The organism is Bacillus sp. FSL H8-0547 (genome assembly GCA_038002745.1).
GTDB lineage: Bacteria > Bacillota > Bacilli > Bacillales > Bacillaceae > Bacillus_P.
Genome location: JBBODD010000002.1, coordinates 1 through 57,671 on the forward strand (window position 1 = coordinate 1; position 57,671 = coordinate 57,671).

Here is a 57,671-nt window from a genome sequence, read left to right on the forward strand (position 1 = left end):
CAGCTGGACACCAGAAAAGCGGAATCGCCCTGGAAGCTTCCTTAACAGAGACCCTGAATTTTATATTTACTTGCCTCATTAGAAGGTATACTTGAATTTCTTCTTTGTTTACTTGAAAAACCAGTCCCCTTACTTGCCGCTATCCATGGTTTACTTGGAAAATCCCAGCTGACTTCCAAATCTGCTAGCCGCCATCATCTCTTTTCCCACAAAAAAAACCGCCCCCCTTCTTCTAGAAAAAGAGAGCGGTTTTCATGTTTTTATGCTTCTTCCACAAGATCCGCAAACAGGCCGTAAACATACTGTTCTGCGTCAAATTCCTGGAGATCGTCCATTTTTTCGCCTAAGCCGACAAGTTTTACAGGGATGCTTAGCTCATTGCGGATGGCAAGGACGATGCCGCCTTTTGCCGTTCCGTCAAGCTTTGTAAGCACGATGCCTGTGACATTTGTCGCCTGGGAAAACTGCTTTGCCTGCACCATGGCGTTCTGGCCCGTGGTCGCGTCAAGAGCTAGAAGGACCTCATGCGGAGCACCCGGGATTTCGCGCTCGATGACCCGTTTTACTTTTTCGAGCTCGTTCATGAGATTGACCTTGTTTTGCAGGCGTCCTGCTGTATCGCAGATCAGCACGTCCGTTTTTCTTGCTTTTGCCGCCTGAACAGCATCAAACATGACGGCTGCAGGGTCTGAGCCTGCGGATTGCTTAATTACATCCACTCCCGCACGCTCTCCCCATACTTCCAGCTGCTCAATTGCGCCTGCACGGAATGTATCTCCTGCTGCAAGCAGAACTGATTTGCCTTCCTGCTTCAGCCTGTGGGCAAGCTTGCCGATGGAAGTCGTTTTGCCGACTCCGTTTACGCCGACAAACAGAATCACATTAAGGCGCCCTTCCTGAATGTCAAGCTTTGGAGACTCTTCCTCTTCTCCTTCATAAATCTCAACAAGCTTTTCAGAAATCACCGATCTTACATCTTTTGAGTCCTGAATATTCCGGCGCTTTACTTCCATCTTCAGCTCATCTATCAGGTCCATCACTGTCGCTACGCCTACATCCGCGCCAATCAGGACTTCCTCAAGCTCTTCGAAAAACTCTTCATCTACTTTGCGGTAGCGGGCAACGAGGTTATTGACGCGTTCTGAAAATGATACTCTCGTTTTCGTCAGCCCTTCTTTAAACTTTTCCGGTGAAGCATCAGGCTCCTGCTGCTGTGTAAATTTATCTTTTAACTTTTTAAAGAAACTCACTTAAGCTTCATCCTCTCATCTTGATTCGGCAAATTCTTTCGTTTCCTCCAGGCGGACTGAAACCATCTTGGACACGCCTGATTCCTGCATCGTTACGCCGTATAGTACATCTGCATCTTCCATAGTGCCTTTTCTGTGTGTAATCACGATAAACTGTGTATCCTGGCTGAATTTTTTAAGATACTGCGAAAATCTGTGCACATTGGCCTCATCAAGGGCTGCTTCGACCTCATCGAGCACACAGAACGGAACCGGTCTCACCTTTAAAATGGAGAACAGAAGGGCGATGGCTGTAAGAGCCCGCTCTCCGCCGGACAGGAGGCCCAGGTTCTGCAGCTTTTTGCCCGGAGGCTGAGCGACAATATCCACTCCGGTGTTCAGCAGATCATCCGGATTTGTAAGCCTGAGCTCCGCCCGGCCTCCTCCAAAAAGAGCCTGAAATACAGATTCAAAGTGTGACCTGATCTGAGTGAAGGTCGTGTGGAATCTCTTTTTCATTTCTTCATCCATCTCGCCAATTACTTGATGAAGCGTATCTTTGGCCTCCTGAAGATCGTTGCGCTGGTCTGTCAGGAAATGATAGCGTTCGGACACTCTCTCGTATTCATCGATGGCGCCAAGGTTAACAGTGCCCAGTTCTTCAATCGCAAGCTTGATCAGCTTGACCCGTTTTCTCGCTTCTGCAGCATCTGTCTGAAGCTCATACTTTTCTTTTGCCGCTTCAAACGAAAGAAGATACTCTTCGCGAAGATGATTGAGCCTGTTATCAAGCTCCACATCGTAACGGTTCAGCTTCACTTCCTCATCCTTCAGCAGCTCTGACAGCTGTTTGTACTGCCTGTTCAGTTCTTTGACTTCTTTTTCTGCTGTTTCAAGCTGATCCTGAAGCTTCAGACGCTGACTTCTTCTCACAGAGATAAGTTCAATCGTTTTATTTTTATCTTCCCGCTTTTCTTGTGCTGTTTGCTCGAGTTTTTCTTCCCCGGAAAAATCAGAATTCATTTCATCCTGAAGAAATTCCAGGTCTTCCTTTGCTTCGCGGTATTTTTTCTGCTGCGCGAGCAATTCCTGCTCTGTCCGTTCAGCAAGGCCGAGCTGATTTTCAAGCGCCTGCTTTTTGCCGGCCAGCACTACTTTTACATCTGTTATGTCCGACTGAACTTCTTCCTTGGACATTTGCTGACTTGATTTTTTGGCGCTCAGTTCAGCAATAAGCTGATCAAGCTCTCTTTTTTTGCTGTCATCCTTTTCAAGCCGGAGAGTCAGTTCTTCCTTGCGTTTTACCATTCTGGCCTTTTCTTCCTGATATGATTCTTTTTCTGCATCATAAAGGGAAAGATGGCTGTTAACATTTTTCTCCATCATTTCAATCTCTTTCAGGTCTGACCTCACAGCCCCTGTATCCATGCGGAGCTGTTCACCTTTTTCCCTGAGAGATTCAAGGTTCTTTTCACCTTCTGATATGGACAGTTTCAGTGATTTGACCTCTTGTTCAAGCTGACTTGTCTTATCGGACATTTCGCTGAACTGTTTTTCGATTGTTTCGAGTTCACGGCTTCTGCTGAGAAGAGAATTGTTTTTCTGCTTGACTGCGCCGCCCGTCATCGAGCCGCCGGGATTCACAACATCTCCCCCGAGGGTTACAAACCTGAAACGGTAGTTTAAAAGACGCGCCAGTTCGTTTGCTCCCTTGAGATCTTCTGTCACAATGACCGTTCCAAGTAGGTTTAATACCGCTTTCCGGTAAACAGAATCATACTCGGTCAAATCAGAGGCAATTCCTTTAAATGAAGGATGGCTCTGAAGTGTCTGCAGATCATGTGCAGATATGGTCCTTTCCTTCATAACCGTGAGCGGAAGAAATGTTGCCCGTCCAAACGCATGTTTCTTCAAATACGCGATAGCGGTTCTTGCCGCCTGTTCGTTCTCTACGACAACATGCTGGGCTGCGCCGCCGAGAGCAATTTCAATGGCCGTTTCATAGAGTTTATCCGTTGAGATAAGCTCGGCAATGGCACCGTGAATGCCTTCAAGGTCATTCCTGCGTTTCAGGATCTCTTTTACTCCCTGGAAAAATCCTGCATAATCTTCCTGCATGGATTCGAGCATTTCCTTGCGCGATTTCGTCTGCTGCAGATACTGATATGCCTGGTAAAGAGCCGTTTCCCTCTTTTGATAGGCTGCTTTTTTATGCTCAAGGCTTGTCTGGGCGGTTCTGAACGTCTTAATTTGCTCATCCAGATCTGCTTCAAGAAGGGAAAGCCTGGCCTCAAGTTTACGTTTCTTCTCTTCCGTTTCGCTTCTCTCGCTCAAATACTTTTGATTGGCTTCTTTCAGGCGGCCGGTCTTTCTTGCCTGCTGCTCAATCTGCTCATTTATGTATGTGATTTCATTTTTCGCCTGGGCTTCTGCATTTAAAAGGTCAAAGTATTCACTTTTAAGCGATTCAATCTTTTCTTCCATGTTCTGATCAAAGGAGGACAGTAGAGACTGTTTCTGCTGAAGCTGTTCTTTAAGGTCTGCCACTTCAGACTGCAGAGCTTTAAGCGTGCGCGACTGTTCTTCTTTTTCCTTTTCGAGCACATCAATGCGTTCTGATGCTTCTTTTACCGCATGCTGAAGCTGGGATTTGTTCTGGCTTGCGTTTTTTTTCCGTTCTTTCAGAACTTCTTTTCTGCCTTCCAGCTTTTCAAGGTCTTCACTTGCAAGAAGGAGCACCTGCTGAAGATCATTGATGGATTCATCAAGCGCCTGAGCCCGGTCTCTGACCTGCTCAATATCCGCCTCTTTTTTCTGAACGGCGGCATAAAGGCTGCTTTCTTTCCGTTTTCCGTCTTCTACTGCTTTTGAAAGAGCTTCCCATTTGTGGTGAAGTTCCTCGATTTCATAGACGGTCAAAGCTACTTCAAACTGCTCGAGTTCTTCTTTTTTCTCCAAATAGTCTTTCGCGATCGAAGCCTGGATTTTAAGGGGCTCTACCTGCCCTTCAAGCTCATGGAGAATATCCTGGACCCGGTTCAGGTTTTCTTGCGTTTCAGCCAATTTGTATTCGGCTTTTTTCTTTCTCGTTTTATATTTAAGGACGCCTGCTGCTTCTTCAAAGATACTGCGGCGTTCTTCTGCTTTGCTGCTTAAAATTTCTTCTACTTTTCCCTGGCTGATGATTGAAAAAGCTTCTTTTCCGAGCCCGGAATCCATAAAAAGGTCGACAATATCCTTCAGACGGCAAGTCTGATTGTTTATTGAAAACTCACTTTCGCCGGATCTGTAAACTCTTCTCGTAACAGAAACCTCATGATAGTCGATCGGCAAAAACTGATCTCCGTTATCAAGAGTCAGTGTTACTTCCGCCATGTTGACGCCTTTTCTTGAGTCGCTTCCGGCAAATATGATATCTTCCATTTTCGTTCCGCGGAGAGATTTGGCCGACTGTTCTCCAAGCACCCATCTGATGGCATCCGTTATATTGCTTTTCCCGCTGCCGTTTGGTCCGACAACAGCTGTGACACCTTTTACAAAATCGACATTCACGCGTTCAGCGAATGACTTAAATCCTACTATATCCAAACGTTTGAGGAACATTATGGATCCTCCCTACTATTCTATAAAATCATCCATATTCTATCATAATTTCTGCCCGGCAGGTTTAAAAACATATGCAAATGGACCTGCTCCCTGCAGAAAATCGCTGCACATAAAGAGAACCCCCTTGTATTCGGGGGTTTATCCATTAAAGCGGCTTCAGTTTTGTCAAGGCTTCCTGTGCCGCGTGCTGCTCGGCCGCTTTTTTTGATTTTCCGCTGCCTGTTCCAAGGATCTCGCTATTTAACGAAACAGTTGCAACGAACTCTCTGTTGTGGGCAGGTCCTTTTTCCTGAAGAATTTTGTACTCAAGGGATCCTTTGCTGTCCCGCTGGACAAATTCCTGCAGCTGGCTTTTAAAATCCATCACATGAGAAAAAGCACCATCATTTATTTTAGGGAAAACGCATTTTTCGAGGAAATGAACCACAGGCTCAAGACCTGAATCCAGATACAGTGCACCGATAAAGGCTTCAAAAACATCTGCAAGCAATGCAGGTCTTGCTCTTCCGCCTGTCATTTCTTCCCCTTTTCCAAGAAGCACAAGCTTACCGAATGAAAGCTCGTTTGCAAATGCGACAAGGGACGGTTCACAGACGATCGCAGCTCTGACCTTTGTGAGATCTCCTTCGCTCATTGTCGGATATTTCTTGAATAAAAACTGGGAAATCGTCAGTTCAAGTACAGCGTCTCCTAAAAACTCCAGCCGTTCATTGTCTTCATACGGCTTTTTGCGATGCTCATTCACATAGGATGAATGTGTGAAGGCTTGGTACAATAATTTTTCATTTTGAAACGTATGGCCAATTTGCTCCTGAAATTGTTTGAATTCTGCTTTTTTGACAAACGATCTTCTCTCTCTGTAATTCATCTTCGGCATAATAACCTCCATCACTTAAACAACAGCATCTAACTTGATCTTTTCAAAATGGGATAAAGCCCCGCCTTATAACGGGGCTTTATTTGCAACATTACTGTTGACTTTGTATGTAGTTCACAGCGTCGCCCACCGTTGCAATCTTTTCTGCATCTTCATCAGAAATTTCCATGTCGAACTCATCTTCAAGTTCCATAACAAGTTCTACAACATCCAGGGAATCAGCGCCAAGATCGTCCTTGAAAGAAGCTTCCATTTTCACTTCTGCTTCATCAACACCAAGACGGTCAACGATAATTTTCGTTACGCGTTCAAGTACTTCTGCCATAACATTTCACCTCCCCTCAAAGTATTATAGTGTATATCCTTTTAAAAAACTAGCCGAAATCAATGATTGCAGAGCATGTGGAACATGTTTTTTTACATGACCATGCCGCCATCTACATGAATTGTCTGCCCAGTGATGTAGCTGCTTTTTTCTGAAGCAAGAAACACGGCAGTGTGCGCGATGTCTGAAGCTTCGCCGAATCTTGAAAGAGGGATCTGCTTCAGCATTTCATTTTTCACATCTTCTGTCAGTTTATCCGTCATATCAGTCGTAATAAACCCTGGAGCAATCGCATTCACCGTAATATTCCGTGAAGACAGCTCTTTGGCAGCCGTTTTTGTAAGGCCGATGACACCCGCTTTTGCTGCTACGTAGTTTGCCTGACCCGGATTTCCGCTGACGCCGACAATGGAAGCAATGTTGATGATTCTGCCGTATCGCTGCTTCATCATTTGACGGGTAACAGCTTTTGTCGTGAGGAAAACCCCTTTTAGATTAATGTTAATAACATCATCCCATTCGGAATCTTTCATTCTCATTAAAAGGTTGTCTTTCGTGATGCCGGCATTATTGATTAAAATGTCCAGTCTGCCAAAACGCTCAACCGTTTCTTTTACCATCGCTGATACTGAGTCACTGTCACTGACATCTGCCTGTACAGCAAACGCTTCTCTTCCAAGAGCTTTAATTTCGTCAACGACCTCATTTGCCTTAGCTTCGCTTCCGGCATAGTTGACCGCTACATTTACCCCGTTCCGTGCAAGTTCAAGTGCGATGGCCCGGCCGATGCCTCTTGATGCACCGGTAACGAGTGCTGTTTTACCCTCTGTCATAACTGAACCTCCTTCAGTTTTTGAACGGCTGCTTCAAATGATGCCATGTCTGAAACAGCTATCACTTCTGCACTCCTGTCGATTTTTTTCACAAGACCGGAAAGAACCTTTCCAGGGCCGATTTCTACAAATACCGTTACACCCTGATCAATCATTTCTTTCACTGATTCTTCCCATCTGACAGGTGAATATAATTGTTCAACTAATAAACGCTTAATCTCATTTTTGTCTGCAACAGGCTTGGCGGTTACATTGGCAACAGCAGGAATGGCCGCATCGTTTATCTCAAGTTCCTCTAAAACACCTGCAAATTTTTCAGCAGCAGGCTTCATAAGTTCCGAGTGAAACGGACCGCTTACATCAAGCGGAATAGCGCGTTTGGCACCTTTTTCTTTAGCAAGTGCCGATGCCTTTTCAACGCCTTCTGCTGTCCCCGAGATCACAATCTGGCCCGGGCAGTTTAAATTCGCAAGCTGGACAGAAAATCCTGATGCCGTTACCTCTTCAGTCACGCTTTTCAGGGCTTCCGCTTCCATGCCCATGATTGCAGCCATAGCTCCTATGCCTGCAGGCACGGCTTCATTCATATACTCCCCGCGCTTTCTCACAGCGTAAACCGCATCCTCAAAGGACATCACGCCGCTTGCAACCAAAGCTGAATACTCTCCGAGACTGTGCCCGGCTACATAATCAGGTGAAATACCGCTTTCTCTGAATTTTGACAGGATCGCTGTACTTGCCGTCAGAAGTGCCGGCTGAGCGTTGTACGTAAGTGTCAGTGTTTCCTGCGGCCCTTCAAACATGATTTCTGAAAGCTTCATGCCGAGTTTTTCATCTGCCGCTTCAAAAATGGACCGGGCAGCTTCTGACTGATCATGCACATCTTTCCCCATACCGACAGACTGCGAACCCTGACCGGGAAAAATAAACGCCAATTTACTCATGATAATCTCCCCCTCATGCATTTAGTTATCGGCCGACTTTTCAACTGAGTGTCTAATCGTGCCTGTTACATCGTTGCTGACCATTTCCCGCGCCTGGCGGATGGCGTTATAGACGGCGTTCGGATCTGATGAGCCGTGTGCTTTGATCACCGGCGCTTTTAAACCGAACAGCCCCGCACCGCCATATTCGGAATAATCCAATTTCCCTTTAATGACTTTAAGCTTTGGTTTCAGAACAGCTGCGGCAAGCTTTGACTGGAGATTGCTTGTCAGAGCTGATTTCAGCATTTTGAACACAGAAAGTGCCGTCCCCTCAATGGTTTTGAGGGCAACATTTCCGGTGAAACCGTCTGTTACAATAACATCCGCGATGCCGTCAAGCAAATCCCTTGCCTCTACATTGCCGATAAAATGCAGGTCTGAGCCTTTCAGCAGCTGGTAAGCTGCTTTAGTTAACTCATTTCCCTTCTTTTCTTCCGTGCCGACATTCAGCAGGCCGACACGAGGCTTTTCAATCCCTCTTACTTTGTTTGCATAAATAGAGCCCATAATGGCATATTGCAAAAGCTGCTCAGGTTTGGCATCAGCGTTGGCGCCGACATCAAGCATTAAAAACCCGTTTCCTTCAATGGTTGGCAGTGTCGGAGCAAGTGCCGGTCTTTCAATTCCCTCGATCCGGCCTACAACGAAGAGCCCGGCAGTCATCAGAGCGCCGGTGTTTCCGGCGGAAATGCATGCATCCGCCTCCCCTTCTTTGACAGCGTTCGCCATCAATACCATTGAGGCATCTTTTTTTCTGCGGACAGCTCTTACAGGCTCATCCGTTGCTTCAATCACAGTATCTGTATGTACAATCGAAATTCGTTCGTGATTTGTCAGATATTCTTTTATTAAAGGCTCTTTGCCGTAAAGTGTAATGTTAATATCGCTGAAAAGAGAGACAGCTTTCATTGCGCCTTCTACGATTGCTTTAGGAGCATTGTCTCCTCCCATTGCATCAATTGCGATCTTCATTGCTGAAACCTGCCTTTTTTATTGTTTTTGAACGGTACATGTCAAATTCTCCTGAAAAGACAAGCTCACTGCCTACATAGCTTGTGACTTCCACCGTCGTTCTGCCTTTTTCTTCATCAGTATGGGTTACTTTTGCCTTTGCGACTACTCTTTCTTTTTCCTTGACTTGCCTTGTGAAGCGAATATTTGCCTTTGCTGTAAGCGCAAGGTCGTCATCGATGACCGCCACGGCAAGCGAATTGGCCTGGGCGAATAAATGATGCCCCCGGGCAATCTGATTGCGGCTGAATACATGCTCTTTTTTCACTTCAAAAATAGATATCGCAGAAGAATCAAGCTCAAGATCGATAATCTCCCCGATCACTTCTTCTAATGGCAGAGATTTCACTTCATCATCGAGCTGCTTTACTGCCACATGCTTTATCCGTTCTCTTAGCTCAGGAATGGAGAGTTCAAGGCGATCAAGTCTGACCGTCTGGATACTGACCTGAAATTTATCAGCCAGTTCCTCGTCGGTAATAAAGGGTGTTTCATTTATTGTCTGCTTCAGCAGAGACTGCCGTTCTTTTTTGGATTTTCTCATTGCACTAACACCGTCCGCACTCTTAAGACTAGGTACTAATAGTAGTATATAAGCAAATAAAGCAGATTGCAAGGACTGATTGCAATCTGCTTCTGTCTCAAAATCTCTTAATCTAATTTACCGCCGCTTATGATGCCTGATGCGTATACATAGTCACGAAGCTCCCTGTAATCATCAGATTTCCAGAAGGCTTCTGACTGAACAAGCTTTGCGGCATCGTTTCTGGCCGTTTCTAAGGCCCTGTAGTCGTGTACCATATCAGCCACTTTAAATTCCGGCATCCCGCTTTGTTTTCTGCCGAAAAAGTCTCCGGGGCCTCTCAGTTCAAGGTCCTTTTCAGACAGTTCAAAGCCGTCGGCTGTTTCTGTCATGACCCTCATTCTTTCTTTTCCCGTTTCAGATTTCGGATCTGCAAGCAGGATGCAATAGGACTGGGCACTTCCCCGGCCAACCCGGCCTCTCAGCTGGTGAAGCTGGGACAGGCCAAAACGTTCAGCATCATAAATGACCATCACGGTTGCATTAGGCACGTTTACGCCAACTTCAACTACTGTTGTGGAGACAAGAATTTGAACCGCATTCTCACTGAATTCTCTCATCACTTCATCTTTTTCTGCACTGGAAAGTCTTCCATGCATAAGCCCAAGCTTCCACCGGTCTCCGTAATAGTGTACAAGCGTGCTGTGGACATCTATGGCATTCTGCACATCGAGCTTATCCGATTCTTCAATAAGCGGGCAGATCACATACGCCTGTCTGCCTTCCATCAGTTCTTTGTCGATAAACTTGAGGATACGGTCGAGCACCTCGTGCTTGACCCAGTAGGTTTCAATTTTTTTCCGTCCGGCAGGAAGCTCATCAATGACAGACACATCCATTTCGCCAAATGCTGTAATTGCGAGCGTCCTCGGGATTGGTGTGGCCGTCATAAAGAGCACGTCGGGGTTTTCCCCTTTTTCGCGGAGCACCTTCCGCTGGCCGACCCCAAACCGGTGCTGTTCATCTGTTATCACAAGACCAAGCTTTGAAAATTGAACATCCTCCTGGATCAGCGCATGCGTGCCTACAAGAAACTGGATTTCCCCCGACTCCACCCGGGCAAGCAATTCCCGTCTCTTTTTGCCTTTTACAGAGCTTGTAAGCAGGGCTGCCGTAACGGGGAACCCTGAAAAAATCGCGGTTAATGATTCGGCATGCTGTTCAGCAAGGATCTCTGTCGGAACCATGAGGGCGGCCTGATAGCCGGACAAATAGGCAGCATACATCGCGATAGCCGCTACGACGGTTTTGCCTGAACCTACATCTCCCTGGAGAAGGCGGTTCATTCTGTAAGCCGATTTCATATCCGTCAGAATTTCGTCAATCACCCGCTGCTGTGCATTCGTCAAAGGAAACGGAAGAGACCCGATAAATCCGTCCAGTCTTTCCCCGTCAATCCTGTGGGAAACTCCCTTTGACTGTTCACGCTGAAACTTTCTCAGCGCCTGCATTTTCAGCTGAAATAAGAGAAACTCTTCATACACAAAATACCGCCTTGCATGCTTCAGATCTTCATGTTTAAGAGGGTGATGCATGGTCAGGATGGCTTCTTTTTTTGCGGGAAGCCTGTATGCCTCCATCAGCTGTTCAGGAATGACATTGCGAATCTCCGGACCAAATTGGGTGAGCGCGTGATTGATCAGTTTCCTCATGGTTTTGACCGTCATATTTTCTTTCACGGAGTAGACCGGCTCAATCTCATGTTCTTTTGCATGAGGGCCAAAGACGATTTGATTGGCCGTAATCGTCTGACGATGTTTGTCCCATTTTCCTGTAACCGTAACGACCGAACCGAGTTCAAGTTTCTTTTTATAATAAGGCTGGTTAAAAAAGACAGCGCTGATCAGGTAGTTTCCGACTAAAATTCTTACAGTAAGCCGTGATTTCTTTTTGCCGAAAAAGGCAAGAGAAGGTTCGCTGTGAACCTTCCCTTCGACTGTCACCCGCTCATCATGCTGTACGTCCGCTAAGTCTTTCAGGCGATAATCTTCATAACGATATGGCAAATATTCAATTAAATCCATGACCGTCAGAATGCCCATGCTTCCCAGAACCTCTGCGGATTCAGGACCTACTCCTTTGACCGCACTGACAGGCTGCAGCAGCGGATTAACTGCGTTCATCAAGTGATATCCCAAAGATTTTTGCTTCAAGCTCCCGTCCTGTCGGCGTAGCGGCAAGACCTCCCTGTGCGGTTTCTTTAAGAGCTGTCGGCATGGATTGTCCGATTTTGAACATCGCGTCGATGACTTCATCGCAAGGTATGCGGCTTGTGATGCCTGCAAGGGCCATATCGGCGGCAATCATGGCATTTGCAGCACCCATGGCATTTCTTTTTACGCAAGGAACTTCAACCAGTCCCGCAACAGGATCACACACAAGCCCGAGCATATTTTTGAGGGTAATGGCCATTGCTTCTGCAGCCTGGCTTGGAGTCCCTCCGGCGAGCTCAGTTATTGCAGCAGCGGCCATGCCTGATGCTGATCCAACCTCAGCCTGGCATCCGCCGGCCGCGCCTGAAATGGATGCATTGTTTGCGACAACGAATCCAAAAGCACCTGATGTAAACAGGAATTCAATCATTTCCTGCCTGCTCGGGTTTAATTTATTTTTCACAGCAAAAAGAGTCCCCGGAACAACACCGGCAGATCCTGCTGTAGGTGTGGCGCAGATCGTTCCCATTGCTGCATTGACTTCGTTCGTTGCGACCGCCTTGCTGACAGCATCAAGAATATATTCTCCTGAGAGAAAATTGCCTTTCTCGATGTATGCCTTCATGAGAACAGCGTCGCCGCCTGTCAGTCCTGAATGGGATTTGACTCCTGCGAGCCCCTTTTCAACCGCCTGTTCCATGACCGTCAAGTTTTGGTCCATCATTTGAAGAATCTGCTCCCGCGATCTTCCGGTCATCTCCATTTCCTGCTGAATCATAATTTCCGCTATTTTAACGCCTTTGCTTTCTGCAAGTTCGACTAGTTCTGCTACATTGCGAAACATTTTTTTACCCCCAATCGCATCACGGTTAATCTGCTATTTTTGTCACCTGAAGAATATTCGGCAGTGTTTTCAGTTCATCCAGTACCGATCTGTCAATATTCTGGTCAACTTCAATGGTCATCAGTGCAAGTTTCCCTTTTTCCTTGCGGGCAACATTCATATGGCCGATATTAATCGCGTATTTTGCAAGCACATTCGCTACAGCTGCAATCGCACCGAAACGGTCATTATGCACCACAAGAATGGCAGGATGGTTGCCTGAGAGCTTAAGCTCAAAACCGTTCAGCTCTGTAATTTCAATTTTCCCTCCGCCGATCGAAATGCCGACAAGCTCCAGCTGGCCATGGTCATCTCCGATAATCACACGGGCTGTATTTGGATGATCTGTAATCGCTTCTTCTTCGGTAAATGTCACTTTCATCCCTTTTTCAGATGCGATGTCAAGCGACGTTTTAATCCGCTCATCAAATGTATCAAAATCAAGCAGGCCTCCGATGATCGCTACATCCGTCCCATGGCCCTTATAGGTTTTTGCAAATGAACCATAGAATGAAATGGCTGCCCATTCAGGTTCTCTTCCAAATAAGCTTCTTGCTACTCTCCCGATTCTTGCAGCCCCTGCTGTATGGGAACTTGAAGGACCAATCATAATCGGTCCGATAATATCAAAAACACTTCTGTATTTCATATGCTCCCCCCTGAACATGCATAGCCTGTTGTCTCATGCTTACTGTGATCAAACGTGTTTCCTTCATAGTTTATCAGATAAACACAGCTTAAGAAAACGGAATCATCACCGAAATTGCACCCTGAATTTTGGACATAAGAAATAGAAGGGGGTCGCCCTTCTATTTCTTCCTGCTTATTCGATTGAAAAAATGTAGGAATAAAGAGGCTGCTCCCCTTTATGGACTTCTACTTCCACATCTTCAAATTTGCTCTCGATATAGGAAACAAGTTCCTTCATTTCATCATCGGCTGCATCGGCGCCCTGAAGGACAGTCAATATTTCGTCGTCTTCTGTCATCATGGAATCAAGAAGTTTTTTGGCAGATGCCAGCTGATTGCGGTCTTTCGTCACAATCTTACCGTTTGCAATACCCATGAAATCGCCTTTTTCAATATCAAGGCCGTCAATATTTGTATCGCGGACTGCGTACGTAATCTGACCTGTCTTAACCGTTCCAAGTGCATCTTTCATGACTTCTTCGTTGTCCTCAGCTGATGCAGACGGATTAAATGCAAGCAGTGCTGCCATTCCCTGAGGGACGGTTTTAGACGGAATCACGATGACGTTATCATCCACGACAGACGCAGCCTGCTGAGCAGCCATCACGATATTGGAGTTATTCGGCAGAATGATCACTGTTTCAGCATTTACATCTTTAATCGCCTGAACGATGTCTTCTGTGCTCGGGTTCATCGTCTGTCCGCCTTCAATGACAGAGTGTGATCCGATGCTGCGGAACAGCTCGGCAATTCCTTTGCCCATTGTGACAGTCACAATACCGTAAGGCTGTTTTTCTTTCTTTTCAGCGGGCTTTGATGGTGCGTTCCCGCTGTCAAGCAGACTCGTATGCTGCTGGCGCATATTCTCAATCTTCATATTGATCAGGCTGCCATAGTTCTGGGCATATGTCAGAACTTTTCCCGGATACTCTGCGTGAATATGTACTTTTACAATTTCATCATCTGCAATAACCAGAAGGGAATCACCATGTTCACTCAGATCCTGTCTGAACGCATCTTCTTTGAAAGTCTCTTTATCATCTTCAAAGCGCACCATAAATTCCGTGCAGTATCCAAATTCAATATCTTCTGTATTGATGTGGGATGCAACGCTTTTGTGGTGTTCTGCGCTCACAAGGTCCGTCATGGACGCTGCAACTTTGGCAGAAGACACTTTCTCTCCTTTTAGCACGGCAAGAAATCCTTCATATACAAAGACAAGACCTTGTCCGCCGCTGTCGACAACTCCTACCTCTTTAAGGACTGGAAGCAGGTCAGGGGTTCTTTTGAGGGATGCCTTTGATTCTGCAAATACAGCTTCCATCAATTGATCGATGCTGATCTCAGGATTTGACTCCATTGTATCAACCGCTTTTTTGGCTGAATCTTTTGCTACAGTTAAAATCGTTCCTTCAACGGGCTTCATGACCGCTTTATATGCTGTGTTGACGCCAGCTTGAAGAGCAGCTGCAAATTCTGCTGCTGAAATCGTGCTTTTTGATTCAATTGCTTTTGAGAATCCTCTGAACAGCTGGGAAAGAATAACCCCGGAATTTCCGCGGGCTCCCATCAGCAGGCCTTTTGACAGGGCCGTACCGACTTTGCCGATATGCTCAGATACATGATTTTGAACCTCTTTCGCTCCGGATGTCATCGAAAGGTTCATATTCGTCCCGGTATCTCCGTCCGGAACCGGAAAAACGTTCAGCGCATCGACATAATCTGCATTGTTTGACAGGTGGCCTGCCCCCTGCAAGATCATTTCTGCAAAACGTTTTCCATCTAAAGTTGTAATTGACACGGACTTTTTCCTCCTTACTACGGGTTCGTTACACGAACACTCTGAACAAAAATATTGACTGAATCAACAGCTAGTCCGACTGTTTTATCCAGTGTGTACTTCACTTTCGTTTGAACATTATGTGCCACTTCAGAGATTTTCGTTCCGTAGCTGACGATAATGTACATATCAATATTGATATGATCTTCTTCCTGGCGGACAATAACACCGCGGCTGAAGTTTTCTTTTCTCAGAATTTCAGTGATGCCGTCTTTGATCTGGTTTTTGGATGCCATTCCGACAATGCCATAACAGTCAATGGCTGCACCGCCAGCAACCGTTGCAATGACTTCATTGGATATGTCAATGTGTCCGTACTTTGTTTTCATCTCGATGGACATGATGGTTCCCCCTTTGGAATTGTTCGCATAGGCTAAAGCTATTTTACTATATACAGGCGATTTTTAAAAGTTATTCTGCGGCACAGCTTTAAGGACCTCTTACCCTATAGTATTATTCAGCATGAAATATTCATGTATGTCAAGGAAAAATTCTTGAAAGCAAAAGCAAGAAGTATTGCATTCAGAAAGGAGTTGTGATAAATTATTAAAGTATCTCATGACAAACAGGACTAGTAATGTTTGAATTGGAAAGGTTTTTTGCAGTTAGGAGGGAATACGATGGCACGTAAATGCGTAATCACTGGTAGAAAAACACGTTCTGGAAACTCACGTTCTCACGCAATGAACGCTTCAAAACGTACTTGGGGTGCTAACCTTCAAAAAGTACGCATCTTAGTAGACGGCAAACCAAAACGCGTATATGTATCTGCTCGCGCTTTGAAATCCGGTAAAGTTGAGCGTGTATAATCAAAAGTTCTGCTTTTGATTCCCATAAGGGAACATATAAAAAAAGCACCGCTATGGCGGTGCTTTTTTTATAGTTTCAAAACCTCGTATCCGCTCTTCATTAATCCTTCTTCATCGACCCAAGCATTGCCCTGATAATGCCCCCTAAAAACTTCGGTAACTTGATTGTATAAAATTTCATACTTTCCCTCCTCAGCCATTCGTTCAGTTTGCTGCTGGGGCGAAGCCCATCATGTGAGAAACCGGTTATGCCCAGGTTATGTGGTTAACCTTCATGTTTGAAGTTATTCATCAGTACTTCTTACCATCATTAATATGCCGCTGCTGAATGAAAAAGTACCGGATGGACGAATAAGTTCATTACTAATACATAGTGTCGCCCCAAGCTTTATATGACAGCCTGAAAGCGGATATTTAAAACCCTCGAGTGTAATATCCCTCACTTCCAGGCTCACGGGCAGAAACGAGATATAAGGAAATCTGCTCTCAGAATGCACGCTGCGGGTGCCGGGGAGGAAAACAGACAGCTGATTTTTTCGGTCAATAATTTCGATGTTCGTTTCCGGATAACGTGCCAGAAGCTGTGTGTTTGCAAGAAAGTGGTCAAGCCTGCCGCCAGTCGAGCCGAAGAGGATGATGGCTTCAGGGTTCATTTTCACCGCCCATTCCAGGGCAATCTCAGTGTCTGTCTGGTCCTTTTCCGCAGGAAAAAGATCCAGATGCACAGCCGACCTGTTCAGCGTGTTAAGCTCTTTTTCTGTCACAGAATCAAAGTCTCCAAACGCCCTGTCCGGTATAATGCCCGCCTGCTGCAGATAGATCACTCCCCTGTCAACGCCAATCCAGACTGCATCTTCCGTTTGATAATCCTTTAATGAAGGAATATACGTTTCAGGACCTCCTGCGACAATGTGAATCTTCACTGATAACCACTCCTGTTTACATAATAATGTTATGGTATAATTCTAAAAAAAGAGAACCGCTTTTGGCGGTTCTTATGCGTTTCTTATTTGATCAATCGCCCGTTTGCGGTCACTCTGGTTATAAACAGCTGAGCCGGCAACCAAAACGTTCGCTCCTGCTTCCATGCACAATCTTGCTGTTTCTGAGTTTACTCCGCCGTCTACTTCAATCTCTGTTTGAAGACCCCGTTCTTTTACCATGTCAGCCACTTCTTTTATTTTAGGAAGAACAGCATGGATAAAAGACTGCCCGCCAAACCCGGGATTCACTGTCATCAGCAGGACGAGATCCACATCATCAATCACATGCTTGATCATATCAGCAGGTGTATGAGGATTCAGCACAACACCTGCTTTTACGCCTTCTGATTTAATCAGCTGAATTGTGCGGTGCAGGTGAGGGCATGCTTCAGCGTGCACAGAAATAATGTCCGCACCCGCTTTTGCAAATGCCGGGATGTATGCATCCGGATTTTCAATCATCAAATGCACATCAAGCGGCAGCTTTGTCACAGGTCTGATCGCTTCCACAATCAGCGGGCCGATCGTGATATTCGGGACAAAATGGCCATCCATCACATCAACATGAATATAATCCGCTCCGCCTCTTTCAACATCCTCAATTTCCGCTCCAAGCTTTGAAAAGTCTGCTGAAAGGATGGAAGGTGCAATTTTAATCATGATCAGTACCTCGGCTTTCTGTCTTTAATTTCTTCTATAAAACTTAAATAATGTTCATATCTGTATGCAGGAATACTGCCATTCTCAACAGCTTCCTTCACGGCGCATTTCGGTTCTGAAATGTGCGTGCATGCTCTGAATTTGCAGTTTCCGCTCACATTGCGCATCTCAGGGAAACAGTAGGAAAGGTCTTCTGTTTCTATGTTCATAAACTCAAGTGAACTGAAACCAGGGGTATCAGCGACAAGGCCGGTTCCGACCTGGATGAGCTCCACGTGGCGGGTTGTATGTTTTCCCCTGCCCAAATGAGACGAAATGCCGCTCGTCTTCAGTGAAAGTTCAGGGCGCAGCACATTCAGCAGCGAAGATTTTCCGACACCGGACTGTCCGGCAAAAACGGATATCCTTCCGTTCAGAAGCGGACGCAGTTCAGTAATTCCGTCTTCCTCGAGAGTAGAAGTGAGCATTACCTCATACCCGATTTTTCTGTAATCCGCTGCATATTCTTCAATTTCCTGACGCTGTTTTTCATCCTTGATCAAATCCATTTTGCTGATGCAGATGACAGGTTCAATGTCATTGGATTCAATCAGAACGAGAAAACGGTCAAGCAGAACAGGGCTGAAATCAGGCTCAACTGCTGAAAACACTAAAATAGCCTGATCAACGTTGGCAATCGGGGGGCGGACAAGCTCATTTTTTCTCTCGAGCACTTCCTGAATTGTGCCTTCACGTTCATTTTCGTAATCATACACGACTTCATCGCCGACAAGCGGGGTGATTTTGTTTTTTCTGAATACCCCGCGGCCGCGGCACTGGATGGTCCGGTCACCGTCAAGACAATAGTAAAACCCGCTTAACGCTTTGATAATTTTGCCTTTAGGCATACATTTCCTCCTTGGTGATTCACGTATTACTCATATGGAATGGTTTCGGTTTTCTCAACGCGGTTGTCAACCGTTACCATGTAATAGGCTCTTCCACCGGGTTCGATTGCGAATTCAATTTCTCTGGTAGCGTTCTCTGTAATGGTGAACACGTCAAAATCATCAGATACAGACCGCTCGGCATCATCGATGTTGATCTTCACTTCCGCCGGCTGCCCTGCAAGCTCTTCCGGATACGGAATTTCAATCACCCGCTTGACTTTTTTGGCAGGCTTTTCTTCCGGCCCAAGGGAAACAGTGGCCTCAATGGTGTCGCCCGGAAGCACTTTTACTGACGGCTCAGGAGAATGGGAAATGACCTCTCCTTTCGGCACTGTGTCAGAAAAGACATCCTTCCTCACAAGCTGGAGCTGATTCTCTTCGATATAGGCATTCAGCGCTTCTTCTGAATAGCCTCTTAAGTTCTTTAGTTCAAATTCCTCCGGTCCGGCACTTACAGTCAGCACGAGTTCATCTTCGCTTGGAATCACCATGTCACCCGGTTCAGGATCCTGCTCTAAAATCGTTCCCGCTGCTGCTTCATTAAATTCTTCTTCTACCGTGATTTTTTCAAATCCTTTACGTTCAAGAAGCTCCCGGACTCTTGTAATGTCTCTGTCCACATAATCATCAAGCTCGACTTTCTCTTTGCCTGAGCTCTGATAGATGATAATGCTGTCCCCTTCCTTTGCCATTCTGCCTGCTTCAGGTTTTGTTCTGACGACATCCCCTTCCGGAATTTCATCATCGGCAATCAGGATGGGGTCATCCACTTCAAATTTTTCCGAGACAAGCTTCTCAACCGCATCCTGATACTTCATCCCTGTCAGATCAGGAACTTCCACATCTTTTGGCATCATCAGGGCCGGCACAACGGTGACAGCGGCAACTCCTGCTGCAAGAAGGATCAAAAAGAGGCTGATCAGGATGACTCCCGCTTTGCTTTTTTTCTTTTTCTCTTCTTTTTTCTTTTTTTCTTTCTTTACCGGCGCATGTTTTACAGCCGTTTCTTCTGCCGACGGTTCAGGCGCACGAACAAGCGTATCACCGGTTTTTTCGAACATATCTGAATCCGTGATAATCGGAATCGCTTTTGTTGCCTCTGTATCTTCCGGTATGACAAACTTTTCTTCATGAAGCCGTTCCGGATTTAAAGCGGTTGAAAGATCGGCTTCCATCTCTTCAGCAGACTCATACCGGTGGAACGTGTCCTTTGCCATTGCTTTTAAAATAATGTTTTCAACACTTTGGGGAACCGTTGCATTCCAGCGCTTGGCAGAAGGCGTTTCAGACTGCAGGTGCTTCAGCGCAATGGAAATGGCCGATTCTCCGTCAAACGGCAGTCTTCCGGTCAAAAGTTCAAAGAGCACAATGCCAAGTGAATAGATATCTGATTTTTTATTGGCCATTCCTCCCCTTGCCTGTTCAGGCGAAAGGTAATGGACAGATCCAAGGACAGAATTTGTCTGGGTAATCGTGGTCGAGCTAAGCGCCATTGCAATCCCGAAATCCGTTACTTTCACATTGCCATGAGGATCGATCAGGATGTTATGAGGCTTGATATCCCGGTGGACAATGTGGTTTTCGTGGGCGTGTGCAATGGCTGATACGATTTGCTCCATGATATTGAGAGCTTCTCTCGGGTGCAGGGGAGCATACTGCTGTATGTATTGCTTCAGTGTGTTGCCTTCCACATACTCCATAACAATATAGTAGATGCCGTCTTCTTCTCCAACATCAAAAATGCTGACAATATTCGGGTGGGCAAGGCTTGTTGCGGACTGTGCCTCACGCCTGAACCGTTTGATGAATTCATCGTCGTTTGAAAAATCGAACCTGAGAACTTTCATTGCAACATCTCGGTCTAAAATCATGTCCCGCGCCAAATATACGTTAGCCATTCCTCCGCCGCCAATCACGCGGAGTATTTTATATCTGCCGCTTAACCGCTTGCCGATCAGCACGCCTCATCACCCTCTTTGATTTCAGACGGCTGTTTGACGATGACGAGTGAAATGTTATCCTCTCCCCCGTTATCATTGGCCTTTCTGATCAGTTCCTGAGCAATGTTCTGAAGCGAACCGCCGGATGAAAGCAGATCCTTAAGCTCCTCTTCGCCTACTTTGTTCGACAGGCCGTCTGAACATAATAGAAGAAGATCAGATTCTTCAAGACAAATAGAGGTCATGTCAAGTTCCACATGTTCTTCTGTTCCTAAAGCCCTTACAAGAACATTTTTGCGCGGATGATGCTCGGCATCTTCTCTTGATATTTGTCCGGATCTCACCAATTCATTGACAAGCGAGTGGTCTTCTGTAATTTGTTTAAATCCGCTGCCGTTGCAGAGATAGCCGCGGCTGTCGCCAATATGGCCGACAGTTGCAAAAGCTTCTGTACAAATTGCCGCCACAACGGTCGTGCCCATTCCGCTGCAGTCAGGATGTGTTTTTGCATGCTGCAGCAAGGTCAGATTCACCTTTGCCACATGATCCGAAAGCCAGCCTGAGGCGAGATCCGGGGAGGATATGCCCGAGGCATACTCCCACATCTCTTTTAATGCAGCAATCGTCATCTGGCTTGCTACATCACCTGCTAAATGGCCGCCCATTCCGTCGGCCACGACGGCTAAAACATCACCGTCTTTATTTTGAAAAACACCAACGCTGTCTTCATTGTGCTGTCTCACTTTTCCCCTGTCTGTTGCGATAACGGTTTCCATGAAGTCACCTCGTCTCCTCTTTGCGCTCCTTCGCTCTCAGCTGACCGCATGCTGCATCGATATCATGACCCTGTTCGCGTCTTGTCGTTACATTAATGCCGCGCTTTTTCAATGTTTTCTCAAAAAGATCAATCTGTTCTTTCGGAGTTCTTACATAATCGCGCTCAGGCACATAGTTCACGGGAATCAGGTTTACATGGCACTTCAGATGCTTAATAAGCGCTGCGAGCTCTTCAGCGTGTTCTACCCCATCATTCACTCCGCCGAACAGCCCGTACTCGAAGCTGACGCGTCGTCCTGTTTTGTTCACATAATACTCAATAGCTTCCATCAGCTCAGGGAGCTTATATGCTCTGTTGATCGGCATTAAGCGGCTTCTGAGTTCTGTATTCGGTGCATGCAGCGATACAGCAAAGTTAATCTGCAGCTGTTCGTCCGCAAATTTGTAGATTTTCGGGATGATTCCGCTTGTAGATACAGTAATATGGCGTGCACCAATGTTCAAACCGTCGTCATGATTGATGATTTTAAGGAATCCCATCATTTCATCATAGTTATCAAACGGTTCTCCGATACCCATGATGACGACATGGCTTACCCTCTCTCCAAGTTCATCAAGCGCCTTTTGTACTTTTACGACCTGTGCAACGATTTCTCCTGCTTCGAGGTTGCGTTTTAAACCGCCAAGGGTTGAAGCACAGAACGTACAGCCGATCCGGCAGCCGACCTGTGTTGTTACGCATACTGAATTGCCGTATTCATGGCGCATGAGAACCGTTTCAATGGAATAGCCGTCGTGCAGCTCGAATAAGAACTTCATCGTGCCGTCGCTTGATGTCTGCTGAATGATCGTTTTAAGCGTGGTAAGCGTAAAGTTCTCCTCAAGTTTTGTTCTGAGCGGCTTTGAAAGGTTTGACATCTCTTCAAATGATGCAGCCCGTTTAATATAAAGCCAGTCAAAGATCTGAGCAGCCCTGAAGGGCTTTTCTCCGTTTTCCGTCAGCCAGTTTTTTATTTCTCCCAGTTCGAGAGAATAAATGGAAGGTTTTTTGTTTTCTTCGATGACTGTTTTCTTTGTGCGTTTTACCTCTTCCATTTTTACACCTTCTTTCTTAAGCTTGCTATATAAAATCCGTCTGTTCCAAAATAGTGGGGCAGAATCTGGACTTGCCCTCCGTCTGCATACGGCTTTGCAGCCTCCGGCAGCCGGTCAGCCATTGCTGAATCAAGTTCAAATTCACTGTGTTCTGCTAGAAATTTGTCAACAACCTGCCCGTTTTCTTCGCTGTCAATTGTACATGTACTATAGACTAGTGTACCACCTTTTTTAAGTAAAGGCGCGGCAGATGACAGAATTTCCAGCTGAATTTGCGACAGTCTTTTCACGTCCTCGGCTGATTTCGTGTATTTAATGTCAGGCTTTCGTCTGACAACCCCAAGTCCTGAGCATGGGGCATCGACCAGTATTTTGTCAAACTGTTCGTTTTTAAAGCGCTCATGCACTTTTCTGCTGTCCATTGCTTCAGTCTTAATGTTTGTAAGGCCGAGTCTTTCCGCCTGTTCAGTGATCAGGCTGACTTTATGCGTATGGAGATCAAGAGAGTAAACAGTTCCTGTGTTCTCAAGAATCTCCGCTATATGGGTTGATTTTCCGCCTGGAGCTGCGCATGCATCAAGAACAGCATCTCCTTTTTCAGGGGCAAGCGTTCTTGCAACCAGCATTGAACTTTCATCCTGAATCGTAAACCTGCCTTCTTTAAATTCTTCCGTCTGCACAAGACTGCCTTTCAGACTTTTAATGGCATCAGCAGTCAGATCGCCCTCTTCAATTTGAAAACCTTTTGCTAAAAGCCGCTCCATTAACTCCCCGCGGGTGTTTTTCATTAGATTGACACGGGCCGATACACTTGGCGGCGTCAATGTGGCTTCGCACATTTTTTTCGCATCATTCGCCCCAAGCTGGCTGATCCAGCGCTTCACAAGCCAAAGAGGAAAGCTTGTCTCGACAGCGATGCGCTCAGCCTCATCTTTTATTTCAGCAGTGGAAGGCAGCCCCTGCCGCTGAATGGACCTTAAGATGCCATTGACAAAGGATGCAATGCCCTTGTGGCCCCTGTGTTTTGCGATTTCAACGGCCTCGTGAAAAACAGCTCGCTCCGGCACTCTGTCAAGATACACCATCTGGTACACGGAAAGCCTTAAAAGGTTTTGCACCCACTGCTCTGTTTTTTTGGCATTTTTAATAAAAGGCGCAAGATAAAAATCCAGCGTATCCCTGCGCTGAAGCGTACCGTAAACGATTTCTGTAAGCAGAGGGATATCGATCTCTTTTACTCCATGCTTTTTGATCATGGAGTTTAATAGGAGATGGCTGTACGCCTGATTTTTTTCAATCATGAGCAGCGTTTCAAGAGCCGTTTCACGGACATTATTTTTCTTCATGGCTCTCTCCCAACTTGTCTCCTGCCTGGATTTGGGCGCCCCTGAGGAAGTCTTCGCCGTTCATTTTTTTCTTCCCTGACGGCTGAAGTTCTGTGATCTTGATGGCTGTCGTATTTCCTGTCGAGACGACGATTCCATCTGAATCAATTCCGATGACGGTTCCCGGCTGTGCGGTATGAATGCTTCCCGTCATTTTTTCTCCCCACCAGATTTTCACAACCTGGCCATTAAGGTAGGTATAAGCAACAGGCCACGGGTTTAAGCCTCTGATATGGTTATAAATGTCTTCACCGGACTTCGTCCAGTCAATGATTTCCTGTTCCCGTTTAATATTTGAAGCGAATGTCGCTTTTTCGTGATCCTGTTTCTGAGGGGTAAGCTTGCCTTCAAGAAGAGGAGGCATCGTTTCAGAAAGAAGATCAGCTCCTGCAGCACTTAATTTATCGTGCAGAGTTCCTACGTGATCCCGTTCATCAATCTCCACTTCAGCCTGGGTAAGAATATCGCCGGCATCCAGCTTTTCAGCCATATACATAATGGTAATGCCCGTTTTCTTTTTCCCCTGAAGGATGGAATAATGAATCGGAGCCCCGCCTCTCAGCTCAGGAAGCAGCGAGGCATGGACATTAATGCAGCCGTGCTTTGGCGCTTCCAGCAGTTCATTCGGAAGAATTTGCCCGAAAGCGGCAGTTACTACGAGATCAGGCTGCAAAGCGAGCACTTTTTCAAGTTCTTTTTTATCTCTGATTTTTTCAGGCTGCAGAACGGGTATATTCTGCTTTTCAGCTTCCACCTTAACAGGCGGAGGCGTAAGAGTTTTCTTTCTGCCTTTTGGACGGTCCGGCTGGGTGACAACCCCGACCACATTGTACCCCTCATTTATAAGTCTTTTTAGCACAGGAACCGAAAAGTCAGGAGTTCCCATAAATACAATTCGTGTCATGACCATCATCCTTCCGATTCTTCTAGCTCTTCTTCATTTAAATAGGCTGTCACCTTGGACGTGAAAAGAATTCCATGAAGGTGATCAATCTCATGCTGGATCGCTCTCGCTAAAAAACCATTTGCTTCCATAACAAATGGTTTGCCCTTACGGTTTTGAGCCTTCACTTTCACATACTCGCTCCGCTCTACTTCTCCAAAAAGGCCGGGAAAACTCAAGCAGCCCTCAGGACCAGTCTGAGAGCCTTTTTTTTCGATGATCACCGGGTTAATCAGTTCAATCGTCCCGTGATGATCATCTATATCAACAACAGCTGCACGGACAGGCACTCCAATTTGGGGAGCGGCAAGTCCCACACCGTCAAGTTCAATCATTGTATCATACATATCTTTCAGCAGCTTTGACAGTTTTCTGTCAAATACTGTTATATCTTCACATTCCTGCTCCAGCACATCTGCCGGATGCAGAACAATCGGTTTAATAGCCAATGAAACGTCCTCCAACTACTTAAAAGCTTATTTTTTCTCCAGTTTTGACGCTAATCCGCATTCTGAAACCTACATCATCGCGTTAGGGTTCATATCTATTGAAATGGACAGCTGATTTTTGTTCATATCCTGCTGAAACCGTTCAATAATCATCTTCAGCGCAGAATGAAGATTTTCTTCCCGCTTGTATTTTATCATGCATTGATAGCGATATCTATCGTTTACCCTTGGAATCGGCGAAGCGGACGGACCGAGAATCTGAACATGATCTGACAATTTGTGATTCAGGTGCTGGGTAATTTTCTCCGTCACAGAGACGGCTTTTAACAGATCCGGATGACTGACCGTGACGAGTGCAAGAAAGTAAAACGGAGGGTATGCATGCTGCTTTCTTGCTGTCATCTCCTGCATGTAAAATGAATCATAATCATGCTTTCCTGCAAGCTGGATACTGTAATGCTCCGGTGAATAAGACTGAATCACAACTTCTCCCGGAAGCAAATGCCTCCCCGCCCTGCCTGAGACCTGGGTCAGGAGCTGAAACGTTTTTTCAGACGCCCTGAAGTCAGGCAAATGCAGCATCGTATCTGCCGTCAGAACTCCAACAAGGGTCACATCTGGAAAATCCAGTCCTTTTGCAATCATCTGTGTGCCTAAGAGGATATCTGCCTCTTTGCTGCCGAACGCTGTAAGAAGTTTTTCATGCGACCCTTTTTTTCCCGTAGTATCAACATCCATACGGATAATCCGGGCTTCCGGAAGGACTTTTGCCAATTCCTCTTCAACCCTTTGTGTGCCGGTCCCAAAAAAGCGGATATGCTCACTTGAACACTCAGGGCAGACACCAGGCATCGGCTCCTCATGGCCGCAGTAATGGCATTTCAACAGATGTCCGCGCTTATGATAAGTAAGGGAAATGTCACAATGAGGACAGCCTTTTACACAGCCGCAGTCCCTGCACATGATAAAGGAGGAATATCCTCTTTTATTCAGGAACAGTACGGACTGCTCCCCTTTTTCCAGCCTGTCTTCCAGCTTCTCAAGCAGAACCTTTGAAAACATTGTCCTGTTCCCGCTCCTGAGTTCATCCCGCATATCCACAATTTCCACTTCGGGAAGGGGGCGGCTGTTCACGCGTTCTTTCAAGGCAAGCAGCTGATAGACCCCTTTCCCCGCTCGTGCAAACGACTCAAGAGAAGGGGTTGCGCTGCCGAGAACAACAGGGCACTTGTGGCGCTTTGCCCTGTAAATGGCTACATCCCTTGCATGATAGCGAGGATTTTCTTCCTGCTTGTAGCTACCTTCATGCTCCTCGTCGATGATGATCATGCCAAGGTTTGTAAACGGAGCAAAAACGGCGGACCTTGCTCCTACGACAAGCTTAACTTCACCGCGGCGGATTTTTCTCCACTCATCGTATTTTTCACCGATTGAAAGACCGCTGTGGAGCACCGCAACAAGCGAACCGAACCTCGCTTTGAACCGGTTGACCATCTGCGGCGTCAGTGAGATTTCAGGCACAAGAACAATCGCTTCCTTCCCCTGATTCAGCACGGCTTCAATGGATTGAAGATAAACCTCTGTTTTCCCGCTTCCCGTGACCCCATACATCAAAAAGACATCATGCGCGTTCCGTTCGATGCCGTCAAGAATAGGCGCAATCGCTGTCTGTTGTTCCGGTGTCAGCGGCAGAGACTCTGTTTTCTGGAATGTACGGTCAGCATACGGGTCTCTGTAGATTTCTTCCCAGGATTCAGACAGAAGGTTTTTCTTTATGAGAGTCTTGACGGGAGAGTCCGTGATATTCAGCTTAAGCAAAAGCTCCTGCAGAGGGACAGCCGCTCCGCCCATTTCTGCGAAATAATCCAGCACTTTTTTTTGCTTTGCTGCCTGAGGCGTGCACCCTGAGGCTTCCTCCTTCAGCACGTCTGATGTGACAGCAGCGCGGATGACCTTCTGTGTTTTTTGTTTGTTTTTCTGTTTTACCCGGTATATGACCTCAAGCAGCCCGCGCTCAATATCCCCCTGAAGCTCTTTTACGCTGTCACTTTTCTCTATCTCTTTCCAGAAGATGCTCGGTGCTTTTTCAAACCAGCGGGCAGCCTTCGGATGCAGCCTGTCCCTTGCCTCAGAGGATGTCAGGCGGATCTCTTTATCATACTTCGCTTTCATGGCAGCAGGGAGCATGGCCTGAAAAGCAGAAATTTTGAAGCAGAGTGTTGTCTCTGTCAGCCAGTGGCCAATGTCAAGAAGCTCCGCGGTCAATGCGGGCGTGATATCCATAACTTCCTTAATCGGCTTCACTTTGTCAAAATCGCTGCTGTCTTTCAGAGCGGTAACAAATCCCTGTACCGCACGCGGTCCGAACGGCACGATCACACGCATGCCGGGTTTGATAAAACCCGTCCATTTTTCAGGAATCAGGTAATCGAACGCCCTGTCTGTCTGCATGGCTTTAACATCTACGATTACACTGGCAAACTTCATCATTTAAACTCCTTTATCCAGACGGATGATCTCGCGGAGAATATTCTTTGAGACTTCTTCTTTGGACATAACGGGAAGTTCCCTTTTTTCTCCGCCCCGCTTAAAGATCGTCACAATGTTTGTATCTGTGCCAAAACCGGCGCCATCCTGATTCACATTGTTCGCTACAATCATATCAAGGTTTTTCTTTTCAAGTTTTCTTAATGCATAATCCTCAACGTGATCGGTTTCAGCAGCAAATCCTACAAGAATCTGATGATCTTTCCGTTCGCCGAGCTCTTTTAAAATATCCTTCGTCCGTTCAAACTCAATCACCAGATCGCCGTCCTGCTTCTTCATTTTTTGATCAGACACAAGACGGGGGCGGTAATCGGCTACGGCAGCAGATTTGATCACGATGTCCGATTCACTGAACCTCTTAACTGTCTCCTGAAACATGTCTTCAGCTGTTTCTACATTGACCGTTTCTACTCCCTGTGGCGGGGTTAGACTCACCGGGCCGGATATAAGGGTAACATCGGCTCCCATGTCTTTTGCCGCAGCAGCGAGGGCATATCCCATTTTCCCAGTCGATGAATTCGAGAAGAATCGGACAGGATCTGCTTTTTCACGTGTAGGCCCTGCGGTTATGATCATTTTTTTGCCTTTTAGCGGCTGTTCGGCTTCAGCGGAAAAATAAGCAACAATCAGCGCAGTGATTTTCTCAGGCTCTTCAAGCCTGCCTTTTCCGACATACCCGCAAGCAAGATACCCTTCGCTCGGTTCAATATACTGATAGCCGAACTGCGAAAGGGTCATGATGTTCTTTTGAACGGCAGGGTGATCATACATATGGACGTTCATAGCAGGAGCAATCCATACGGGAGCTGTGGATGCAAGCAAAGTAGTCGTAAGCATGTCATCTGCTATGCCATTTGCAAGCTTTCCGATTGTGTTGGCTGTTGCAGGTGCCACTATAATCAGATCCGCCCAGTCTGCTAGATCAATGTGAGCGATAACCTCAGAATTTTTCTCATCAAACGTGTCGTAATAGACATCATTTTTTGACAGTGCCTGAAACGTAAGAGGCTGGACAAATTCACGGGCTGAAGCCGTCATGATCACTTTCACTTCTGCTCCCGCCTGCACCAGCTTGCTTGTCAGCGCAGCTGCTTTATAGACTGCAATTCCCCCGCTTACACAAAGGAGTATTTTTTTGCCCTTCATTTTACATCCCCCCATCAGTGCTGTTTGTTCTGTAATTGCTGACAGTATGAAAAAATAACAACCCATGATGAAGCAGGTTGTTATTTTTATAAGTGATTTAATTAGTCTTGTTTTTCATAATCAAGCAGGCCTGAATGAATTTCTTCAAGTGCTTTTCCTACGTATTTATGAGAAACAGGCTTCACGATCTGCTGATCATGATTTTCCTGCATTTCGCGTGCGCGTCTTGCGGCAACCGTTACAAGCGTGTATTTTGAATCCAGTTTGTTCATAAGTTTGTCAATAGATGGATATAGCATATGTTTTATTCAACCTCCAGCATTTTCTTATAGCGAAGTGCGATGCGGTCACGTCTGCAGTGCTCAGCCGTTACGATCGCGCGAATGCGTGCACAGGCAAGGTCCACCTGGTCATTTTCGACTACATAGTCGTATGCATCCATCATTTCGATTTCTTCTTTGGCAGCAGCCATTCGGTTATTGATAATCTCCTGTGTCTCAGTGCCGCGCGTGACGATCCGGTTTTTCAGTTCGCTTAAGCTCGGCGGCATCAGGAAGATGAACAATCCTTCCGGAAATGCCTTTCTGACCTGCAGGGCACCCTGCACTTCAATCTCAAGGAAGACATCTTTTCCTTCACTGAGCGTTTTTTCAACGTATTCAATCGGCGTTCCGTAGTAATTCCCTACAAATTCCGCCCATTCAAGCAGACCTTCTTCTTTTATAAGCTGCTCAAATTCCTCTCTTGTTTTAAAGAAATAGTCGACTCCGTCAACTTCTCCCGCGCGGGGCTTGCGCGTTGTCATGCTGATCGAATATTCAAAGTCTGTATTCTGCGAAAAAATGGCTTTCCGCACTGTACCTTTCCCGACTCCTGAAGGACCCGAAAGCACGATGAGTAATCCTCTTTCTTTCATATCCAGAACGTTCCCTACCCTTCGTCTGTTAACTCGTCTTTATTTGAAAGCCTGTGGGCAACCGTTTCTGGCTGAACCGCAGATAGTATAATATGATCGCTGTCCATAATCACAACTGCTCTTGTTCTGCGTCCGTAAGTCGCATCAATAAGCATCGCTCTGTCACGGGCATCCTGAATGATCCTTTTAATCGGAGCTGATTCAGGACTGACAATCGAGATAATCCGATTGGCAGAAACAATATTTCCAAAGCCAATGTTAATTAGTTTAATACTCATCTGTTTGCTCCCCCTAATAAACGACAACCCTATTTTTGCCCTAAAAGGCCCGGCATAAACGATTAACTGCTAATTATTCAATATTTTGAACCTGTTCTTTGATTCTTTCAATCACGCTTTTCAGTTCGACTGAGCATCTTGAGATGTCTTTGTCATTCGCTTTTGAACCGATTGTATTTGCTTCGCGGTTCAGCTCCTGAACAAGAAAATCAAGCTTTCTGCCGGCAGGCTCAGGCTTTTCCACTGTCTGCCTGAACTGAAGAAGGTGGCTTCTTATTCTTGTAATCTCCTCTGATATGTCCGCCCGGTCAGCAAAGAGGGCTGCTTCGGCTGCAATTCTGCTGTCATCGATGGATCCTTGTGACAGCTCAGCCATCTTCTTTTCGAGCCTGTTTTTATAACGGAGCACAACGTCCGGGGCATGCTTTTCAATTTCGTCTGCATATGCCTCTATTTCAGACAGCTGCTTCAGAAGATCATTTTTCAAATAGGATCCTTCCTCGCGCCTCATATCCTTAAGCTGCATGGCGGCACCCCTGACAGCCGAAAGAATCAAATCTTCAAGTGTTTCATTTCCTTTAGCCAATTCAGCCACGGAAAAGACACTGTCAAGCCTGAACAGATCTGAAAGCTTCAGCCTGCTCCCGGTCTGATACCGGTTTTCCATTTCCGACGCCGCATCCGCATACTGGTCAAGCAGATTCCAGTCAATCTCAATGACCCGTTCTGCGAGCGCTTCGCCTTCAATCGTTATGTATACTTCCACCCGTCCTCTTTTAACCTCGGATGAGATCACTTTTTTGATTTTATCCTCAACAGACATCAATTGTCTAGGCATTCTTACGCTAATTTCAAAAAAACGGTGATTAACCGATTTCATTTCGGCTGTTATGGTGTGTTGATCATTTCTCTCAGTTGAACGTCCATATCCTGTCATGCTGCATACCATTTTTATCACATCCAATTATCTGATCATATCATAAGAAATGCTTTTCTGTGTATTTAAACAAAAGAAAAGGTAATAGAGAACTCTATTACCTTTAAAATTATAGCATATTCTCCCTTTTTTTACTTGTCAAAAGTGACCCCGCGAGCAAAAAAGTTGGAATCGCGGACAGTCCGAGAACGAGAATCCAGTCTCGCGCCAAAATCGGCACCGTGTGGAAAATCGGCTGCATCGGAGCATAGTAGATGACACCCAGCATAAGCAGGACGGATGAAATGACTGCACCGACCAGGTAGAGATTTTCAAATGGATTTCTTAAGAATACGGACCGCTCGCTTCTGCAGTCAAAAACGTGAATCAGCTGGGCCATGACGAGCGTTGCAAACGCGATGGTCTGTGCATAAATCAAATTTTCCGGGTCTCTGTAATAGACAATCATGAAGGCCGCGAGAGTGACAGCACCGATTAAAAATCCCCTAGAAACGACTTTCCATCCGAGGCCGCGTGCAAAGACACCTTCTTTGTGGTGCCTCGGTTTTCTCTGCATCAGATCGCCTTCAGGCTGATCGAGGCCCAGGGCCATGGCCGGAAGACCGTCTGTGACAAGATTCACCCACAGGATCTGAATCGGAACGAGCGGCAGCGGCAAGGCCAGAAGCATTGCAAACAGCATAACGAGAATCTCGCCGACATTTGAGGCAAGCAAATACCGGATAAACTTCCTGATATTTTCGTAAATATTTCTTCCTTCTTTTATAGCAAGCTTAATGGTTGCAAAATTGTCATCAACCAGAATAAGAGAAGAGGCTTCTTTTGCGACATCTGTTCCTGTTATGCCCATTGAAATCCCGATGTCGGCAGATTTGATGGCAGGAGCATCATTCACCCCGTCACCCGTCATGGCAACGACGTGCCCCCTGCTTTGCAGTGCTTTGACAATTTTAAGCTTATGCTCAGGCGAAACCCTTGCAAAAACATAGACATCTTCCACTACCCCCACAAGCTCTTCATCTGACATGGCAGACAGTGCCGCACCGTCCAGCACTTTTCCATTTGGAGGAATAAGATCAAGCTGAGAGGCGATTGCGCGCGCTGTATTCGCATGGTCCCCTGTGATCATAACGGTTTTAATCCCGGCCTGCCTGCATTCTTTTACAGCCTGTTTCACCTCAGGGCGCGGCGGATCAATCATGCCCTGCAGCCCAAGAAATACGAGGTTTCTCTCAACTTCATGCTGATGGTACACACTTTGTACGGCTACAGGTTTAAATGCAACTGCTATCGTTCTCAGTGCCAGGGAAGCAAGGCCGTCGATCGCTCCCATGATTTCTGCTTCATATTTTGAAGATACAGCATGCTGTTTTTCGTCCCATAGAACAAAATCAAGTTTTTTCAGAAGAATATCAGGAGCTCCTTTTGTAACAGCAAATCGTTTGCCGTTTTTATCCTCGATAATGACACTCATCATTTTTCTTGTTGAATCGAAAGGAAACTCTTCCACCAGTTGGAACTGATTCAGTAGAGATTCTCTCGACAGTCCCGCTTTCATCGCCGCGACAGCCATAGCCCCTTCAGTCGGATCGCCGTCGAGAACATAGTCGTCATCTTTTTCGGTTATTTCTGCTGTGTTGCAGAGCATGCCGAACGTCAGAATCTGCTGCAGCGGCCTGCTGTCTTTCACAAGCACTTTCTGGTCATTGATAAAAAACTCGCCTTTAGGCTGATAGCCTGTTCCGCTCAGTGTCCACGTTGTACCGCCCGACCAGATGTGTGTAACCGTCATTTTGTTCTGTGTCATCGTACCTGTTTTATCCGAACATATGACAGAAGCGCATCCAAGCGTTTCTACAGCAGGAAGCTTTCTGACGATTGACCGCTGTTTGATCATCCGCTGGACGCCAAGAGACAGGGCAACCGTCACGATCGCAGGGAGCCCCTCTGGGATTGCTGCTACTGCAAGCGACACTCCTGCAAGAAACATATCGTAAAGCTCATGTCCCTGAATGACTCCGACAGCTACTACTAAACATGTAAGGGCAAGGGCTACAATGATGAGAATTTTGCCAAGCTGTTCAAGCCGTCTTTGCAGCGGGGTTTCAAGCGTTTCAGCTGATTGAAGAAGGTCTGCAATCTGTCCCATCGCTGTGTTCATTCCCGTTGCGACAACAACCCCGACACCATTTCCCCTTGTCACAAGCGTTCCCATAAACGCCATATTCACGAGATCCCCAATTCCTGCCTGACTGTCAGAAAGGGCGTTTGTGCATTTGGCAACAGGAAGAGATTCACCTGTAAGGGCTGATTCTTCAATCTCAAGGCTTTTTGCTTCAAGCAGCCTGAGATCTGCTCCGATCCTGTCACCGCTCGAAAACTTCACGATATCACCGGGAACAAGGTCCTTCGACTGAATTCTTGTCCACTCACCTTCTCTGAGGGCCTGCACCTGAGGCGCCGACATTTCTTTAAGGGCCTGCAGAGACTTTTCTGCTTTCTGCTCCTGGAAAAAACCAAGGACCCCGTTTACAAGCACAATGGCAATGATCGCAATGGCATCAATGTATTCGCCGAGCAAACCGGATATCAGAGTTGCCGCGAGCAATACAAGGACCATAAAATCTTTGAACTGCTCAAGAAACACTAAAAAGGCTGAAGGTTTTTCCGCTTCCTTCAGTTCATTAAATCCGTGGTGCCTGACCCGTTTCTGTACGTCTTTTTCAGACAAACCGTTTTCCCTGCTGGAATGAATGGACTCTAGTACTTCCTCAGGTTTAACTTCATGCCATTTCATGAATGATTATTACACCTCTCAATACTCTAAATAGTAGGACAATCTCTTCTAATGCCAATTTATTCAGACCTGTCCAAAAAAATGCTATAATAATTCGAATGAACAATTGTTTCCTAAACAGCTATAGAAAAGGGTGCTTGCGATGTCATTTGATGGCATGTTTACATATGCAATAACAGAAGAACTTAAGAATTCACTTGAAAACGGCAGAATCTCGAAGGTTCATCAGCCGTATAAAAACGAACTCATTTTTGTGATCCGCTCAAATGGGGCCAATCATAAGCTTTTGCTTTCTGCTCATCCGAGCTATGCAAGAATTCACTTAACAGAAGAAAGCTACGAAAATCCGAGTGAGCCTCCGATGTTCTGCATGCTGATGAGAAAGCATCTTGAAGGCGGAGTCATTGAGGAAATCGGACAGATAGGGATGGAGCGGATTCTCTATATCGATGTGAAAGGGCGAAGCGAAATTGGAGATGTCACTTACAAGAGGGTAATCATCGAAATCATGGGAAGACACAGCAATATCATTTTGATAGACCGCGGCAGGAATATGATTCTTGACAGCATTAAGCACCTTTCACCTGCTGTAAACCGCCACCGGACGGTGATGCCCGGACAGGAATATGTGCTTCCCCCCGAGCAGATGAAAGCAGATCCATTTGAAGCAACGGAAGAAACCGTGCTCCGGAAGCTCGATTTTAACGCAGGAAAATTAGACCAGCAGATCATGCAGCAGTTCTCAGGGATCTCCCCGCTGTTTGCACGCGAGATTCTGTTCCGCGCAGGCCTTGCCAACAGAAGCAGTCTGACGCAGTCATTTCTTTCTCTTGTCGGCGAAATCAAGCAGCATCATCTTTCACCTGCCATGATTGAACTTCCGGATAAAGAGTATTTTTACATTCTTCCCCTCACCCATCTGGAAGGAAGACAAAAGCCGTTTTCAACCATTTCGGAAATGCTTGACCGGTACTATTACGGAAAAGCAGCAAGGGACAGAGTTAAGCAGCAGGGAAATGATCTGGAACGGTTCGTGCAGAATGAAATCAAAAAAAATAAAACGAAAATCAAAAAACTTGAGGGAACGTTAAAGGATGCTGAAAAAGCTGAAAAGTACAAGCTTCAGGGAGAGCTGATTACAGCCAATATGTACGCGATCAAGCGCGGAGATGCATCTGCGGATGTCATCAATTACTATAACGGGGATACAGTCACCATCACGCTGAATCCTCAAAAAACGCCGTCAGATAATGCACAGGCCTATTTTCAGAAATACAACAAAGCAAAGAAATCTGTCGCATATGTAAAAGAGCAGATTTCACTTGCCGAAAAAGAGATTGCCTATTTCGAAAACCTTTTCGCACAAATCGAATCCGCTTCCCCGAAGGATATTGAGGAAATCCGAGAGGAACTCATGGAAGGCGGCTATCTTAAAAAGAAACAGACAAAAGGAAACAAAAAGCCCAAACAGGCAAAAATTGTGCTGGAAGCATACCGATCCAGCGACGGCACCGAAATTCTTGTAGGAAAAAACAATAAGCAAAACGATCACCTGACAAACAAAACGGCAGCCCGGGATGATATCTGGCTGCACACGAAAGATATTCCAGGCTCCCACGTCGTGATCCGCCATCCGGAGCCAAGCGATGAAACCATCCTCGAAGCAGCGAACCTTGCAGCGTACTTCAGTAAAGCAAAAGGCTCAAGCTCAGTTCCTGTAGACTACACAAAAGTCCGTTACGTCAAAAAGCCGAACGGCTCAAAGCCCGGCTTTGTCATCTACGACAACCAGCAGACGGTCTATGTCACGCCGGATCCTGATCTTGTGATCAAGCTTAAAAAGTAAGATAAAGACCCCGGAAATGAGATTTCCGGGGTCTTTTTATTGAATCAGCACTTGCATACCATGAGCGTGTTTCCGTCAGGGTCCTGAAACGTAAAATAATGATCATGCTGCACGTCTGATTGCTGAGCGGCTCCCTTTTCTTTTATAAATTCATGGGCTGTTTTAATATCTTCAGTGTTGAAGTGAAACAAAGGCACTTTTGATGCTTCTCCCTCTCTGTAGATCTTGCTGTCGAGAACGGCACCTGTCCCCTGCATCGGGAGAACATATATATGGCCGAACTGGATTTCTCCTTGAGGTTCCACACCTAGAATGCTGCAGTACCAGTCTCTTGCTTTTTCTACATCGCTGACAGGAACGAACACGGTTCCGATTTGGTTCATTACGGGGCTTTTCATTTTTTTTCCTCCAGATTTTTGTTAGAAGTCCTTTGATATCATTCCATATCTTTTTTTGTATTCCTGCTTGCTTAGGAAAACTATGTAATTTACTCGTTCTCTTGTGCTGCAGCAGTCACAAGTTTATAGCAGGGAGCACTGGGAGCTTCATCATATGAACGAAACTGTCAAGGGTCCTCCCGTACACCGTTTTTTGAACGTCTAGCCAAAAGGATGAGATACATTTTAAGGTAAAGAGGACGTGAACTACTCCTCTCTTTTTTAATGGCAGGCTTTTTTAATAATCATTGTCGATTCCAAATCGTACCCGTTCCCTTGCGCTCCAGTCACTTGCTTTCCGCGGGGAGGACCGGGAGCTTCCTCAGCTGCGCTTGCGGGATCTCCCTTGCCCTCTTCATCCCGCAGGAGTCAAGTGCCTTCCGCTTCAGTCCACTGGAGCTTGGAGCATCCCTGATTGCTAAACAAAAATATTTAAAGGCTTTTTCAATCTTCATTTGAGTTATCTTTTTCATTTCTAATGAAATTTTCTGCGTCAGATTTAATTATTTCTATGTAATGACTTTTTTTAAAAGGTTTTGTTAAATGCGAGATACCTCTAAGGCTTCCTTTGACGATTGTTTCATCCATTTCAAGATCAACAATTACTGTTAGATAAACCATGTTATTATATTTAACTACACCAGTTATTTGTTTATTTGCTAAATCAATGCTTGTATATTCAGGAGCCAGTCTTAAAGGGGCAAAGGTTGTAAATCCTATATTACGTTTTTTTGCTAGTCCAAATAATAAATTCCTAACAAACTCTCTTGCTTTGGTCAGCTGAGACATCTCCTTCGCAGTTTATAACATTCTCTACATACCTAACTGTCCACAATCGCCTGCTTCAATCGCCCCTTTAGTTGAATATCTATCAAAAATTAACGTACTGGTGTGTTACTTTTCAATAAAGTTTTTCCAGCAAATGCAAAGCCTATCAACAAAGTAATAACACTTGCAACAAAGAAACCAATTGCATATTTAGGGATATTCGCTTCTGGTACTTGCTCATTTATTTCTAATCCTAAAAAATGAACTCCAATGCCATCGCCATCCACATTTGTTCCAAGAGACCATAAATCTATTCCTTTATTAACCATTAAAACTGTAATGAAAGCAAGAAAAGTGAAAACAATCCAACGATTAATTGCGTTCATTTTATATCCTCCTTATTCAAATTCATCTCAAGTGCTTATCAAACAATTCTGCCCTTAAACGAAATAACTGATATTCCCATTTTACCATAATTGTCCAATATTCTGTTTAATTGATATAAATGAAAAAGCACACCATTTTAATTGTTAAATGGTGTGCGAATTACTTTGCGATTTCCTGTTTAGCACCTTCTGAACCGAAACCGTTAATCTTAGATAGGATGCTTTTTATAAAAGTTCCATGCAGTCATCTGCCAGCTTTTTTAGAAGTTTCTTTTTTTCTTCAATGCTCAGATCAGATGCGTGAATGTGTTTCCGCTGTTCATGCAGTTCGTTCAGTTTGCTGATGAATGGTTTGTTCAGCTGACTGGCAAAATGGTCGGCTATTTCTTTGGCGAGAGCAGGGCTTGCGCTGTCTGTTGAAACCGACAGGGTGAGCCTGCCTCTTTTTTTAATAGAGGGAACTTGTACATTTCCGAGGCCGGCTTCTCCCGCTATGTTCACAAGCTGGTGTTTTTCTGCAGCTTCTGCAGCCCAGGCATTTACTTCCCTGCTTCCGGCAGCTGCTATGATTAAGAACGCATCCGAAAGGTCTTCTTTTTGAACTTCTTTTTGCTTCCATGTAATGGTGCCTGAATGGTGAAGCTCCTGAATCTCCGCAGCAACCTCAGGGCTGACAACTGTGACAGCTGCTCCCTGCTCAAGAAAAACGGCAAGCCTTCTGCATGCGATTTTGCCGCCGCCTATAATGACGACTTTCCGGTTTTTCACATCAATCATTAATGGAAGCATATGATTTTCCCTCATAGATAAAGTCAAATGCACCGTCCCGGTTTGAGATGGCTTCCTGCACCCGCTCTGTAAAGGCTTCCTCGACCCCGCTGTCGTATCCGAGGTATCTGCATACCGTTAAATCCGGATGCTTTACAGACAGTGCCTTTCTCATAACCTCTCTCATGACAAGACCTGTAAAGAGCAGATAAGGCACTAGAAAAATGCGTTTATCTTTCATGCCTGAAACCCTTTCAAGCATATCATCAAGACTCGGTTTTGCCGCTGTCACGAAGGCTGTCTCCACTTCGCTTCCGCCTGCACGATCCTTTACCAGCAGGCTGATTTCCTTTAAATCTCTTGCCACATCCGGATCAGAGCTTCCTCTGCCGACAATGACGATGAGCGAGTCAGGACCGGGATCTCCCTGTTCTGTTACTCGTTTGAGGACACTCTCAGCCAATTTTTCATGAACACCGATTGGTTTTCCGTATGTTACCTCAACATGCGGGAAAAGCGATGCAGCTTCTTTCACCTCTTTTGGAATATCCTCTTTCGCATGAGCGGCCGTCAGCAGAAGCAGGGGCACTACCGCAATTTTTTCAGCCCCTTTTCTGACGCATGTAGCGAATCCTTCTTCAATCGAGGGCTCGGCCAGTTCAAGAAAGCAAATTTCCTGAATATCCGCTTCGATGTGCGGCTGGACCCGCCTGATAAAAGAGACAGCCTCATCGCAGGCCTGTCTGATCCGGCTGCCGTGGCAGACATATAGAACAGCCTGTTTCATCCTAAAGCACCCCGCTGATGGCAGCTTCAGAGGCTTTTTCCTCAAACCAGCTGATTTTTTCGCGGTAGCGGACAACTTCTCCGATGATGATCATGCTCGGGTTCGTGATCTTTTCAGCTCTGGCAATATCTGCAATCGTTTCAAGCGTTCCGGTCACAGTCTTCTGCACGTCAGTCGTTCCCCAGTGAACGAGCGCAGCAGGGGTATCTTTGGACTTCCCGTTTTTCAGCAGCTGCTCCTGAATATAGGGCAGGTTCCCCACTCCCATATAGATTGCAAGTGTATCAATCCCTTTTGCAAGACTTGCCCACTTTTGGTCTTCTTTTTCATCGTTTTTATGGTGCCCGGCAACGAAGGCAACGCTTGCGCTCACATCCCGGTGGGTGACGGGAATTCCTGCATATGCAGCAGCAGCTATTCCCGATGTGATGCCGGGTACAATTTCAAACGGGATGCCGTGTTTGACAAGGGCTTCCGCTTCTTCTGCACCCCGGCCGAACACAAACGGATCTCCGCCTTTCAGACGGGTGACGGTTTTGCCGCTTTTTGCGTAGCGGACGAGAAAATGATTGATTGTTTCCTGCTTCATCAGGTGGTAATCGGGCAGCTTTCCGCAGTAAATAAGGTCTGCACCTTCTTTCGCGTAGGAAAGCAGTTCTTTGTTCACAAGGCGGTCATATAAAATGACATCGGCCTTTTGAATGCATTTAACAGCCTTTAATGTGATCAGTTCAGGATCACCAGGTCCTGCACCTACTAAATAAACATTCCCCATTGATAGACTCTCCTTACTTATATGAAAACTGCCTCGCTGCGTTCGGCGTGTGATGTAGTGATTCTTACAGTCTACTATATCAGGAAAACGGAGCATTTTTTAGATTATTTTTAAATCAAGCCTCTTTCAATTAACGCTTTCGTCAGCTGTTTGACACACGCTTCAACGGAGTGCTTTTCGGTATCCAGCACGATTTCTGGTTGAAGAGGCTCCTCGTACGGAGCGCTGATTCCCGTAAAATTCTTGATTTCTTCATTTCTCGCTTTTTTATAAAGTCCTTTAGGATCCCGCTTCTCGCATTCTTCAACAGAACATTTCACATAGACTTCAAGAAATTCATTTTCCCCGACAAGTCCTCTGACAAGATCTCGGTCAGCTCGGTATGGCGAAATAAAGGCTGTCAGGACAATCTGTCCGCTTTCCACAAACAGTTTTGAAACCTCGCCGATCCGGCGGATGTTTTCTTTGCGGTCATCTTCCCCGAAACCAAGATCACTGTTCAGGCCGTGCCTCACATTGTCGCCATCCAGAACAAATGCCTGTGCCCCGCGGTCGAACAATGTCCGTGCAAATGCGTTTGCGACTGACGACTTGCCTGAAGCAGACAGCCCGGTAAACCAGAGGATAAAGCTTTGATGCTTGTTTTTATCATGCCGTTCTTCTTTTGCGATAGATGCTTGATGCCATACGATATTGCTGCTCATTACTATTTCTCCCTTCTTACGAAACGACTTCTTTTTTTAGTCCGCTGATCAGAACTTCAATGACTTCAGGCCGGCTGAACGTGCTTGGCGGAACTTCGCCGTTTCTGAGCATCTGTCTGACCTTTGTGCCTGAGAGAATGACGTGATCTGCGCTGTCATGCGGGCACGTTTTCGTTGTAGCCATGCTTTCGCATTTGCTGCAGTAGAAGCTGTGGTCAAATTTCATCGGCTTAATGCCAAGCTCCGCTTCTTCAAACTGATCAAATATCTTCTGAGCATCATATGTGCCGTAATAATCACCGACGCCTGCATGATCTCTTCCGACAATAAAATGCGTGCATCCGTAATTTTTCCGGACAAGCGCGTGGAAAATCGCTTCTCTTGGTCCTGCATATCTCATTGCAGCAGGGAAAACGCCAAGCTCCACTCTTTCTTCCGGATAGTAGTTTTTAAGCAGAACTTCATAGCTCTCCATGCGGATTTCTGCTGAAATATCATCTGATTTCGTTTCGCCGACAAGAGGATTCAGAAACAATCCGTCAACCGTTTCCAGGGCAGCTTTCTGAATGTATTCATGTGCTCTGTGTACAGGATTTCTTGTCTGGAAGCCGACTACGGTTTTCCACCCTTTGCTTTTGAAAATCGCTCTAGTTTCTGATGGGTCAAATGTATATTCTTTGAACGGTTTTTCAGGACGCTTGATCAAAGTGATTTTGCCTCCTGCATAGACGTCTTCCCTTTCATGAAGTTTTTTCACTCCGGGATGGGCAAGATCCGCCGTTCCGTAAACATTGATCGCTTCATTCGTTTTATCCGGCTCAAAGAGATCTTCAATTTCAATCAGACCATACACTACACCGCCAAACTGAAGCTTTGCTTTGTCTCCTGTCTTCAGCGACGCTGCTGTTTCTCTGGAAACCGGAAGCGTGATCGGAATGCTCCAGACCGTGCCGTCTGCAAGTCTCATGCTGCTGACTACATGTTCATAATCCGCTTTTGTTAAAAAACCCGTAAGCGGGCTGTAGGCTCCGATCCCGATCAATTCCAGATCGCTCAAGGCCATTGCATCAATTTCAATCACCTGATCGATTTCCTTTATGCTGACGTCAGGATTGTATACATCAACTAATATTCCACCATGCGGCTGTAAACTCATTTATTTTTCCTCCTAAACTGACCTTTTTAATTGGTTTTAACGTTAAATGCCTCCGCCTTCTTCATGCACGGCACGCTTTTCATCCCGGATCGCCTTCATCAGGCTCAGTGTACCAAGGGTTGCCAGCATGACACTCAGAAGAACGATAAGGGAATACATATCCTTTTCTAAAAACAGTTTGACAAGCATATACGATATGGCAAGTGAAAACAGCGGTGAAACAATCCAGATCCGGATGATTTTCTTCACGATATGCTTTTGAAGAATCTCGCTCCCGCTTTTCGCCATTCCAAGTCCGATAATAGCTGATGAAGTTACCTGCGTCAGAGGGACGGGAAGTCCGAAAATGGAACTGACAATCACAAGTCCCGCACCTGTTCCGGATATCAGAATGCCTTCAGGTTTTGAATATCGGGTAATTTTCTTGCCGTTTGTTTCGAGCACTTTTTTGCCGAGAAAGATTGCCCCAAGAGCAACAAACGCCCCTCCGATCAGCGTTCCGTCCGATACAGAAATCATGCCTGCCCCGACAAGCGGCCCTACTGCGTTTGCCACATTGTTCATTCCAGCAGAGAAGGCCTCGAAAAATCCGGCCAGAATCAGGATGACAGTAAGGAGCGGACGGTCTTTAAAGAACGGCTTATGCTGCACTTTATAAAGTCCTTTTCCGAACAGCCAGGCAATTCCGAAAGCTGCAACGGGGACGATCACCCAGAACATCATAATGACTAAAAGTGATTTGATAAATAGGATTTGGTAGGCAATACCCACTCCCACAACGGCTCCAACCGTCACCTCGCTTGTCGACAGCGGGATGCCAAGAAGGTTTGCAAGAAACAGAGAACTTGTTGCAGACAAAACAATAATCAGCACAATTTTCACATTAATGATATCCTGCGGAATAATTCCTGCACTTATGGTCTTAACAACCTCTCCCCCGCCAAGATACGCTCCAGCAAAAACACCGATGGCACATATCAAAAGGGCATGCCGGGCTTTGGGAACTGCGCCGGAGCCGTAAGCTACTCCCATGGAAGCGGCGGCTCCGCTCGCTCCAATGTTCATGGCGAAAAAGAGACTGATGGCAAGCGCACCCAGTTCAAGCACGGCAATCCCCCCTTATCCATGCAGGCCGCATTCTGTTTTGCCCTGGCCGCTCCATCTGCCCGAACGCAGATCGTCTGCACTGAACGCAGGCGCTGTACAGTGGAAACAGCCGATGCTCGGGTATCCCTGATCATGGAGAGGATTATACGGGAGGTCATTTTTATGAACATAGCGCCAGACATCTTTCCACGTCCAGTGAATGAGTGGACAGACTTTTACCGACTGAAACTTGTCGTCTTTATTGATAAACTGCACATGTTTCCTGGTTTCAGACTGCTCTCTCCGAAGCCCCGAAATCCACGCTTCTGACTGAGAGAGTGTTTCATTCAGCGGCTGAAGCTTTCTGATTGCACAGCATTGATTCGGATTCGTCTCCCAAAGCTTATCTCCATGCTGTTCAGCTTGTTCTGCTAGAGTAAGTGGAGGTTTTTTCATCGTAATTCGGAGCTTGGGATATTTTTCTTTTACACGTTCAATCGTTTCATAGGTTTCCTTGAAGTGAACATCTGTATCAAGAAACACAATCGCCGCATCCGGTTTTACTTTTGAAATCAGGTCAATTAGAACGATGCCCTCAATGCCAAAGCTGCAGGCATAGACAATCTCTTCCCCGTAATGCCCGTAAGCCCAGTTCAGCACATTCAATGCGCCGCTGTACCCGTCGTCTGTTTCAAAATTCTGCTCATGCTCCTGCCATGTTTTATACGTAAGCATGCTGATCTTCTCCTCACCTTGGGTCCTAATTATGCAGTCGGTTTTTCAACCCGATCACAGGATCCCGCATTTCGTTAAAATGCCTCCGGTTTATCCAGTCAGCATCTCTTATTTCATTCTGATTTTTTCATTTTTTTCAAGCTGGATCACTTTTCCGTCCTGAACGATAAGTGTTACAGAACCGTAGTTCATTGTGCCGAGCAATTCCTTAAGCCTGTCAATAACAGCATCAAGATGTTGATCCTTCCCCACAGTGGTCCCCCGTTTCTTTCCCATTAAAAAAAGCCTTCCGGTTTGAAAGACTGTTCAGGCATCAACCTTATCTTCCAAAATGGGTTTCATTTTGCTGGATGTAGCACCTTGCATACATGCAGGTTGCCGGGCTTCACAGGGCCAGTTCCCTCCGCCTCTCTGGATAAGTTTATTATATTTTTCTAAATTTTATCACAATTGAGGTTTCTGTCAACCTTAGTTTTTCGATCGGAATTAAATAAATGCGGAAGCGCACGGTTAGCTCCGGCAGCCAGATAAGAAATCACCCGAAAAGTCCGGTCTTGACTTTTGGGGGGATTTTGTTCTGGCAGAGGTGTTGGGCGCTGAAGCTGGACACAATTGCAGCTTAAAATATTATTCTTAACATGATAAAAAAGTGCTAGATTTACAGGGCCGGAATAAGGTGTAGTAAAGTTCGTCCGGGAGGTGAGAATTATTTTTATATTGTTAAGTGCAGCTGCCGTTTTTTATGCTTTAGGCGGATTTTCATTAGCTTATGCGGCAATGGAGATTGATGACCCAGCCATTTTTGAAAAAATGAAAGCGGAACGCGGAGTGATGAAGGGCTTCGGGATGATCGGTTTTGCGGGATTTAAACTCAGCGGGAAACTGCTGCCTGCACCATGGCAGAAAAAAGGATTCAGAATTGGCTTTTTGCTGATCAGCATACTGTGCTTTTCCGGAAGCATGCTGATATGGAAATAAAAAAGGCATCAGCTGCTCCTGATGCCTTTGTCATTTATACGTTCAGCCATTCTTCTGACGATGGATTTTCACGCCATTTCTTCAGCTTGGCTAAGTCTTCTTTTTGAATGGAGCCTTTTTTCAGAGCTGTTTCAATCAGGGAAGAATAGTCCGTCAGTGATACGGAATGAATTCCTTCTTCCTCAAGCATCTCTGTCCCTTTTTGAAGTTCGTATGTGAAAATGGAGACAGCGCCGATGACTTCACAGCCAGCTTCTCTAAGCGCTCTGACGGCTGTAATCACGCTTCCCCCGGTTGAAATCAAATCCTCCACTACAACCACTTTCTGGCCTTCATGGACCTTCCCTTCAATCTGATTGCCCTTTCCGTGCCCTTTCGGCTTGCTTCTCACATAAGACATCGGCAAATTCAGAAGGTCGCTTACCCAAGCAGCATGAGGAATTCCTGCAGTAGCCGTGCCTGCAATCATTTCAGCTTGAGGGTAATGCTCTCTGATCAGAGCGGACAGACCTTCTGCAATGTTTTTTCTTACCTCCGGATAAGAGAGCGTCAGGCGGTTATCACAGTAGATCGGTGATTTGAGCCCGCTTGACCATGTAAACGGATCATTAGGGCTAAGGAATACAGCTTCGATTGTCAGCAGTTGTTCGGCAATTTGATGGTTCATACAGGCAGTCCCTCCCAGGCGTTTTTCATTTGAATATAGGCGGTAAGCGGATCCGGTGCTTTGGTGATGCTCCGTCCTGCCACAATGGCAGTTGACCCGAGCTCTCTCGCTTTTTCAGGAGTGGCCACCCTGACCTGGTCATTTACTGCATCACCGCTCATGCGTATGCCGGGTGTTACGGTCATAAACGAGGCAGGAAGCTCGCTGTAGATGCGGGGCACCTCCAGAGAAGAGCACACAATACCGTCAAGGCCGCTTTTTGCAGCAAGCTTAGCGTAGCTTAATACCGTGTCATCAAGGCTAGTGCTGATCAACAGTTCGTTTTTCAGCATCTCTGCTGACGTGCTTGTCAGCTGAGTGACAGCAATGCAGGCGGGACGCTTGGAGCCTGCAGGTGTTCCGGCCTCAAGACCTTCCATTGCCGCTTCCATCATGGCACTGCCGCCGGCCGCATGCACATTGACGAGATTGACTCCGAGTCCTGCAAGACCCCTCATCGCTTTTTTCACGGTTTCGGGAATATCATGGAGCTTAAGATCAAGGAAAATCTCATGTCCGCCTGATTTCAGCTGATCTATGATTGCAGGACCTTCCCTGTAGAAGAGCTCCATACCCACTTTTACATACAGCTTCTGTCCGGACATTTTTTTCAGAAATTCTCCTGTTTCCGCAGCATCCTTAAAATCAAGCGCGATAATCAGCGGTCTCTCGTTCATGCTTATAGCTCCTTCCGATGCATTCTGTTATGTGGTCAAACCCGTATTTTTTAAGAACATGAGGCAGTTCTTCAATGATTTCAGGGCAGACAAACGGATTCACAAAGTTGGCTGTTCCTACGGCTACGGCGCTTGCTCCCGCGTACATGAATTCAAGGACGTCTTCTGCTGTCTGAACACCGCCCATGCCGATAATCGGAATGGATACAGCCTGGCTGACTTCATGAATCATGCGGATGGCCACCGGTTTGATGGCAGGGCCGGATAAGCCGCCTGTGCGGTTTGCAAGAACCGGTTTTCCAGTTTTCAGGTCCAGTCTCATTCCGATAAGCGTGTTGATCATCGTTAAACCGTCTGCTCCGGCCGCTTCGATCGCTTTGGCAATGTCAGTGATGTTGCTTACGTTCGGTGACAGCTTGACATAAACAGGCACCTCCGACACAGCTTTTACGGCGCGCGTAAGGGAGGCTGCCATCTCGGGGTTTGTACCGAATGCAATTCCTCCGGTTTTAACATTCGGACAGGAAATGTTCAGTTCAAGTGCGTGAACATTTTTAGCCCTGCTGATTTCTCTTGCTACCTGCACGTAGTCTTCTTCCGCGGAACCCGCCACGTTTGCAAGAATCGGCACGTCAAATGCCTCCAGCCATGGAAGTTCGTTTTCAAGAATCCCGCTTAGTCCAGGGTTTTGCAGGCCGATTGCATTGAGCATGCCCGCTTCTGTTTCAGCCACCCTCGGAGTCGGATTTCCGTACCGCGGTTCGGCCGTTGCTGCCTTGATCATGATGGCTCCAAGTTTGTTCAGGTCATAAAGACCGGCGAATTCTTTACCGAACCCAAAGCAGCCTGATGCCGGCATAATTGGATTTTTGAGTGAAAGTCCAGGTAGTTCGACATTCAGCATGACAGCACAACCTCTCCTGCTTTAAATACCGGCCCGTCGGTGCACACTTTTTTATAAGATGTGCCATTCGGGTCATCTGCTGTATGGCACACACATGCAAAGCATGCGCCGATTCCGCAGCCCATTCTTTCTTCAAGAGAGAGAAAAACAGGCTTGTCTGGAAAAAGATTTTGGAGGCTTGCAAGCATGGGGGTCGGACCGCATGCGAAAAGAGCGTCAAAATCCATGCTGCGCTCTTTGATGCAGTCTGTAACGAACCCTTTCGTCCCGTATGAACCATCTGCCGTCGCAATATAAGTTTCTCCGAGTTTCTTAAACTCACGTTCATAGAAAACCTGATTCGCAGACTGGAAACCGAGCACGTGGCGGACGTTAACACCCCTTGCAAGCAGACGTCTTGAAAGCTCATATAAAGGAGGAACTCCGATGCCTCCTCCAACAAGAAGCGCTGTATCTCCCTGTTTCAGGCTCTCCGGATCAAATCCGTTTCCAAGCGGTCCGAGCACATCGACGAGTTCTCCTTCTTTCCTTGCAGAAAGGAGCTTTGTGCCCGCTCCCTCTGCCCGGTAGATCATCGTGAATTCCCGCTTTTCTTTATCTATTTTTGCAATGCTGATCGGTCTTCTTAAAAGAGGAGATGCTGCACTTGAAACTTTGATATGAACGAACTGGCCGGGCTGGTTCATTTCATCAACCAGACTTCCTTTTAATGTTAGTTCATAAATTCCTTCTGCAATCTCTCTCTGGCCGGCAATGATCATCCATTCTTTCCGTATCAAGCGTACGTCACCTCTTTGCTGATTACTCGTTTTGGCATTTGTTCAGTTGAGAATGTCATTGACTCTAAAACTCTTAAAATCGCTTTTGCTGTGTCCAGTGATGTAAGGCATGGAATCCCGTTTTCAACCGATTCGCGTCTGATTCTGAAGCCATCGCGCTGCGGCTGTTTCCCCTTAGTCAATGTATTGATGACGAACTGGGCTTCGCCCGTGCGAATAATATCGAGCATATTTGGTGACTCGCTGCCGATTTTGCCCACGATTCTCGCTTCTACCCCATTCTCATGCAGATAGCCGGCTGTTCCGTTTGTTGCCATGATCTGATAGCCGATTGCACTGAAGCGGCGTGCTACTTCCAGTCCCTCTTCTTTATCCTTGTCAGCGATTGTCAGCAGGACCTGTCCGTAGTTCTGCACTTTCATTCCTGATGCAATCAGTCCTTTATAAAGAGCTTTTTCAAGGGTTGTGTCTTTTCCCATCACTTCGCCTGTCGATTTCATTTCAGGACCGAGCGTAATGTCCACTCTGCGCAGCTTCTCAAATGAGAAGACCGGCACTTTGACATAGACGCCTTCGCTTTCCGGCTGAATGCCCGTTTCATAGCCGAGTTCAGGCAATGATTTGCCGAGTATGACTTTCGTTGCAAGATTCGCCATCGGCACGCCGGTTATTTTGCTTAGGAATGGAACCGTGCGGCTTGATCTTGGATTCACTTCGATGACGAATACTTCATCTTTATAGATGACAAACTGGATGTTCAGAAGCCCTTTAATGTTTAATCCCCTTGCAAGTGCTATTGTCCGTTCAGTAATCGTCTTTTTGATATCTTCCGAAAGTGTTTGCGGAGGATATACGGCGATGGAATCACCGGAGTGTACCCCTGCACGCTCAATATGCTCCATGATCCCCGGGATAAAGACATTTTGGCCGTCTGAGATCGCATCGACTTCTATTTCTTTTCCGGTTAAATACTTATCGATTAGTACCGGGTGCTGCGGATTAACTTTTACAGCATTTTTCATGTAATGCAGCAGATCGTTTTCCTCATGCACGATCTCCATTGCTCGTCCGCCAAGAACATATGACGGTCTGACAAGAACCGGATAGCGGATGGATGACGCGATTGCAACCGCCTCTTCAACAGATGTCGCTGTTTTTCCAAGAGGCTGCGGAATGCCGAGCGTGTTTAATGTGTGCTCAAATTTATCTCTGTTTTCGGCACGGTCCAAATCCTCAAGAGATGTTCCAAGAATCTTGACGCCTCTTGCTTCAAGTTCATCCGCAAGGTTTATCGCTGTCTGTCCCCCGAACTGAACGATTACCCCTTTAGGCTTTTCAAGTTCGATGATGTGCATCACATCTTCCGCCGTCAGCGGCTCAAAGTAAAGCTTATCCGAGATGCTGAAATCGGTTGAGACGGTTTCGGGATTGTTGTTGATGATAATCGCTTCATATCCGGCTTCTTTAATGGCCCATACGGAGTGTACGGTTGCATAGTCGAATTCTACACCCTGGCCGATTCGGATCGGTCCTGAACCAAGGACAATCACACTTTCTTTTTCTGTAACAGCCGATTCATTCTCATCCTCATACGTGCCGTAGAAGTAAGGTGTTTCAGATTCGAATTCTGCTGCGCATGTATCAACTGTTTTATAGACAGGGAACAAGTTCAGCTGTTTTCTGAATTGGTATACTTCCCGCTCTGTTGTTTTCCAAAGTTCAGCAACAGCGATATCAGAGAAGCCCATCTTTTTCGCTTTTTCAAGAATGATGGCATCAAATTTCGCTTCTTCAATGACACGCTCAAACTTGATGATATTTTCAATTTTTACAAGGAAGAAAAGGTCAATTCCGCTCCACTCATGAATCGTCTCGATTGATACGCCTCTTCTGATCGCTTCAGACAGATAGAACAGTCTCTCGTCTCCTGCTTTGCGGATTCGCTTTTCAATCTTTTCATCGCTGAATTCGGCTGCATGTTTCAAATCGAGATGGTACTGATCCGCTTCAAGTGAACGGACGGCTTTAAGCAGGGATTCTTCAAGCGTTCTGCCGATGGCCATCACTTCGCCTGTTGCTTTCATCTGTGTTCCGAGTCTGCGGTTGGCTGACTCAAATTTATCAAACGGCCATCTCGGGATTTTCGTGACGATGTAGTCAAGAGCCGGCTCAAAGCACGCATACGTCTTGCCTGTTACCGGGTTCATCATTTCATCAAGAGTAAGTCCGACCGCAATCTTTGCGGCAAGCTTCGCAATCGGGTAGCCTGTTGCTTTAGAAGCAAGCGCTGATGAGCGGCTTACACGCGGATTCACTTCAATGATGTAGTACTGGAAGCTGTGCGGATCAAGAGCAAGCTGGACATTGCATCCGCCTTCGATTCCGAGTGCTCGGATAATTTTCAGAGAAACGTTTCTGAGCATCTGGTACTCTCTGTCACTAAGCGTCTGGCTTGGTGCAACGACGATGGAGTCGCCTGTATGAATGCCGACAGGATCAATGTTTTCCATGTTGCAGACAACAATGGCGCTGTCATTTTTATCACGCATGACTTCATATTCGATTTCTTTATAACCCGCGATGCTTTTTTCCAGAAGACATTGTGTGACCGGACTGTACTTCAGTCCGCTTGTCACGATCTCGATCAGCTCTTCTTCGTTTGAGCAAATTCCGCCGCCTGTGCCTCCAAGTGTGTACGCAGGTCTTACGATGACAGGATAGCCAACTTTTTCTATAAAAGCGTAAGCTTCTTCAAGATTGTGGACAATATCGCTCTCCGGGACCGGCTCGTGGAGCTCATTCATCAGCTGGCGAAAAAGGTCGCGGTCCTCCGCTTTTTGAATAGCGCTTAGTTTTGTTCCAAGAATCTCAACCTTGCATTCTTCAAGAACCCCTGCTTCAGCAAGCTGAACCGCCATGTTAAGGCCTGTTTGGCCTCCAAGCGTCGGAAGAAGTGCATCCGGGCGTTCTTTACGGATGATTTTTGTCAAAAACTCAAGTGTCAGGGGTTCAATGTACACTTTGTCTGCCATTTCTGTATCTGTCATGATCGTTGCAGGGTTTGAGTTGACAAGGATAACTTCATAGCCTTCTTCTTTAAGAGCGATGCAGGCCTGTGTTCCTGCATAGTCAAACTCTGCTGCCTGGCCGATGATAATAGGCCCTGATCCGATTACTAGAATTTTTTTAATGTCTACGCGTTTTGGCATACGTTGATCCCTTCTTTCTTGAATGTTTCAATCATGTCGATAAATTGATCAAATAGTCCGTTTGCATCTTCAGGTCCCGGTGAAGCTTCAGGATGGTACTGCACGGTGAAGGCAGGGAGCGTTTTATGCTTCAGTCCTTCTACAGATCCGTCGTTTAATGCAAGATGTGTGACCTCAAGTTCTGTTGCTTTTACTGAATCAAGGGTAACGGTGTATCCGTGATTTTGAGAGGTAAGAGCTACCTTTCCTGTTGACAGGTCTTTTACCGGATGGTTTGACCCGCGGTGTCCGAATTTCATTTTTTCCGTATCGGCTCCCCCTGCAAGGGCAAAAAGCTGATGGCCGAGGCAGATGCCGAATAGAGGAATTTTCCCGAGCACTCCGTTGATCATCTCCAGTGCATGAGGGACATCTTTCGGGTCTCCAGGTCCGTTTGACAGCATGATGCCGTCGGGATTTAACTGGAGGATTTCTTCAGCAGTGGCCGTGTGGGGCACAACGACAACGTCGCAGCTGCGTTTGTTCAGTTCGCGAAGGATGCCGTGTTTCATGCCGAAATCGACAAGGACCACTCTGCAGCCGCGTCCCGGGCTTGGATAAGGTGTTTTAGTCGAAACAGTTTCCACCTGATTTCTTGGGAGCTCCACTGATCTCAATGAGGCAAGCACTTCATCTACATCAGCATGCTCTGAGCAAAAAGCGCCTTTCAACGTTCCATATGTGCGGATAATTCTTGTCAGCTTGCGTGTATCTATGCCTGCAAGTCCGGGAATCCCCTTGATTTTGAAGTACTCATCCAGAGAAAACTCGCTTCTGAAATTGGATGGCACTTCACATAATTCTTTTACGATAAACCCGTTGATGAATGGAGAAATCGTTTCAAAATCGTCGCGGTTAATGCCGTAGTTTCCGATCAGCGGATAAGTAAGCGTCACAATCTGCCCGCAGTATGACGGGTCAGAGAGAATCTCCTGATAGCCTGTCATCCCAGTATGGAACACTACCTCTCCCATTGTGTCCGCTTCGCTTCCAAATCCCTGTCCTGTAAAAATGGTGCCGTCTTCGAGAATCAGATGTCTGATCATACGTTTACTCTCTCCCTTTTCCATACGATTTTGCCTTCAACGATGGTTGCTTCCGGCCAGCCTTTGCATGAATAGCCTGCAAATGGTGTGTTTTTTCCTTTTGAAAGGAACGTTTCCGGATTGATGGTTTTTTCTTCTTCCAGATCAAGGATCGTCAAATCCGCTGCGCGGCCTTTTTCAAGTTTGCCGAAAGGCAGATTGAAAGTTTCCGCCGGTTTGACTGTCAGAAAATCAACAAGCTGTTTCAGCGTCCATTCTCCTGACTCTACAAACCGTGTATATAAAAGCGGGAATGCCGTTTCAAGCCCCACAATTCCGAATGGAGCAAGACTCAGAGGTTCAGCCTTTTCTTCCGCTGTATGCGGAGCATGGTCCGTCGCGATAAAATCAATTGTTCCATCAAGCAGTCCTTCAATCAGCGCTTCGCGGTCTTCTTTCCCTCGGAGCGGCGGATTCATTTTGTAATTTGTGTCAAGTCCGGGGATATCCATGTCGCACAGCAGAAGGTGATGCGGCGTAACTTCTGCTGTTACGTTTATGCCTGCTTTTTTCGCATCGCGCACCACTCTGACTGATTCTTTCGTGCTGATGTGGCAGACGTGGTAGTGGCAGCCTGCAGCTTCAGCCAGCAGTACATCTCTTGCAATCTGCACAGATTCGCAGATAGAAGGAATGCCATTGATTCCGTTCCGTTTTGCAAATTCCCCGTCATGAAGAGCTCCTTTATAGATCAGCGAGTTGTCTTCACAGTGTGCTACGATGCTTGCACCGGTCTCTGCCGCTTTTTTCATCGCCTCATACATCATGCCCGCAGACTGCACGCCTACACCGTCATCTGTAAAGGCGAACGCTCCTGCTTCTTTCAGCTTTTCGAAATCCGTCAGTTCTTTTCCAGCCTGTCTTACCGTGATAGATGCATACGGAAGAACTCGTACAGAAGCTTTTTCTTTAATCCTGTCCTGCAGCCAGTTCATTTGCTCTGCGTGGTCCGGAACAGGCTTTGTATTAGGCATGGCGGCAACGGCTGTAAATCCTCCTGCAGCAGCAGCCTTCGTACCTGTTTCAATCATTTCTTTATGTTCTCCGCCAGGTTCCCTGAGATGAATATGTAAATCGATAAATCCCGGGGAAACCAGCTTGCCCTCTGCATCAATGACATCAGCTGCATCTGCTTCGATGTTTTCGCTGATCTCTGAGATGATTCCGTCTGAAATCAAGATGTCGGCTTTCACTTTCTCTCCGCTGTCCGTTAGAATAAAGCCGTTTTTAATGATAGATTGCATATGCTGCTTCCCCCTTGTTATGTGATGCTGCGCCCTCAAGCGCGCGTTTTAAAACGGCCATTCTGACGTAAACACCGTTTTCCATTTGCTTAAAAATGCGTGATCTTCTGCATTCAACCAGCTCATCTGCAATTTCAACGCCTCTGTTTACCGGAGCAGGATGCATAATAATGGCTCTTGGTTTCATCGCTTTTTCTCTTTCTAACGTAAGTCCGTAAAGTCTGTGATAATCAGCCCCGCCTGCGGTTTGATTTTCATGTCTCTCATGCTGAATTCTCAGGAGCATCACGACATCGGAAGCTTGAACAGCTCCATCTGTCTCTGCATATGTGCCGTATGTTTCATCTTTCCACTCATCAGGCGCACAGAGCAGGACATTCGCACCGAGCCTCCGCAGAACCTCCGCATTAGACCGCGCAACGCGGCTGTGTTTGATGTCACCGTGTATGGAGACCGTAAGACCTTCAAACCTCCCAAACTCCTGCTGGATGGTCAGCAGATCAAGGAGCGACTGTGTAGGATGATGACCGCAGCCGTCTCCTGCATTCAAAATCGGAATTCCGACTTTCTCTTTCAGTTCTTCGAAGTATTCATCTTCAGGGTGTCTGATGACGACTGCGTTTGCTCCTATTGCCTCAAGCGTTCGCACTGTGTCATAAAGGGTTTCTCCTTTTTGCACGCTTGAATGTGAGGCATCAAAGTTAAGGACGTTCAGGCCAAGCCTTTTTTCAGCTACTTCAAAACTGAAACGGGTTCTTGTGCTCGGTTCAAAAAACAGGTTAGCAGCAAACATCTGTGTTTTTTGACTGTCTATTTTTCCTGAACGGAATTTTTCTGCGTCTTTTAATATGGTTAAAATTTCATCTGCAGGCAGATCACTCATTCTAAGCAAGTGCTTCATCATCATCTCTCCCGTCATTTTTTCTGCAAAAAAAACACCCTGAAATCCGGTTTCAGGGTGTGAGAAGGCATGACAAAACCTAAAAGTTGTTTTGCCCGTGCCCATCCACCCTTGCAAGCCTCTCTGGACTTTCGTTAAAAGGTGTTCTTATGCAGCTGTATGTTCATTTGCAGCTGTTTGTTCTCTTTCAGCAGCTTTGCGGCCCGGTAGGACCAGGTTCAGGACAATGCCGATGATTGCCGCAAATGCCATGCCGTGAAGTTCAAACTGCTCGCTTACTTTTATCATGGCTCCGCCGATCCCGATGACCAGGATGACAGAGGAAATCACAAGGTTTCGTTTATTTCCGAAATCAATCTTGTTGTCAGTCAGCATTCTTAATCCTGATGATGCGATAATCCCAAACAGCAGGATGGACACGCCGCCCATGACAGGCGTCGGAATGGAGCTGATCAAGGCTGAAATTTTTCCGATGAAGCCGAACACGACGGCCATAACCGCGGCACCTGCGATGATGTAGACGCTGTAAACCCGCGTAATGGCAAGTACACCGATGTTTTCACCGTACGTTGTATTCGGCGGTCCTCCGATAAGTGATGCAATCATCGTTGCCACTCCATCTCCAAGGATCGAACGGTGCAGACCAGGTTCTTTCAAATAATCCCTCTCCACCACTTTACCAAGGACAAGCTGATGTCCGATATGCTCTGACAGAGTAACCACTGCAACCGGAACCATCAGAAGAACGATTTCGTAGGAAAACCCTGGCGTATATGTGACAAAAGGTATGATAAAGTCCGGTTTTTGAAACAGTCCTGCCCCGACTACTTTACTGAAATCAACCAATCCGATGGAAAGTGCGTACAGGTAGCCTCCGGTGATTCCGATCAGGACAGGGATCAGGCTGACAAAGCCTTTGAATGCAACCGAGCACACTATCGTTATCGCAAGCGTCACTAGAGCCACCGAGAAGTAGGTCAGGTTATATTCTCCCTCAGGATTGTTCATGGCCATATCTACTGCAGTCCCTGCAAGGCTCAGTCCGATGACGATGATGACAGGACCGACGACAATCGGAGGCAGAAGCTTCATGATCCACTTGTATCCGACGATTTTAATTAGCAGGGCTACAAGTCCGTACACGACTCCGGCAAGGAAACTTCCGACCATTGCGCCTTCAGGTCCTTCAGCCGCCTTAGCTGCGATGATTGGTGCGATGAAGGCGAATGAGGAACCCAGATAAGCCGGCACCTGGCCTTTTGTGATCAGCAGAAATGCAAGCGTCCCAAGTCCGCTTGAGATCAGGGCGACAGCCGGATCAAGTCCGACCAAAAAGGGTACGAGGATGGTTGCTCCAAACATGGCAAACAGATGCTGAAAGCTCAGGGTGATCCATGTGAGCGGCTTTGGGATTTCTTTTATATCAAGCTGTAGAGCTTCTTTTCTTGGTTTCATATCTATTCCCCGCTTTCTTTTTATAAAAAAAACCTCTTTGCATGAGGCTGCAAAGAGGCATAATCATCCTGTCAAATAAGAACACAGGTGTGATTTTCCGTTCCTTTTGCAGCCTCTCTGGACTTCATTAAAAGGTGGTCTATTCTTTTTCGTGTATGGCGACCTGATCGTTTTTGTCGACTTCCATCAGTTCGACAACAATTTTTTCAGAGCTTGAGGTCGGAATGTTTTTGCCGACATAGTCTGCCCGGATCGGCAATTCTCTGTGTCCCCTGTCTACCAGGACTGCGAGCTGAATCTGTGAAGGTCTTCCGATGTCAATCAGCGCATCAAGCCCTGCGCGGACTGTTCTTCCTGTATAAAGGACGTCATCAATCAGGATGACTGTTTTGTTTGTGATATCTGCAGGAATATCCGAGCCTTTAACGAGCGGCTCCTCATTCACTGTTTTTTTGGAAAGGTCATCTCTATAGAGAGTAATGTCAAGCTCTCCTACCTCTACGGGCTTCCCTTCAATCTGTTCGATCCGTTCTGCAAGCCTTTTGGCAAGATGGATGCCTCTTGTCTTAATCCCGACAAGAATGACAGAATCGATGCCTTTGTTTCGTTCAATGATTTCGTGGGCAATTCTCGTCAATGCTCTTCTGATTGACTGCTGGTCAAGCACAACTGCTTTTTGGGGCATGCTGTTCATCTCTCCTTTTGAACCTGCAAAAAGAAAATCCCTCCTGCCGTTTGGCAAGAGGGATTGGATGCGTGCTGAATTATACGCAGACTATGCGCATAAGATCCGTTTCCTTCTCAGCCTCACGGGACTGTCTTAAAGGTTCATTTTTCAACTACGGCTATTATGACAAATCATATGGCTTGTGTCAATGACTTTTTTTCAGATCTTCGATTACCTGCTTAAATTCAGCAGGGAGCGGAGCATTAAATTCAAGGTACTCGCCCGTGCGGGGATGCTTAAAGCCGAGAACGCCTGCATGAAGCGCCTGGCCTCCGATATTCGGCGTTTTTTTCGGGCCGTATTTCGGATCGCCGACAATAGGGAAACCGATGTATTTCATATGAACTCTGATCTGATGCGTTCTGCCTGTCTCAAGCTGGCACTCAATCAGCGTGTAGCCTGCAAAGCGGTCAAGAACATGAAAATGAGTGACAGCGTCCTTGCTGTGCTCATTTGTAACCGTCATACTCTGGCGGTCCTGTTTATCGCGGCCGATCGGAGCATCAACTGTCCCTTTGTCATGCTGAATAATCCCATGAACAATCGCCTGATAACGTCTTGTAACCGATTTTTCTACAAGCTGATTAACCAGTGACTCGTGCGCCATGTCATTTTTGGCAACCATCAGAAGTCCTGATGTATCTTTATCAATCCGGTGGACAATGCCCGGTCTCATGACGCCGTTAATGCCGGAAAGGTCCTTGCAGTGGGCCATCAGTCCATTGACAAGCGTCCCTGACAAATGTCCCGGTGCAGGATGCACAACCATTCCTTTAGGTTTATTGACAACAAGAACGTCTGCATCTTCATAATAAACATCAAGATTCATTTCTTCCGGCAGAACATCAAGCGGTTCAGGGTCCGGAATGAGAAGAGTGACCGTATCGCCGGGCTGAACTTTATAATTGCTTCTTGACTCCCCGTCATTTACTTTCACGTGTCCTTCTTTAATCCAGATCTGGACCTGGCTTCTTGACCAGTCTGCATTTTCCGAAGCAAGCAGCTTATCAAGGCGTTCATATTTATTGCTGTCATCAATCTTAATTTCTATGCTGTTCATTCACTTTCTCCTTCTCTTGTTTCCCATCTAAAAGCATGACGATAAAGAGCAGCGCCACTCCCACACAAAGTGCAGAATCCGCTACATTGAAAATTGGAAACGGGTATGTACCAATATAGGTTTGGACAAAATCAACCACTTCCTGATGGATCACTCTGTCAATAAAGTTCCCGATCGCACCGCCGAGCATTAAGCCGAGGGCAATCCCCATCAGACGGCTGCCGTTTGTATATTTTTGGATATAAACAACCAGGCCGGCTACTACAATAACCGTAATCACGTAAAAAAACCACATCTGGCCCTGAAGAATTCCCCAGGCAGCTCCCTGATTCCGATGTGAGGTAATATACAGGACATTTTCAATAACCGGTATGCTTTCCCCGATTTCAAGTTCTTTCACAATCAGCCATTTTGTCAGCTGATCCAGAGCAATAATCACAAGTGCGATGAGATAATAAAGCACAAGCTTTCCCCAACTTTCCTATAATATACTTCTGAATTGTATCACAGGCAAAATAGAAGAGCAAAGCTTGTCTGAAGGTATTACATATATTCTTCTGCTTCTGAATAGAGGGGTGGATGATAATTCATGTGAGGCAGGGATTTTCGTTCATACAGTTCCTGAAAAGCAAAATCATGAATGCTTCTTGCAGTGGGGATAATCGCTAATTTCTCAAGTTCAATTGCAAGGCCGGTTTCTTCACAAATGCCGTACGTTCCGTTTTTTATTTTCAAGAGCGCTCTCTCAACGTCATTCAGCTCTTCTTTTACATGTCCCATAATTGTTTTTTCTTTGTATGGATAAAATAAATGAGGCTGTTCTGTCTCCATATCAAACAGACAATGATCAAA

The 57,671-nt window shown here is 46.3% G+C and carries 57 protein-coding genes and 1 riboswitch (1 of these 58 running past the window's edge); of the genes, 3 read left to right on the plus strand and 54 right to left on the minus strand.

The genetic code is table 11. The features are described 5' to 3' along the window. Positions 1-260: 260 nt before the first annotated feature. From ftsY to MHB63_20795, 13 genes are all read right to left on the minus strand, one after another. A complete protein-coding gene (gene ftsY / locus MHB63_20735; protein MEK3808962.1) occupies positions 261-1,250 on the minus strand; it encodes a signal recognition particle-docking protein FtsY in 990 nt (329 codons plus the stop codon). 15 nt (positions 1,251-1,265) lie between these two features. Next, positions 1,266-4,832: a chromosome segregation protein SMC gene (gene smc, locus MHB63_20740; GenBank protein MEK3808963.1), complete on the minus strand. Its 3,567-nt coding sequence runs from the start codon at positions 4,830-4,832 to the stop codon at positions 1,266-1,268. A 148-nt stretch (positions 4,833-4,980) separates the two neighbouring features. Next, on the minus strand, positions 4,981-5,712 hold the full coding sequence (rnc, locus tag MHB63_20745; GenBank protein ID MEK3808964.1) for a ribonuclease III: 732 nt from the start codon (positions 5,710-5,712) through the stop codon (positions 4,981-4,983). Positions 5,713-5,803: 91 nt separating this feature from the next. Next, positions 5,804-6,037, minus strand: a complete 234-nt coding sequence (acpP, locus tag MHB63_20750; protein MEK3808965.1) for an acyl carrier protein — start codon at positions 6,035-6,037, stop codon at positions 5,804-5,806. A gap of 92 nt (positions 6,038-6,129) precedes the next feature. Then, positions 6,130-6,870, minus strand: coding sequence for a 3-oxoacyl-[acyl-carrier-protein] reductase (gene fabG / locus MHB63_20755; GenBank protein ID MEK3808966.1), 741 nt, complete (start codon positions 6,868-6,870; stop codon positions 6,130-6,132). Next, complete coding sequence (gene fabD, locus MHB63_20760; GenBank protein MEK3808967.1) at positions 6,867-7,814, minus strand: ACP S-malonyltransferase; 948 nt, start codon at positions 7,812-7,814, stop codon at positions 6,867-6,869. The genes fabG and fabD overlap by 4 nt, the downstream gene beginning before the upstream one ends. 21 nt (positions 7,815-7,835) lie before the next feature. Next, a complete protein-coding gene (gene plsX, locus MHB63_20765) occupies positions 7,836-8,828 on the minus strand; it encodes a phosphate acyltransferase PlsX (GenBank protein ID MEK3808968.1) in 993 nt (330 codons plus the stop codon). Beyond that, entirely contained in the window at positions 8,812-9,411 is a 600-nt protein-coding gene (gene fapR, locus MHB63_20770) for a transcription factor FapR (protein ID MEK3808969.1), read from the minus strand. Before fapR ends, plsX begins: the two co-directional genes overlap by 17 nt. A 107-nt stretch (positions 9,412-9,518) precedes the next feature. Continuing rightward, positions 9,519-11,573: an ATP-dependent DNA helicase RecG gene (gene recG, locus MHB63_20775; GenBank protein MEK3808970.1), complete on the minus strand. Its 2,055-nt coding sequence runs from the start codon at positions 11,571-11,573 to the stop codon at positions 9,519-9,521. Further along, positions 11,560-12,447: an L-serine ammonia-lyase, iron-sulfur-dependent, subunit alpha gene (gene sdaAA, locus MHB63_20780; GenBank protein ID MEK3808971.1), complete on the minus strand. Its 888-nt coding sequence runs from the start codon at positions 12,445-12,447 to the stop codon at positions 11,560-11,562. The genes recG and sdaAA overlap by 14 nt, the downstream gene beginning before the upstream one ends. 25 nt (positions 12,448-12,472) lie before the next feature. Then, entirely contained in the window at positions 12,473-13,135 is a 663-nt protein-coding gene (gene sdaAB, locus MHB63_20785) for an L-serine ammonia-lyase, iron-sulfur-dependent subunit beta (protein ID MEK3808972.1), read from the minus strand. A 174-nt stretch (positions 13,136-13,309) separates the two neighbouring features. Continuing rightward, positions 13,310-14,977, minus strand: a complete 1,668-nt coding sequence (locus MHB63_20790) for a DAK2 domain-containing protein (protein MEK3808973.1) — start codon at positions 14,975-14,977, stop codon at positions 13,310-13,312. 17 nt (positions 14,978-14,994) lie between these two features. Beyond that, the gene (locus MHB63_20795; GenBank protein ID MEK3808974.1) at positions 14,995-15,357 is read right to left on the minus strand and encodes an Asp23/Gls24 family envelope stress response protein; all 363 of its coding nucleotides are present in this window, start codon (positions 15,355-15,357) and stop codon (positions 14,995-14,997) included. 279 nt (positions 15,358-15,636) lie between these two features. Between MHB63_20795 and rpmB the strand changes: the two genes are divergently transcribed. Next, a complete protein-coding gene (gene rpmB, locus MHB63_20800) occupies positions 15,637-15,825 on the plus strand; it encodes a 50S ribosomal protein L28 (GenBank protein ID MEK3808975.1) in 189 nt (62 codons plus the stop codon). Between the two features lie 100 nt (positions 15,826-15,925). Here rpmB and spoVM read toward each other — a convergent pair whose 3' ends face one another. The 17 genes from spoVM to MHB63_20885 all read right to left on the minus strand — a co-directional run bounded on the left by spoVM (position 15,926) and on the right by MHB63_20885 (position 33,607). Beyond that, positions 15,926-16,006 (minus strand): stage V sporulation protein SpoVM, encoded by an 81-nt coding sequence (gene spoVM, locus MHB63_20805; GenBank protein ID MEK3808976.1) that lies wholly within the window; start codon positions 16,004-16,006, stop codon positions 15,926-15,928. A 103-nt stretch (positions 16,007-16,109) separates the two neighbouring features. Further along, positions 16,110-16,748 (minus strand): thiamine diphosphokinase, encoded by a 639-nt coding sequence (locus tag MHB63_20810; GenBank protein MEK3808977.1) that lies wholly within the window; start codon positions 16,746-16,748, stop codon positions 16,110-16,112. 72 nt (positions 16,749-16,820) lie between these two features. Further along, positions 16,821-17,468, minus strand: coding sequence for a ribulose-phosphate 3-epimerase (rpe, locus tag MHB63_20815; protein ID MEK3808978.1), 648 nt, complete (start codon positions 17,466-17,468; stop codon positions 16,821-16,823). A gap of 2 nt (positions 17,469-17,470) precedes the next feature. Then, positions 17,471-18,355: a ribosome small subunit-dependent GTPase A gene (gene rsgA, locus MHB63_20820; protein MEK3808979.1), complete on the minus strand. Its 885-nt coding sequence runs from the start codon at positions 18,353-18,355 to the stop codon at positions 17,471-17,473. Positions 18,356-18,381: 26 nt separating this feature from the next. Continuing rightward, positions 18,382-20,358: a Stk1 family PASTA domain-containing Ser/Thr kinase gene (gene pknB, locus MHB63_20825; GenBank protein MEK3808980.1), complete on the minus strand. Its 1,977-nt coding sequence runs from the start codon at positions 20,356-20,358 to the stop codon at positions 18,382-18,384. Beyond that, a complete protein-coding gene (locus MHB63_20830; protein MEK3808981.1) occupies positions 20,352-21,113 on the minus strand; it encodes a Stp1/IreP family PP2C-type Ser/Thr phosphatase in 762 nt (253 codons plus the stop codon). Before MHB63_20830 ends, pknB begins: the two co-directional genes overlap by 7 nt. Positions 21,114-21,117: 4 nt before the next feature. Continuing rightward, positions 21,118-22,209, minus strand: a complete 1,092-nt coding sequence (gene rlmN, locus MHB63_20835; protein MEK3808982.1) for a 23S rRNA (adenine(2503)-C(2))-methyltransferase RlmN — start codon at positions 22,207-22,209, stop codon at positions 21,118-21,120. Positions 22,210-22,211: 2 nt separating this feature from the next. Next, complete coding sequence (gene rsmB / locus MHB63_20840; GenBank protein MEK3808983.1) at positions 22,212-23,555, minus strand: 16S rRNA (cytosine(967)-C(5))-methyltransferase RsmB; 1,344 nt, start codon at positions 23,553-23,555, stop codon at positions 22,212-22,214. Then, positions 23,542-24,498 (minus strand): methionyl-tRNA formyltransferase, encoded by a 957-nt coding sequence (fmt, locus tag MHB63_20845; GenBank protein ID MEK3808984.1) that lies wholly within the window; start codon positions 24,496-24,498, stop codon positions 23,542-23,544. The genes rsmB and fmt overlap by 14 nt, the downstream gene beginning before the upstream one ends. 5 nt (positions 24,499-24,503) lie before the next feature. After that, positions 24,504-24,986 carry a peptide deformylase gene (def, locus tag MHB63_20850; GenBank protein ID MEK3808985.1) on the minus strand — a complete coding sequence of 161 codons (483 nt, stop codon included), beginning with the start codon at positions 24,984-24,986 and terminating at the stop codon, positions 24,504-24,506. 69 nt (positions 24,987-25,055) lie between these two features. After that, entirely contained in the window at positions 25,056-27,473 is a 2,418-nt protein-coding gene (gene priA / locus MHB63_20855; GenBank protein MEK3808986.1) for a primosomal protein N', read from the minus strand. A 3-nt stretch (positions 27,474-27,476) separates the two neighbouring features. Next, positions 27,477-28,679, minus strand: a complete 1,203-nt coding sequence (coaBC, locus tag MHB63_20860) for a bifunctional phosphopantothenoylcysteine decarboxylase/phosphopantothenate--cysteine ligase CoaBC (protein MEK3808987.1) — start codon at positions 28,677-28,679, stop codon at positions 27,477-27,479. Between the two features lie 101 nt (positions 28,680-28,780). After that, entirely contained in the window at positions 28,781-28,978 is a 198-nt protein-coding gene (gene rpoZ, locus MHB63_20865) for a DNA-directed RNA polymerase subunit omega (protein ID MEK3808988.1), read from the minus strand. Positions 28,979-28,983: 5 nt separating this feature from the next. Then, complete coding sequence (gene gmk / locus MHB63_20870) at positions 28,984-29,595, minus strand: guanylate kinase (protein MEK3808989.1); 612 nt, start codon at positions 29,593-29,595, stop codon at positions 28,984-28,986. Positions 29,596-29,609: 14 nt separating this feature from the next. Then, a complete protein-coding gene (locus MHB63_20875; protein ID MEK3808990.1) occupies positions 29,610-29,873 on the minus strand; it encodes a DUF370 domain-containing protein in 264 nt (87 codons plus the stop codon). Positions 29,874-29,946: 73 nt separating this feature from the next. After that, positions 29,947-30,822, minus strand: a complete 876-nt coding sequence (locus MHB63_20880) for a YicC/YloC family endoribonuclease (GenBank protein MEK3808991.1) — start codon at positions 30,820-30,822, stop codon at positions 29,947-29,949. A gap of 97 nt (positions 30,823-30,919) precedes the next feature. Continuing rightward, positions 30,920-33,607, minus strand: coding sequence for a calcium-translocating P-type ATPase, SERCA-type (locus MHB63_20885; GenBank protein ID MEK3808992.1), 2,688 nt, complete (start codon positions 33,605-33,607; stop codon positions 30,920-30,922). 142 nt (positions 33,608-33,749) lie between these two features. Between MHB63_20885 and MHB63_20890 the strand changes: the two genes are divergently transcribed. Beyond that, positions 33,750-35,453, plus strand: a complete 1,704-nt coding sequence (locus MHB63_20890; protein MEK3808993.1) for an NFACT RNA binding domain-containing protein — start codon at positions 33,750-33,752, stop codon at positions 35,451-35,453. 44 nt (positions 35,454-35,497) lie between these two features. Here MHB63_20890 and MHB63_20895 read toward each other — a convergent pair whose 3' ends face one another. The 11 genes from MHB63_20895 to MHB63_20945 form a co-directional block, all read right to left on the minus strand. Beyond that, entirely contained in the window at positions 35,498-35,851 is a 354-nt protein-coding gene (locus MHB63_20895; GenBank protein ID MEK3808994.1) for a VOC family protein, read from the minus strand. Positions 35,852-36,334: 483 nt separating this feature from the next. Then, positions 36,335-36,679 carry a hypothetical protein gene (locus MHB63_20900; GenBank protein MEK3808995.1) on the minus strand — a complete coding sequence of 115 codons (345 nt, stop codon included), beginning with the start codon at positions 36,677-36,679 and terminating at the stop codon, positions 36,335-36,337. A gap of 89 nt (positions 36,680-36,768) precedes the next feature. Beyond that, complete coding sequence (locus tag MHB63_20905) at positions 36,769-37,044, minus strand: hypothetical protein (protein MEK3808996.1); 276 nt, start codon at positions 37,042-37,044, stop codon at positions 36,769-36,771. A gap of 225 nt (positions 37,045-37,269) precedes the next feature. Then, positions 37,270-37,833 carry an NAD(P)-dependent oxidoreductase gene (locus tag MHB63_20910; protein MEK3808997.1) on the minus strand — a complete coding sequence of 188 codons (564 nt, stop codon included), beginning with the start codon at positions 37,831-37,833 and terminating at the stop codon, positions 37,270-37,272. Further along, complete coding sequence (locus tag MHB63_20915; GenBank protein ID MEK3808998.1) at positions 37,814-38,599, minus strand: sirohydrochlorin chelatase; 786 nt, start codon at positions 38,597-38,599, stop codon at positions 37,814-37,816. The genes MHB63_20910 and MHB63_20915 overlap by 20 nt, the downstream gene beginning before the upstream one ends. A gap of 1 nt (position 38,600) precedes the next feature. Continuing rightward, positions 38,601-39,374, minus strand: a complete 774-nt coding sequence (cobA, locus tag MHB63_20920; protein MEK3808999.1) for a uroporphyrinogen-III C-methyltransferase — start codon at positions 39,372-39,374, stop codon at positions 38,601-38,603. A gap of 110 nt (positions 39,375-39,484) precedes the next feature. Next, positions 39,485-40,078 carry an adenylyl-sulfate kinase gene (gene cysC, locus MHB63_20925; protein MEK3809000.1) on the minus strand — a complete coding sequence of 198 codons (594 nt, stop codon included), beginning with the start codon at positions 40,076-40,078 and terminating at the stop codon, positions 39,485-39,487. A gap of 16 nt (positions 40,079-40,094) precedes the next feature. Further along, on the minus strand, positions 40,095-41,234 hold the full coding sequence (sat, locus tag MHB63_20930; GenBank protein ID MEK3809001.1) for a sulfate adenylyltransferase: 1,140 nt from the start codon (positions 41,232-41,234) through the stop codon (positions 40,095-40,097). A gap of 42 nt (positions 41,235-41,276) precedes the next feature. Next, positions 41,277-42,299: an inorganic phosphate transporter gene (locus MHB63_20935; protein ID MEK3809002.1), complete on the minus strand. Its 1,023-nt coding sequence runs from the start codon at positions 42,297-42,299 to the stop codon at positions 41,277-41,279. A gap of 54 nt (positions 42,300-42,353) precedes the next feature. Next, positions 42,354-43,055 (minus strand): phosphoadenylyl-sulfate reductase, encoded by a 702-nt coding sequence (locus MHB63_20940; protein ID MEK3809003.1) that lies wholly within the window; start codon positions 43,053-43,055, stop codon positions 42,354-42,356. Between the two features lie 108 nt (positions 43,056-43,163). Further along, positions 43,164-43,307 (minus strand): YezD family protein, encoded by a 144-nt coding sequence (locus MHB63_20945; protein MEK3809004.1) that lies wholly within the window; start codon positions 43,305-43,307, stop codon positions 43,164-43,166. Between the two features lie 64 nt (positions 43,308-43,371). Further along, positions 43,372-43,477, minus strand: a riboswitch (SAM riboswitch). 277 nt (positions 43,478-43,754) lie between these two features. On the opposite strand from MHB63_20945, the gene MHB63_20950 reads away from it, so the two are divergent. Continuing rightward, positions 43,755-44,033, plus strand: a complete 279-nt coding sequence (locus MHB63_20950; protein ID MEK3809005.1) for a hypothetical protein — start codon at positions 43,755-43,757, stop codon at positions 44,031-44,033. Positions 44,034-44,067: 34 nt separating this feature from the next. On the opposite strand, the gene pyrE is transcribed toward MHB63_20950, so the two are convergent. The 13 genes from pyrE to MHB63_21015 form a co-directional block, all read right to left on the minus strand. Beyond that, positions 44,068-44,700 carry an orotate phosphoribosyltransferase gene (pyrE, locus tag MHB63_20955; protein ID MEK3809006.1) on the minus strand — a complete coding sequence of 211 codons (633 nt, stop codon included), beginning with the start codon at positions 44,698-44,700 and terminating at the stop codon, positions 44,068-44,070. Continuing rightward, the gene (gene pyrF, locus MHB63_20960; protein MEK3809007.1) at positions 44,697-45,416 is read right to left on the minus strand and encodes an orotidine-5'-phosphate decarboxylase; all 720 of its coding nucleotides are present in this window, start codon (positions 45,414-45,416) and stop codon (positions 44,697-44,699) included. Before pyrF ends, pyrE begins: the two co-directional genes overlap by 4 nt. Beyond that, on the minus strand, positions 45,385-46,320 hold the full coding sequence (locus MHB63_20965) for a dihydroorotate dehydrogenase (protein ID MEK3809008.1): 936 nt from the start codon (positions 46,318-46,320) through the stop codon (positions 45,385-45,387). Before MHB63_20965 ends, pyrF begins: the two co-directional genes overlap by 32 nt. Next, positions 46,314-47,099 carry a dihydroorotate dehydrogenase electron transfer subunit gene (locus MHB63_20970; protein ID MEK3809009.1) on the minus strand — a complete coding sequence of 262 codons (786 nt, stop codon included), beginning with the start codon at positions 47,097-47,099 and terminating at the stop codon, positions 46,314-46,316. Before MHB63_20970 ends, MHB63_20965 begins: the two co-directional genes overlap by 7 nt. Further along, positions 47,096-50,308, minus strand: coding sequence for a carbamoyl-phosphate synthase large subunit (gene carB, locus MHB63_20975; protein MEK3809010.1), 3,213 nt, complete (start codon positions 50,306-50,308; stop codon positions 47,096-47,098). The genes MHB63_20970 and carB overlap by 4 nt, the downstream gene beginning before the upstream one ends. Continuing rightward, positions 50,293-51,393 carry a carbamoyl phosphate synthase small subunit gene (locus MHB63_20980; protein MEK3809011.1) on the minus strand — a complete coding sequence of 367 codons (1,101 nt, stop codon included), beginning with the start codon at positions 51,391-51,393 and terminating at the stop codon, positions 50,293-50,295. The genes carB and MHB63_20980 overlap by 16 nt, the downstream gene beginning before the upstream one ends. Beyond that, complete coding sequence (locus tag MHB63_20985) at positions 51,390-52,676, minus strand: dihydroorotase (GenBank protein MEK3809012.1); 1,287 nt, start codon at positions 52,674-52,676, stop codon at positions 51,390-51,392. Before MHB63_20985 ends, MHB63_20980 begins: the two co-directional genes overlap by 4 nt. After that, positions 52,660-53,577, minus strand: coding sequence for an aspartate carbamoyltransferase catalytic subunit (locus tag MHB63_20990; GenBank protein ID MEK3809013.1), 918 nt, complete (start codon positions 53,575-53,577; stop codon positions 52,660-52,662). Before MHB63_20990 ends, MHB63_20985 begins: the two co-directional genes overlap by 17 nt. Positions 53,578-53,724: 147 nt before the next feature. Continuing rightward, positions 53,725-55,032, minus strand: a complete 1,308-nt coding sequence (locus MHB63_20995) for a solute carrier family 23 protein (protein ID MEK3809014.1) — start codon at positions 55,030-55,032, stop codon at positions 53,725-53,727. Positions 55,033-55,171: 139 nt separating this feature from the next. Next, positions 55,172-55,717, minus strand: a complete 546-nt coding sequence (gene pyrR / locus MHB63_21000; GenBank protein MEK3809015.1) for a bifunctional pyr operon transcriptional regulator/uracil phosphoribosyltransferase PyrR — start codon at positions 55,715-55,717, stop codon at positions 55,172-55,174. A gap of 187 nt (positions 55,718-55,904) precedes the next feature. Beyond that, positions 55,905-56,819: an RluA family pseudouridine synthase gene (locus tag MHB63_21005; protein ID MEK3809016.1), complete on the minus strand. Its 915-nt coding sequence runs from the start codon at positions 56,817-56,819 to the stop codon at positions 55,905-55,907. Beyond that, positions 56,800-57,282 (minus strand): signal peptidase II, encoded by a 483-nt coding sequence (gene lspA / locus MHB63_21010; protein ID MEK3809017.1) that lies wholly within the window; start codon positions 57,280-57,282, stop codon positions 56,800-56,802. Before lspA ends, MHB63_21005 begins: the two co-directional genes overlap by 20 nt. Positions 57,283-57,362: 80 nt before the next feature. After that, positions 57,363-57,671 carry the 3' portion of a TraR/DksA family transcriptional regulator gene (locus MHB63_21015; protein MEK3809018.1) on the minus strand. 63 nt of this gene lie beyond the right edge of the window, so only the last 309 of its 372 coding nucleotides appear in the window; its start codon lies off the right edge, out of view; the stop codon is at positions 57,363-57,365.

Bases quoted from the DNA above. Each gene is read 5' to 3' on its own strand.
- MHB63_20995 (MEK3809014.1), bottom strand. From the start codon at position 55,032: ATGAAACCAAGAAAAGAAGCTCTACAGCTTGATATAAAAGAAATCCCA.
- coaBC (MEK3808987.1), bottom strand. From the start codon at position 28,679: ATGAAGGGCAAAAAAATACTCCTTTGTGTAAGCGGGGGAATTGCAGTC.
- MHB63_20875 (MEK3808990.1), bottom strand. From the start codon at position 29,873: ATGAGTATTAAACTAATTAACATTGGCTTTGGAAATATTGTTTCTGCC.
- rnc (MEK3808964.1), bottom strand. From the start codon at position 5,712: ATGCCGAAGATGAATTACAGAGAGAGAAGATCGTTTGTCAAAAAAGCA.
- MHB63_20965 (MEK3809008.1), bottom strand. From the start codon at position 46,320: ATGCTGAATGTCGAACTACCTGGACTTTCACTCAAAAATCCAATTATG.
- rsmB (MEK3808983.1), bottom strand. From the start codon at position 23,555: ATGAAGAAAAATAATGTCCGTGAAACGGCTCTTGAAACGCTGCTCATG.
- recG (MEK3808970.1), bottom strand. From the start codon at position 11,573: ATGAACGCAGTTAATCCGCTGCTGCAGCCTGTCAGTGCGGTCAAAGGA.
- MHB63_20890 (MEK3808993.1), top strand. From the start codon at position 33,750: ATGTCATTTGATGGCATGTTTACATATGCAATAACAGAAGAACTTAAG.
- pyrF (MEK3809007.1), bottom strand. From the start codon at position 45,416: ATGAACGAGAGACCGCTGATTATCGCGCTTGATTTTAAGGATGCTGCG.
- spoVM (MEK3808976.1), bottom strand. From the start codon at position 16,006: ATGAAATTTTATACAATCAAGTTACCGAAGTTTTTAGGGGGCATTATC.
- MHB63_20900 (MEK3808995.1), bottom strand. From the start codon at position 36,679: ATGTCTCAGCTGACCAAAGCAAGAGAGTTTGTTAGGAATTTATTATTT.
- MHB63_20830 (MEK3808981.1), bottom strand. From the start codon at position 21,113: ATGGAAACCGTTATCGCAACAGACAGGGGAAAAGTGAGACAGCACAAT.
- carB (MEK3809010.1), bottom strand. From the start codon at position 50,308: ATGCCAAAACGCGTAGACATTAAAAAAATTCTAGTAATCGGATCAGGG.
- sat (MEK3809001.1), bottom strand. From the start codon at position 41,234: ATGAGTTTACAGCCGCATGGTGGAATATTAGTTGATGTATACAATCCT.
- sdaAB (MEK3808972.1), bottom strand. From the start codon at position 13,135: ATGAAATACAGAAGTGTTTTTGATATTATCGGACCGATTATGATTGGT.
- MHB63_20795 (MEK3808974.1), bottom strand. From the start codon at position 15,357: ATGTCCATCGAGATGAAAACAAAGTACGGACACATTGACATATCCAAT.
- rsgA (MEK3808979.1), bottom strand. From the start codon at position 18,355: ATGCCTAAAGGCAAAATTATCAAAGCGTTAAGCGGGTTTTACTATTGT.
- MHB63_20880 (MEK3808991.1), bottom strand. From the start codon at position 30,822: ATGGTATGCAGCATGACAGGATATGGACGTTCAACTGAGAGAAATGAT.
- MHB63_20940 (MEK3809003.1), bottom strand. From the start codon at position 43,055: ATGCTTACGTATAAAACATGGCAGGAGCATGAGCAGAATTTTGAAACA.
- acpP (MEK3808965.1), bottom strand. From the start codon at position 6,037: ATGGCAGAAGTACTTGAACGCGTAACGAAAATTATCGTTGACCGTCTT.
- MHB63_20980 (MEK3809011.1), bottom strand. From the start codon at position 51,393: ATGATCAGACATCTGATTCTCGAAGACGGCACCATTTTTACAGGACAG.
- fabG (MEK3808966.1), bottom strand. From the start codon at position 6,870: ATGACAGAGGGTAAAACAGCACTCGTTACCGGTGCATCAAGAGGCATC.
- MHB63_20910 (MEK3808997.1), bottom strand. From the start codon at position 37,833: ATGCTTCCATTAATGATTGATGTGAAAAACCGGAAAGTCGTCATTATA.
- plsX (MEK3808968.1), bottom strand. From the start codon at position 8,828: ATGAAGATCGCAATTGATGCAATGGGAGGAGACAATGCTCCTAAAGCA.
- pyrR (MEK3809015.1), bottom strand. From the start codon at position 55,717: ATGCCCCAAAAAGCAGTTGTGCTTGACCAGCAGTCAATCAGAAGAGCA.
- MHB63_20915 (MEK3808998.1), bottom strand. From the start codon at position 38,599: ATGAAACAGGCTGTTCTATATGTCTGCCACGGCAGCCGGATCAGACAG.
- MHB63_20985 (MEK3809012.1), bottom strand. From the start codon at position 52,676: ATGCAATCTATCATTAAAAACGGCTTTATTCTAACGGACAGCGGAGAG.
- rlmN (MEK3808982.1), bottom strand. From the start codon at position 22,209: ATGGAAGAGGTAAAACGCACAAAGAAAACAGTCATCGAAGAAAACAAA.
- cysC (MEK3809000.1), bottom strand. From the start codon at position 40,078: ATGAGCAGCAATATCGTATGGCATCAAGCATCTATCGCAAAAGAAGAA.
- priA (MEK3808986.1), bottom strand. From the start codon at position 27,473: ATGAAGTTTGCCAGTGTAATCGTAGATGTTAAAGCCATGCAGACAGAC.
- MHB63_20935 (MEK3809002.1), bottom strand. From the start codon at position 42,299: ATGAACATTGGAGCGAGCGGAGCCGCCGCTTCCATGGGAGTAGCTTAC.
- fabD (MEK3808967.1), bottom strand. From the start codon at position 7,814: ATGAGTAAATTGGCGTTTATTTTTCCCGGTCAGGGTTCGCAGTCTGTC.
- rpe (MEK3808978.1), bottom strand. From the start codon at position 17,468: ATGATTAAAATTGCACCTTCCATCCTTTCAGCAGACTTTTCAAAGCTT.
- rpmB (MEK3808975.1), top strand. From the start codon at position 15,637: ATGGCACGTAAATGCGTAATCACTGGTAGAAAAACACGTTCTGGAAAC.
- fmt (MEK3808984.1), bottom strand. From the start codon at position 24,498: ATGACACGAATTGTATTTATGGGAACTCCTGACTTTTCGGTTCCTGTG.
- pyrE (MEK3809006.1), bottom strand. From the start codon at position 44,700: ATGAACCATCAAATTGCCGAACAACTGCTGACAATCGAAGCTGTATTC.
- MHB63_20905 (MEK3808996.1), bottom strand. From the start codon at position 37,044: ATGAACGCAATTAATCGTTGGATTGTTTTCACTTTTCTTGCTTTCATT.
- MHB63_20885 (MEK3808992.1), bottom strand. From the start codon at position 33,607: ATGAAATGGCATGAAGTTAAACCTGAGGAAGTACTAGAGTCCATTCAT.
- MHB63_20990 (MEK3809013.1), bottom strand. From the start codon at position 53,577: ATGAAGCACTTGCTTAGAATGAGTGATCTGCCTGCAGATGAAATTTTA.
- MHB63_20895 (MEK3808994.1), bottom strand. From the start codon at position 35,851: ATGAAAAGCCCCGTAATGAACCAAATCGGAACCGTGTTCGTTCCTGTC.
- cobA (MEK3808999.1), bottom strand. From the start codon at position 39,374: ATGGGGAATGTTTATTTAGTAGGTGCAGGACCTGGTGATCCTGAACTG.
- rpoZ (MEK3808988.1), bottom strand. From the start codon at position 28,978: ATGCTATATCCATCTATTGACAAACTTATGAACAAACTGGATTCAAAA.
- fapR (MEK3808969.1), bottom strand. From the start codon at position 9,411: ATGAGAAAATCCAAAAAAGAACGGCAGTCTCTGCTGAAGCAGACAATA.
- gmk (MEK3808989.1), bottom strand. From the start codon at position 29,595: ATGAAAGAAAGAGGATTACTCATCGTGCTTTCGGGTCCTTCAGGAGTC.
- sdaAA (MEK3808971.1), bottom strand. From the start codon at position 12,447: ATGTTTCGCAATGTAGCAGAACTAGTCGAACTTGCAGAAAGCAAAGGC.
- MHB63_21005 (MEK3809016.1), bottom strand. From the start codon at position 56,819: ATGAACAGCATAGAAATTAAGATTGATGACAGCAATAAATATGAACGC.
- smc (MEK3808963.1), bottom strand. From the start codon at position 4,832: ATGTTCCTCAAACGTTTGGATATAGTAGGATTTAAGTCATTCGCTGAA.